The organism is Rhodococcus sp. KRD197 (assembly GCF_017168235.1).
Taxonomy (GTDB): domain Bacteria; phylum Actinomycetota; class Actinomycetes; order Mycobacteriales; family Mycobacteriaceae; genus Rhodococcoides.
In genome coordinates, this window is the sequence record NZ_JABFAO010000015.1 from 1 (window position 1) to 57,671 (window position 57,671).

Here is a 57,671-nt window from a genome sequence, read left to right on the forward strand (position 1 = left end):
AGTCGTCGTCACCGCCTTGTGCACGAACGAACCCTTCGGTCCCATCCGCGGCGGAAAAGGCCTCGCCGCCGTCACAGCGGGAGTGGGCCTAGGAGCTAGGGCAGTCACTGATCCTCCTGAAGATGCGTTCCACCGCGACATAGAGACGGAACGGCTGGTGTCGTGCGCTGACACGAATCCTAGACGGTGTCGCTCCCGTCCGCCGAACCGGTCCTACCGTGTGTCGTATTGCCTCGTCGGCGCTGCACAGGGCACGTGCCCACCTGGTGGCGCACCGGAATCGGCGCTCACGCACTCGTCCGAGGCGAGTGGGCGCACACCGCCGAGTCGAGCGATAGGGTGTGACGGCATTCCCACTCTTCGATAGGAACGTACGAGTTGCCCACACAATTCTCGGTGCGAGCCCGTGCCATCGCGCTCGCGGCCGGTGCGGCCCTGGCTCTGGCGGGCTGCTCGTCCGCAGCGGAGTCCAGCGACAACGCGTCGGACATTGTTCGGAGCACCACCAACGTGGCCGGTGCCGGCGTTGTCGGGAACGACAGAGACACCGTCGGGCTGTGTCCCACCCCGGCGCCCGTGGATCCGGTAGGCATCGAAGGCGCGGTCCGTCCCGTCGGACACAGCGAAGGCATCAGCGAAGTCCCAGCCGACCCCGTCCGCATCGTCTCGCTCGATCCCGCATCGCTCGATGCGACGTGCGCCGTCGGCGTGTGGGAGCGAGTAGTCGGGGCATCGACCCTCGATCCCGAGTTCCGTGGGGACGGCGACCAGGAGCTGTACCTGGGCCCGGGGATCGCCGCGATTCCCAGCGTCGGACCGGTCGGCGCGCCCGACATCGATGCCATCGCAGGTCTGACCCCCGACCTCATCATCGGTAGCGATGCACTGGGCACGGAAACGTACGACGCCCTGAGCGCGATCGCACCGACGGTCTTCACCTCCTCCGAGGGTGGATGGAAGGACACGTTCCTGCAGTCCGCCGCCGCTCTCGGCCGCGGACAGACCGCCTTCGACGAACTCGCACGCTTCAGTGCCGACGCGCGAGAGGTCGGCGTCGAGCTGAACGCGAGCCAGACGCAGGCTTCGGTGGTCCGATTTCTGGCCGATTCGGCGGTCACCGACGGTGCCGACTCGTTCGCGAGCCAGGTACTCGACGAGGTCGGCGTGCGGCGACCGCCTGCCCAGCGCGAGGAATCGGTGACGGTGACACCAGAGGACCTCTCGGTCGCCGAGGGCGACATCGTCTACGTCCGATTCGCCGGGGACGATGGTGAGAGTTTCGGCACCTCGTTCATGGAGTCCGACGCCTGGGCCGATCTCGGCTCGGCAGAGGACGGGCGAATCTTTGCGGTGAACGACACGGTGTGGTCCGGTAGCGGCGTCATCGCTGCTCGCACGATCCTGACGGACGTGACCGATTCGCTCAACGCATACGTGTCCTGATGCCCATCCCAGAGTTCGTGTTGCAGTTGCGCAGCCACGTCGGCACGGCGCCACTGTGGCTGTCGGGAGTCAGTGCAGTCATCGTCGACGACGACCGTGTGCTGCTCACCCGGCGCCGTGACAACGGATTGTGGGCCGTGGTGTCCGGCATCCTGGAACCCGGCGAGGAACCAGGTCCAGCTGCGCTACGGGAGATCAGCGAGGAGACGGGCATCGAGGCCGAACTCGTCCGACTCAGCAGCGTGGACGTCACCGAGCGGATCACCTACCCGAACGGGGACGTGGCCCAGTACCTCGACATCACATTTCTGGCCCGACACATCTCCGGTGTTGCCCGGGTCGCGGACGACGAGAACCTGGCAGTCGACTGGTTCGACGTCACTTCGCTCCCCCGCGATCTCGCCGACACATCTCGACTGCGGATCGACAAGGCCCTCAACGGGTCTCACGAGGCCTGGTTCCGGCGCTGAGGCGCGCCCGAGTGCTCCCGAGGTGACCGAATGTCACCCTCGCACACTCTGAGTGACCGAATGTCACCCTCGCACACTCTGAGTGACCGAATGTCACCCTCGCTGCGGAAGCGGCGCACTTCGCCTTCCCCGGCACCGTTAAATGTGATATCACTTTAGTATCAAAAACCACATGGAGGTCGACATGCCCGAATCTGCACCCGTTTCCGTTTCGGAAAAACCGACGGGCACACCCACACTCACAATTGCCGAACGACCCGGCTGGGATCTCCCGGGATGGTCGATGCTGGGCATCGGGCTCGTCCTGCTCCTGGGCGGTGGCGGCGCATTCGCCCTCGGCCTGGTGAACGACACCATCGCGTTGACAGTGTCCGGAGTGGTGCTGTTCCTCTTGTCGTTTCCGCTTCTCGCTGGCCTCACGCTCGTTCAACCCAATCAGGCTCGCGTGCTGCAACTTCTCGGCAGCTCCTACAGCGGAACCCTGCGGACGCCGGGGCTGCGCTGGACCAATCCGCTGACGCTGCGCCGCGCGATTTCCACTCGCATCCGTAACCACGAAACCGGTCAGTCCAAAGTCAACGATGCCGACGGCAATCCCATCGAGATCTCCGCGATCATCGTCTGGCAGGTGGCCGATACCGCGCTCGCCTCGTTCCAGGTGGACGACTACGAGGAGTTCGTCGCCGTCCAGTCGGAGTCTGCGGTCCGGCACATCGCCGGCAGCTACCCATACGATGCTGCAGATCGGATGTCGTTGCGGGAGAACGCCGACGAGATCACCAGAGCGATGAGCGAGGAGGTGCACGCCCGCGTACGTTCGGCAGGCGTCGAGGTTATCGAAACGCGCATCAACCGCCTCGCCTACTCCCCCGAGATCGCCCAAGCCATGCTCCGGCGTCAGCAGGCCGGCGCGGTGATCGCAGCTCGAGAGCAAATAGTCGAAGGGGCCGTCGGAATGGTCGAGATGGCCCTGTCGAAGCTGGAGGAAAACCACGTCGTCGAACTCGACGAGGAGCGCAAAGCCACGATGGTATCCAACCTGCTCGTCGTGCTGTGCAGCGACAATGACACCCAACCCGTGATCAACACTGGCTCGCTGTACCAGTGACCGATGGCCATCGAAGGTAGGAAGCCAGAACGCAAGAAGCTGCTGCTTCGGCTGGACCCAGCGGTGCACGACGCACTTGCCCGCTGGGCGGCCGACGACCTACGCAGCACCAACGCCCAGATCGAGTTCCTGCTGCGACGAGCGCTCGTGGACAACGGGCGGATGCCGAAGGGCGCCGGCGAGATCCGTAAACAGGGACGACCCCCTGGCAACTGACGACGTCGTCGGGGGGTCGTATCAGGTCAGAAGTCCCAGTCGTCGTCCTCGGTATTGACGGCCTTGCCGATGACATACGAGGAACCGGAGCCTGAGAAGAAGTCGTGGTTCTCGTCTGCGTTCGGCGAGAGTGCCGACAGAATCGCCGGGTTGACGTCGGTCTCGTCCTTCGGGAACAGACCCTCGTAGCCGAGGTTGTTCAACGCTTTGTTGGCGTTGTAGCGCAGGAACTTCTTGACGTCCTCGGTGAGCCCGACCTCGTCGTAGAGGTCCTGGGTGTACTCGACCTCGTTGTCGTACAACTCGAACAGCAACTCGAAGGTGTAGTTCTTGAGCTCCTCGCGCTGAGCCTCGGAGACCTTCTCCAGGCCCTTCTGGTACTTGTAGCCGATGTAATACCCGTGCACGGCCTCGTCGCGAATGATCAGACGGATCAGGTCGGCAGTGTTGGTCAGCTTGGCCCGGGACGACCAGTACATCGGCAAGTAGAACCCCGAATAGAACAGGAACGACTCCAGCAGAGTCGACGCCACCTTGCGCTTGAGCGGGTCATCTCCGTGGTAGTAGTTCAGGACGATTTCGGCCTTGCGCTGCAGATTGACGTTCTCCTCGGACCAGCGGAACGCGTCGTCGATGTCACGCGTAGAGCTCAAAGTAGAGAAGATCGAGCTGTAGCTCTTCGCGTGCACCGATTCCATGAAGGCGATGTTGGTGTACACCGCCTCCTCGTGGGGAGTGATGGCGTCGGGAATCAGGCTGACCGCGCCGACCGTGCCCTGAATGGTGTCGAGCAACGTCAGGCCGGTGAACACCCGCATCGTGAGCTGCTTCTCGACGGCGTTGAGCGTTCCCCAGGACGGGATGTCGTTGGAGACCGGCACCTTCTCGGGCAGCCAGAAGTTGCTGGTGAGCCGCTCCCAGACCTCCGAATCCTTGTCATCCTGGACGCGGTTCCAGTTGATGGCCGACACCCGGTCGATGAGCTTCGGGCGTGCGGTACCCGCGGGAGTCTGCGCGGTGTTGCTCGTGACTGTCATGTACATCCCCAGGATCGATCGAATTCGGTTCGGCGCTTCACATCAAGTATGTCCTCGGGTCCCGACACCCTTCGTTGCGGACGCTCTACAGCATGCAGGACACGCAGCCCTCGACCTCGGTGCCTTCCAAAGCCATCTGACGAAGACGGATGTAGTACAGCGTCTTGATGCCCTTTCGCCACGCATAGATCTGCGCCTTGTTGATATCGCGCGTGGTCGCGGTGTCCTTGAAGAACAGCGTCAGCGACAGCCCCTGATCGACGTGCTGCGTCGCGGCCGCGTAGGTGTCGATGATCTTCTCGTACCCGATCTCGTACGCATCCTGGTAGAAATCAAGGTTGTCATTGTCCAGGTAAGGCGCCGGGTAATAGACGCGCCCGATCTTGCCTTCCTTGCGGATCTCGATCTTCGACGCGACCGGGTGGATCGACGAGGTCGAGTTGTTGATGTACGAGATCGAACCGGTCGGCGGCACAGCCTGCAGGTTCTGGTTGTAGATGCCGTATTGCTGCACCGACTCCTTCAAGACGACCCAGTCGGCCTGCGTCGGAATGTGCACATCGGCTTCGGAGAACAACGAGGCGACACGAGGGGTGCTCGGCTCCCACACCTGGTCGGTGTACTTGTCGAAGAACTCACCCGAGGCGTACTTGGACTCCGGGAAGCCCTTGAACCAGGTCCCCCGGTCCTTCGCCAACTGATTGGACGCCTGAAGCGCATGGAACAGCACGGTGTAGAAGTAGATGTTGGTGAAGTCGATGCCCTCGACGCTGCCGTAGTGGATGCGTTCGCGCGCGAGGTAACCGTGCAGGTTCATCTGGCCGAGACCGATAGCGTGAGAGTCGTTGTTGCCCTGCTCGATCGACGGCACCGAATAGATATGCGTTTGGTCCGACACCGCCGTCAACCCGCGGATGGCGACAGCGATGGTCTTGCCGAAATCAGGTGAGTCCATGGTCTTCGCGATGTTCAGCGAACCGAGATTGCAGGAGATGTCCTTGCCCACGTGGCTGTAGGACAGGTCGTCGTTGAACGTCGACGGCGTCGAGACCTGCAGAATCTCCGAGCACAGGTTCGAGTGGGTGATCTTGCCTTTCACCGGGTTTGCGCGGTTCACGGTGTCCTCGAACATGATGTACGGGTAGCCGGACTCGAACTGCAATTCCGCCAGAGTCTGAAAGAACTCACGCGCCTTGATCTTCGTCTTGCGGATTCTCTTGTCGTCGACCATCTCGTAGTACTTCTCGGAGACATCGATGTCGGCGAACGGAACTCCGTAGATGCGCTCGACGTCGTACGGCGAGAACAGGTACATATCTTCGTTCTTCTTGGCCAGTTCGAACGTGATGTCCGGGATGACGATCCCGAGTGAGAGAGTCTTGATACGGATCTTCTCGTCCGCATTCTCGCGCTTGGTGTCGAGGAAGCGGTAGACATCGGGGTGGTGCGCGTGCAGGTACACCGCGCCGGCGCCCTGACGCGCACCGAGCTGATTGGCGTACGAGAAGGAATCCTCGAGCAACTTCATGATGGGAATGACACCCGAGGACTGGTTCTCGATGCGCTTGATCGGCGCTCCGTGCTCACGAATGTTGCTCAGCAACAACGCCACACCGCCGCCGCGCTTGGACAGCTGCAAGGCGGAGTTGATGGACCGTCCGATGGACTCCATGTTGTCCTCGATGCGCAGCAGGAAGCAGGAGACGGGCTCTCCTCGCTGCTTCTTGCCGGAATTGAGGAATGTCGGTGTCGCCGGCTGGAACCGTCCGGCGATGATCTCGTCGACAAGATCCGTGGCGAGCGCCTCGTCGCCGGCCGCCAGCGTCAGCGCGACCATGCACACACGATCCTCGAATCGCTCGAGGTACCGCTTGCCGTCGAACGTCTTCAGCGTGTACGAGGTGTAGTACTTGAACGCACCCAGGAACGTCGGAAAACGAAACTTCTTGGAGTAGGCGTGGTTGATGAGAAATTTGACGAACTCGCGAGTGTACTGGTCCAGAACCTCGGGCTCGTAGTAGTTCTCCTCGACGAGGTAGTCCAACTTCTCGTCCAGATCATGAAAGAACACCGTGTTTTGGTTGACGTGCTGCAGGAAGTACTGGTTGGCCGCTTCGCGATCCTTGTCGAACTGAATCTCGCCGTTGGGTCCGTACAGGTTCAGCATCGCGTTCAACGCGTGATAGTCGAGGTCACCGTCGGATCGAACAGCGTTGACGGGTGCTACCTCGGTAATTGTCGGTGCCACGGCGATCGCTCCAGTTTCTGTACGCGTTGTGTAACTAATGTGTGTGCGCCGCCCGACGCGACTCCCGCTCCCAGAACTCCTCGAGGCCGTCTCGGACTCGTTCGACGTCCTCGGGAGTGCCCATCAATTCGAATCGATAGAGGTACGGAACTGCACACTTCTGTGAAATGACATCGCCCGCGAAGCAGAACGAGTCACCGAAGTTGGTGTTGCCAGCGGCAATGACTGCTCTGATCAGGGACCGGTTGTTCTTCTGGTTGAGAAACTTGACCACTTGCTTCGGGACGTAGTTGGTATCACGCCCGGAGTACGTAGTGCCGCCGCCGTAAGTGGGAACAATCAGCACGAACGGCTGATCGACCAGGAACGTTTCGGGATCGTGCAGCGGAATCCGACTTGCTGGAATCCCGAGTTTGACTACGAATCTATGAGTGTTCTCGGACGCACTGGAGAAGTAGACCAATCGATGCGTCAACTGCGGAACGGGCGCGGAAGTCACACCTGCTCATCTCCGTCCAATGCACCGGCGGTGCCGTCTGTTCAAGCAACAGCAGCAGTGAGGGCCTTGATGCGATCGGGACGAAAACCCGACCAGTGATCTTCACCGGCGACGACGACCGGGGCCTGCAGGTAGCCGAGAGCCATGACAAAGTCACGCGCTTCCGGATCCTGCGAGATGTCGATGATCTCGTAGTCGATGCCCTCTTTGTCGAGAGCACGGTAGGTGGCATTGCACTGGACGCAGGCGGGTTTGGTGTAAACGGTGACGCTCATGTGGGGTTCCCTTCTCCCTGTACGACATCGAAATCTTCATCGCGATGCCGGTGTGCTCTGCCTGTGAAACGAGTTGCATGGTGATGTGAAGTTGTGACGTCGTAGAACGCGCGAGGGCCCTTGAATACTCACGTTCGGGCCGTTTCGAGCGGTTGATATCGCGGCTTCGAGCCGGATTTCCGGGCCCGTCGCGTTGTGTCTTCTCGACTGCTCAGACACTACACCTTGTGTCCGACATATGCCTACAACACGAGATGTTGCGAACAACATCCGTGGTATTCGCTGGTCAGCCTCTTGCCGACCGCGCGATTTGCGGCCGACACGGCGTGTCGCGCGTCACATCGACGCAATGTTCGGAAATCGAGGCAGAGAGCCCACGACAGCGCAGGGCCCCCACACCCAGTGGATGCGAGGGCCCTGCGCTCGAAGAGACGATACTCAACGCTGGCGCGCTTTGAACCGAGGCTCCTTCTTGTTGATGACGAACACCTTGCCGTGGCGGCGCACGACCTGCGCTCCAGGCTTGTTCTTCAGTGACTTCAGTGAGTTTCGTACTTTCATGAAGCAGAAGCTTACATGAAAACGATTCCCATTATACAGAGGTCAGGCAGCAAGGAGCTCGTTCGACGCTCTGACGAGTTCCGCGACGACCTCGGAGATCTCGGCCGACACCGCGGCGTTCTCGCGCGGATGCGCAGCCCCGAACTTGTCGCTGGTTCCGCCGATCGTCAGCTCGACATGCTCGAGCACCCTGCCACCGGCGATGCCGACGGCCTTGCGGGCGTGCTCGTGCGCCCACTTGGCGCCGTATCCGCTCGGCGATGCACTGATCACCGCGACCGGCTTGCCCTGCACCGCAGAGGCGCCGTAGGGGCGCGAGAGCCAATCGATCGCATTCTTGAGCACCGCCGGGACGGTGCCGTTGTACTCGGGAGTGACGAGCAGCAGCGCAGTCGCCTCTTCTGCGGCAGCACGCAGATCCAGCGCTCCTGCGGGCACCTGTCCGTCGACATCGATATCCTCGTTGTAGAACGGAATCTCGGCGAGAGCGCCGTAGACCACTGCCGAGGAGCCCGTAGGGAACATCTCCACCGCGGTCTGTGCGATCTGCTTGTTGACGGAGTCTGCACGGAGACTTCCGACGAGGATCAATACGTGCGGTTCTGTCATTTCGATCTTCCTTCGAGTTCGGAGTGCGCCGGTGGTCTACTACTTTCATACCAGCCAACCGGACCGCGGTCCACTTTGTTCCCCCAGCAGGTACAGTGACGGATGTGACCGAGTTCATGCTCCCTATTGCAGGCGAGGAGACCGAGCGCTGCGATGCGGCGCGCAATCGCCGTCGCCTGCTCGATGCCGCAGCGGAGATGGTCGCGACGATCGGCGTAGACGCGGTCACCATGGACGGCTTGGCAGCGAGGGCCGGGGTCGGCAAAGGCACCGTCTTCAGACGATTCGGCAGCCGGACGGGGTTGATGCAAGCACTTCTGGACCACACGGAGAAAGAACTGCAACACGCTTTCCTCTTCGGGCCTCCGCCGTTGGGCCCCGGCGCAGACCCGATCGACAGGCTCGTCGCGTTCGGCCGGGCTCGCCTCGACCTCGTCGAAGTGCAGGGTGAGGTCATGCGCGCAGCGGAGAATTCTCCCGAGTTCAGATACTCCGCTCCGGCTCACATGGTCAACTACACCCACGTGCTCACCCTGCTTCGGTCGGCGCACGTCGATGCAGACCTGGAGTTGTTGGCATACAACCTGCTCACCCCGCTCGAAGCGACGCTCGTCCTCCATCAGTTCCGCGACCTCGGAATGTCGATGGAGCGTCTGGCCGACGGCTGGGAAGACCTGGTGCGCAGGGCCACTCGGTGACAAGCGCCACGCTGTGACAAGCGCTACGCTGTGACAAGCGCTACAGGTCAGAGCAGACGCCCCACCGCGGCCGCCGCCCGATGCAACTGATGCCCGTAGGACGGGCCGTGCCCGGCAGCGTGAACAGCGAGCGGATGCAGCTGGTGAAGTGGAACCCGCTGCTGCCAGCCCGAGCGAAGCTCGTGCACCGACAAATACCCATCGATGATGTCCGCGAGCATCGGACAGCCGAACAACTGCAGCATTGCCAAATCGGTTTCGCGATGTCCGCCGTGCGCCGCCGGATCGATCATCACTGCACCCGCACGGGTCCATACGACGTTGCCGGTCCAGAGATCACCGTGGACTCGGCTGGGAGCATCGCCGAAGTCGAACGTGCCTTCGGCGACCGCCGCGCAGACACGTTCGACGTCGGCCGCGGCCGGCTCCGAGATATTTCCGACATCGACTGCCACCCGCAGATACGGAATGACTCGCTCGGCGACGTAGAACGAACCCCACGTGGAGTATTCGACGCTCGACATGGGCCGCGAACCGATGAACATCTGACCTTCGAAGCCATCCGGTGGGCACCCGAACGCCCGAGCACCCGCATCGTGCACGCCGGCGAGCTCTGCCCCGAACCGGCGCGCGCCCTCCACCGTCGGGGGCGCGGACTCGAGTCTGTTGAGCTCGATGTGTCCGGACCCGACGCTGCGAACATCGACGACGCTGCCGCCTCCGTCACGAAGCCACGCGAGACCGGCCGCCTCAGCGGCGAAGAAGTCCGGGTGTGCCCCGGCATCGGTCTTGGTGTAGGTATCGGGAGACACCGCCCCGACTGTACGGAGCGCACCTAGGATGACCGAATGTCATTGATACGTTCGGAACTGCGCACCCGTATCGTGCGCGAACTCGCCGTCCAGTCGACGATCGACCCCGATCACGAAGTCACCCGGCGGGTCGACTTCCTCAAGGCGTACCTCCGATCCACACCGGCGAAAGGCTTTGTTCTCGGCATCAGCGGCGGCCAGGACAGCACGTTGACCGGGAAGTTGTGCCAGCGGGCAGCGGAGGAACTCCGCAAGGAAGGCGCCCAGGCGGAGTTCGTCGCCGTTCGGCTGCCCTACGGAGTGCAGGCCGACGAAGCGGACGCGCAGACGGCGCTCGATTTCATCGATCCCGACCGGACCGTAACAATCGACATCAAGACTGCTGCCGATGCGTGTGCGGCCACCGTAGCGAAGGCTCTCGAAGTCGATGAGCTCCGAGACTTCGTGCGCGGCAATATCAAATCCCGTCAACGGATGGTCGCGCAGTACGCGTTGGCCGGCGAGCTCGGATATATCGTCGTCGGTACCGATCACGCTGCGGAAGCGGTCACCGGCTTCTTCACCAAGTACGGCGACGGCGGCGTCGACATCACACCGCTGACCGGACTGTCCAAGCGCCAGGGTGCGGCGCTGCTGCGCGAGCTCGGCGCTCCCGAGAGCACGTGGAAAAAGGTGCCGACCGCGGACCTCGAGGACGACAGGCCTGCGCTTCCCGACGAGGAAGCGCTCGGCGTCACCTACGAGGAAATCGACAACTATCTGGAAGGCAAGGAAGTCGCCGAGGACGTCTCGGACAAACTCGAGCGCATGTACCTCAATACCCGCCACAAGCGCGCGGTACCGGCGACTCCGTTCGATGACTGGTGGACCACCGAGAATGCCGTCGATACTGAGCACGGGCGCCCCACCCCGGATTGAGGTACACGCGTCGGGCAGTTCTATCCGCCGGCGAACGGCGGCAGCACATCGACCCTGTCACCGAACGTTGCGCTCGGGTCTCGGGTGAGATCGTCGCCCACCAGGAATGCCGACACTCGGAGCACGGCCGCCACGTCGGCGCCGTGGCGCTCGAGCACCGCAGCTTTCAATGCACCGAGATCGCTACCGGCCGGCAGGTCGAAAAACTCCTGGGCACACCCGAACGCCTCTGCCGCACCGGCGAAATAGCGGACCTCAACCACCTATGGCTCCCATGCTCTTGGTCGGCGGGACGAAGTCTGCGGCGTCCATACCGTGCCTTGCCCACTTGTTCCACATGGCACCTCGCCACAGCTGGGCCAACTCCTCGTCGTCGGCGCCACCACGAAGTGCGGCACGCAGGTCGGTCTCCTCGTCGCTGAACAGACACGACCGCACAGAGCCCTCGGCGGTCAGGCGGGTTCGGTCGCAATCGGCGCAGAAAGACCTCGTGACCGAGGCGATGATGCCGACGGTACCGCCGGTTCCTTCGACCGCCCACTCCTCGGCGGGCGCCGACGGGTCCTCCCGCCCCACCGCGCGCAGATCGAAGCGTGCAGAGAGGACATCGAGCAGGTGCTCGGCGTCGAGCATGTTCGCGCGTGCCCACTCCCGGTCCGCGTCGAGAGGCATCTGCTCGATGAATCGCAGTGCCACATCCTCGTCGAGGCACCACTGCAACAGATCGGCCGCTCCATGCAGCGTTTCCGGCATCAGGACTGCATTGACTTTCACCGGGGTCAGGCCCGCTGCCTTGGCGGCCCGAATACCTGCCAGTACCGCCGGCAGCCGATCACGTCTGGTCAGTTCCGCGAAATGTGCACGATCGATCGAGTCCAACGAGACATTGACCCGAGTCAACCCGGCCGTGGCCAGGGTCTCCGCGCGGCGCTCGAGACCGATCGCATTGGTTGTCATCGCCAAAGGGATCTCCGGTACTCGCTCCGAACAGCGCTGGAAGATCTCGGCGAGATCGGCGCGCATCAGCGGTTCTCCGCCGGTGAACCGAACTTCCCGCACACCGAGTCGGTGCACTGCAATGTCGACGACACGCGCGATCTCCGAGGGCGTGAGCACATTCTCGGCAGCAATGGCGGGCAGGCCCTCTTCCGGCATGCAGTAAGTGCACCGAAGAGAACACTTTTCGGTTATCGACACCCGTAGATCACGCGCCACACGTCCGAAACGGTCGATCAGGGCGGGACGATCCGGTCGGTCGTCGACGGTCTGCTCGGTCCCGCTGCGCGACCGACCGAGCGAAGGGATACCGAGGCCGACGGCCCTACTGCCAGTCACGTGCCCTCCCTTCGGGGTCGTTCCTTCGCGCCATACATCCTCACTCCTCAAGTATGCCGCCCTCGAACAACTCGGTGCGATCCGCCGAACGATCCGGGTGCGGCCCCCACATAGGATCGTTGCATGACGAGCCGTACATCCGTGCCGAGCCGAGCGAGCAACGCGTGAGTGCGTCCACGGTCGAGGAGCACCTGGCGCACGTCGAATCGATGTTGGCATCACTGTCGGACCGGCAGGCCGAGTCGGTGAGCATTGCCGATGCGTTGGGACGCGTCGCGCACAGTGACGTCGAGTCCCCTGTGGATCTTCCGCTGTTCCGCAACTCGCAGATGGACGGCTATGCAGTTCTGGCCGCCGACATCGTAGCGGTTCCGACCACGCTGCAGGTGACCGGAACCATCGCAGCAGGCCCGTCCGGGGACGCTTCGGTCACGCCCGGTACCGCGATGAAGATCATGACCGGCGCACCGCTTCCCGACGGCGCCGACACCGTCGTGCCCGTCGAGCACACCTCGTCCGACGGCGACCGTGTCACCGTGTCCACCCCCCACAAGCTGGGTGAGTACATCCGCGAGCAGGGCAGCGACATCACCGCGGGCACTGTTCTCGTGCGCGCAGGACAACTCCTGCAACCGCGCCACATCGCCGTACTCGCCGCAGTCGGTCTCTCGCACACCGACGTTCGGTCCAAACCGAAGGTCGCCGTCATCACCACCGGCGCCGAACTCGTCGATGCAGGCACCGAGCTACGGCCGGGACAGATCTACGACTCCAACGGCGTCACACTCGCCGCACATCTGCGCGCCAACGGTGCCGACGTCGTCGGAGTCCATCGAAGCTCCGATAGTCCCGACGAGTTCCATCGCATCGTGCACGAGGCAGCTGCGGCCGCTGAGCTCGTGATCACCTCGGGAGGGGTGTCGATGGGCGACTTCGAGGTGGTCAAAGATGTTCTGACGCCCCTGGGTGGTCGATTCGGTGCCGTCCGCATGCAACCGGGCGGACCACAGGGAACCGCCACGATCGACGGTGTTCCGGTGCTCGACTTCCCCGGAAACCCCGTCAGCACGGTCGTCTCCTTTCTCGTCTTCGCCCGCAATGCAATCCGAGAAGCTGCCGGACTCGCGGCCGTGCGGCCGACTCGACTGCCACTGACACATCGCATCGCATCGATCGCCGGCAAGCGACAGTTTCTGCGCGGTACCGTCGAGGACGGTGCGGTGTCCCTGATAGCAGGGCCCGGTTCGCACCTGGTGGCAGCGATGGCCTGGGCCGACGTCCTCGTCGACATCCCAGCAGAAACCACGGCGCTCGAAGCCGGCGACGAGGTGGAGGTGCTTGCACTGTGAACGCACAATCCGGAGCCGATCACGCCCTCTCGCACCTCGATTCGGAGGGTCGGGCACGAATGGTCGATGTCTCGCACAAATCCGACACCGCCCGAACAGCGGTTGCCGCAGGCGAATTGGAGACCACCGCAGAGGTCGTCGCCCTGGTGCGCGCCGACGGAATGCCCAAGGCCGATGTGCTGGCCACCGCTCGGATCGCCGGTATCGCGGGCGCGAAGAAGACATCCGAACTCATCCCGTTGTGTCACCAATTGGCGCTGTCGAAGGTGGATGTGACCTTCGGCTTCACCGACACCACGATCACTGTCGAGGCAACGGCGAAAACCACCGGTCCCACCGGCGTCGAAATGGAGGCATTGACCGCGGTCGCCGTCGCCGGGCTCACCCTGCACGACATGGTCAAAGCAGTGGATCCGTCGGCTTCGATGAACCATGTGCGGCTGCTGACCAAGGACGGCGGAAAACACGGGCACTGGTCACGCCGCGGTAGCGAACCGACTCCTGCGGACACCGAGGCAACTGCCGGGGAATCACCCGGCATCAGGTCCGCCGTCGTCCTCGTCGCCTCCACCGGTGGCGCAAACGGAACCCGCACGGACACCACCGGCCCGGCCATCGCCACCTGGCTCACCGACCGTGACTTCACCGTTCGCGGACCCCTGGTCTATCCCGATGCCCGCATCGCCGACGGCCTCACCGACGCACTCACCGGCTCGCCGGCCCTGCTCGTCACCACCGGCGGTACCGGCGTCTCACCGACCGATGCGACGCCGGAAGCCACGCGCCTCGTCCTCGACCGCGAACTACCGGGCGTCGCAGACGCCATCCGAGCCAAGGGCACCGAAGTGACCCCTCACGCGGTGCTGAGTCGAGGCCTGGCGGGTGTCGCAGGCCGTACGGTCGTGATCAACTTGCCTGGGTCTCCCGGAGGTGTGAAGGACGGCCTGTCGGTGCTCGAGCCGATCCTCGATCACCTGCTTGCCCAGGTTGCGGGGCACGGTTTGCACGACGGAACGGAAGGGACACCGTAGAGCCATGGTCGACGTACTCGCCGAGATATCGAGCACACCTATCGACTCATCAGCCGTCGAGAACGCCGTGGCTGGTCCACAGCACGGTGCCGTCGTACTGTTCAGCGGTGTCGTGCGCGACCACGACGGCGGCCAGACAGTATCGGCCCTGGAATACCAGGCACACCCCGAGGCCGAGCGGTTCATGCGCGCGTGCTGCACAGCTGTGGCGGAGCAGTCGGGGCTACCGGTGGCTGCAGTTCACCGCGTCGGGAATCTCGTTGTCGGAGATGTCGCTCTGGTCGCAGCTGTGGCAGCCCCGCATCGAGCCGAAGCCTTCGCCGCGTGCGCCCTGCTCGTCGAACGCATCAAAGCGGAAGTGCCGATCTGGAAGCGCCAGCATTTCGCGAGCGGTGTCTCGGAATGGGTGGGACTGTAAGAGATGCACCGTCAGCTTGCGATACCCGGAACATATCGGTGCACCGGCATCATCGCCGACTCGTCGGTGGCGTCTCCCGGGCGCCGGACACAGTCGAGCAATCGGACCTCGATGAGTTCATCGTCGATCTTCGTACCGATGACGACTAGTTGAGTTCCAACCGCGTCCGCGAATTCGACTTCGGTACGTTTCATTCTGATGTGTGTACCGACGGTGCTGACTTCGTATCGCCCCGGATATCCGTCGATACCGAACAGAACAAAACCTTTCAATCGATAGACCTCACCCGTTGGGTTCTCGAGCACCTCGACGAATCGCCGGGGATCCATCGGCTCACAGGTTTCGAAAGTTGTCGTCGAATAGCCGACGTGGAGATGTGCATGGTGATCGTCGGCAGCGTAGAGAATTTCATCGAAAGACAACTGGCGGGCAACGCTCGGGTCGTCGAGGTATTCCGGTACGTCGAACAACAACTCCGCATCGACACGGCCATGATCGGTAGCCTGCACCGGGATGTCCGGTGCGCAACGGCGTAGTTCGGCCGTCACGGCGTCGATATCGTGCTGGGCGAGTCGGTCGGTCTTGTTCAGTACCAACAGATCCGCAAGGCGCAGATGCTGCTCGATCTCGGGGTGAGCACTGCGCGTCGAAAAGAACTCGACAGCATCGACCACCGTGACAAGTCCGCCATAGGTGATCGCAGGGTTGTTGCTGGCCAACACCATCCGGATCAAGTTCCGTGGCTCGGCGAGACCGCTCGCCTCGACGACGATGACGTCCAACCGAGACGGGGCACCCGCCAGAGTGTCGAGCATCGCATCCATCTCGTCAGCGTCCACAGCGCAGCACAAGCAGCCGTTGCCGAGAGTCACCATCGAATCGACCTGCCCTGCGACCATCATCGAATCAATGTTGATGGAACCGAAGTCGTTGACAACGACTCCGATCTTGATCCCTCGATTGTTGCGTAGGAGGTGGTTGAGCAGAGTCGTCTTGCCTGCGCCGAGAAATCCTCCGACGAGAACTACGGGGATTGCGTCGTTTCCGCGAGCGTGTACCACGCAGCGAGGCTACTGCAACCTCCGTCACGAGGTTTCCGACGACTCCTGAGAAGCACCTTCAGGTCCCAGTAGAAAGTCGATGATGCCGGTGGTGATCGCGATGGCGTGTTCGAGCTGACCTTCGGAGGTTTCGAGAACCGCGGCGTCCTCGGGGTTCGATCCGTTGCCCATCTCGACGAAGACGAGCGGTACGCCGGTGAGAGCGGGACCAGCGACATCCGAGCGTTCCGCGACGCCGTCGACGGCGCCCGCATAGTTGGCGGGTGCAAATCCTGCACGTTCGTAGGCGTCACGCATCAGTGTGGACGCCGCGCGGCCGCCGACGGACTGCGCGCTGTTCGCAGCCTGATCCGGAATCGGGAGTGAGGGCACGATGAGGTGGAATCCGCGTCGGTTGTCGTCTGTGGCGCCAGTGGAGTCCGCGTGGATGCTGACGGCCACGTCGGCGCCCGATCGGCTTGCCATCGCCGCGCGTTCGTCCACGCATCCACCCCAACCCGAATCGTCTTCCCGCGAGGTGACGACGGTGGCCCCGAGGCTTTCCAGGCTCGCTTCGATCAACTGGGCTACGTTCCAGTTGATGGTGTGCTCGGGGATGCCGTTCAGACTCGTCATTCCGGTCGTCTGGCAGTCTTTGGTGCTTCCTCTGCCATCATCGACCTGCCGGGTCAGGTTCTCGCTGTGTCCGGTGCCCTGGTGTCCAGGATCTAGAAACACCGTCGTGCCGGCCAGCGCGTCGTTCCGGCCGTCCTCGTTCGGCGCTGCGGCGCTGACCGAGGGCACGGCAACCGACAACAGAAGAGTGCCTGCAGACAGCGCTCCGAATACAGCGGTTCTGTTCATCACGGCTTGGGCCCAGCTCAGCGGAAAGAGCCGACCACTCCCCTTCCATCGATGCTCGTCCACCAAGGCACACTGGCACCGGCAGACACTTCCGTACCAACTTCCGCATCAAGTGAAGCAGACCGCCGCGGATGCTTCCGAGCACGGTGAAATCGGAAGCCAATCGTGAGCATGCTGTTATTCGGCTGTTGCCTGACTCGATCGGACGAGCATCCGGATTTCACACATGCAATTGGCGCAACGCCTATTGTTTGGACTCTCCCCGAACGCATATCGACAAAACTTCCACGCAGATGGATAATTCAGAAGCGCGGTCGTATAGTTCGCCTGGAGTTCCTTTTCGGACGCACCCCTGATGATCATTGGAGAAGTTCACAATGGCGAAAAAAGTCTATGTTCAACTCGTCGACGATATCGACGACAAGCCAATCGAGTCCGGCGGAGAGCACATAATATACGCCGTCAACGGCGTCAGCTATGAAATCGACCTGAGCGACAAGAACGCCAAAGAGTTTCACCGCAAGTTGGACTACTACATCGAGCACTCGACTCGCTTGGGCGGAAAGCGTTCCAAGAAGTCTGTTGCAGCAGCCAACGGTGGCAGCAAACGCGACGCGAATCAGACGAAGGCCGTCAGAGAATGGGCCAAGTCGAACGGGTACACCATCTCCGCACGGGGTCGCATTCCAGCTGATGTCGAGAAGGCTTTCGACGCAGCTCACTGATATCGAGAAGCTGTCATGATGTCGGCGAGCCCGGCATATGAACAAAAAAGGGAGCCACCGTTAGGTGGCTCCCTTTTCGGTGGAGCTAAGGGGACTCGAACCCCTGACCCCCACACTGCCAGTGTGGTGCGCTACCAGCTGCGCCATAGCCCCGTACTTCACAATCACATCAGCGACGCATTTCTCCGGCGCCTTGAGGTTGCTCGAACGAAGTTACACCATGGCCGATGACGCCCACAAATCTCGTGGTCAGGGTGGGCAGTGGCAGGAGTGGGACGACTCAACTTGTGGGTGTGATCGCTTCGACCCACCCGGAGTCGCCCAGTGCGTCGACGAGTTCGCCGTCGACGAGCACGCCCGGGGTTCCTGCGGCTCCGGAAGCGGAGAGGGCGGCCCGTGCGGTGTCGGCGTCGGCTGCTGCGGTTGCCGTCATTGCGCCGGAGGTGATGCAGTCCGCGGTGGTGTCGCCGGCGCCGCTGGCACGTGCCATGTCGGCGAGTTCGGCGTCGGTTCGGTCGGTGTCACCATTTTCGGCGGGCTGGAATTCTTCGGAGAACAGGGTGGCGTGGAATGCCGAGTAGACGATGGCGTTCTCCGAGTCGGCGACGCAGTGTGATGCCGCGACCGCTCGGCTCGAGTAGTTGCCACTGGCGGAGGCTGCATCGAGTCCCGGTAGTGCCAGGAGGTGGTAACGCACGGTGAGTTCATCGTCGTCGATTTTCTGGGCGAGTTCCTGTCCGTGCAGCACTTCGAGTTCGCTGCAGAACGGGCACATGGGGTCTTCGAAGATGTCGACGACGGATCCGCTGGCGGGGTCTCCGAGTTGGACGACTCCGTCGTCGAGGACGGTCAGCTCCACCGCCGGATTGTTCACCGATCCGTACCCGTCGTTGCGTGGTTCGGCGCCGCCTCGCTGCCACATGATTGCCACGACCACCACGATGATCACTGCTACGAGGGCTATTGCGGCCAGAACGTAGGTGAAGGCATTCGATGTCGGTTGTGGCGTGTACTTGGTGGAGGAGGTTCTCTTCTGACTCACGGTCCTCATGATACGGAGGACTTGGCCTCGGTCAGGAGGCCTCGTGCAGCTTTCGTGTGTCGGGCACGAGGGCCCACCACAGCGCGGCGGCGAGCATTATGGCGCCCGAGAGCACGAACGCCGTTCCGTACGTGTACACCTCGACGATTGCACCGGCAACCAGGGGACCCAGAATCGCGCCGACGTCGGCGGACATCTGGAAGGTGGACAGAACCGGACCGCCGCGCGCCTTCGAGCCGATGATGTCGGCGATGGACGCCTGCTGAGCGGGAGTCATCAACCCGGATCCGACGCCGGCGACGAACGAGGCGATCATGAACAGTGTGACGGTGTCGGTCAGGCCCAACGCGGCCATGCCGATACCGGAGACAACCAAACCGATGATGACGAAGGGTTTTCGGCCGCGCGCATCGGACAGCCGACCCGAGGTGATGAGAACCAGAGCATTTCCGACGGCAAAGATTGCCAGTGATACTGCGGCAACTGCCGCCGAGCGATCCAGCACCGCGATGACGAACAGAGGGATCAACGCGACACGTACGCCCATCACAACCCACCCCGTCGCGAAGTTCGATGCCAGCGCAGCTCGGTACGCGGGTACGCAAAGTGCCGATCGTAGCGTCAACACGGGCATCGACGAATCGCCACCGGCCTCGTGGTCTTCTATCGCGTCCAAACTGAAGTACACGACAGCCGCCGCGATCACCAGTGCGATTGCGTAGATGACGAACGGGGCGCGCAGTCCCAGTCCGACGACAGCGCCACCGAGCAGCGGCCCACCGATCGATCCGAGCAGAAAGCTCGTTGCGTACAGACCCGATACGCGACCGCGACTGTGGGCTGGACTCATTCGAATAAGTAGGCCCAGTGCCGAGACCGTGAACATCGTCGATCCGATTCCGCCGAGACCGCGGAACACCAGAAGCTGCCAGTAGGACTGAGCCAGCGCACACGCGCCGGTGGACAGCGCAACGATCAGAAGTCCGGAGAGGTACACCGGCCGCTCGCCGAGCTTCTGCACGAGCATCCCGCTCGCCGGCGCGAAGGCCAGTCGCATGCCCGCGAACACGCTGATCACTGCCGACGCGGCGAACTCCCCCACACCGAACTCGGTCGCGAACTGCGGCAGCGCGGGCGCGACGATTCCGAACCCGAGCGCAATGACGAAGCTTGCCGAAATCAGGACCCATATCTGGGACGGAAGGGAGTCGTCCTTGCGCTCGTCGGGTGAGTCCGTTCTCGTCACGACTTGTTCAAGGCCTGTGACACCACGTCTTTCGCAGCCGCCTGTACCTGGGCGAGATGTGTTGCCCCGAGGTAGGACTCGGCGTAGATCTTGTACACGTCCTCGGTTCCGGACGGGCGAGCAGCGAACCATGCATTCTCGGTGGTGACTTTGAGGCCACCGATCGGGGCACCGTTGCCGGGCGCGGAAGTCAGGGTATCGACGATCTTCTCGCCGGCCAGCTCAGTGGCGGTCACCTGTTCAGGGGACAGCTTTGCCAGGACGGCCTTTTCTTCTCGCGACGCCGGCGCATCGATCCGCGCGTAGCTGGGGCTGCCGTACTTCGCCTCGAATTCGGCGTAGCGCTGCGAAGGGGTCACCCCCGTGACAGCGGCGATCTCGGAGGCCAGGAGGGCCATGATGATGCCGTCCTTGTCCGTGGTCCACACCCGTCCATCGGTTCGTAGGAACGATGCGCCCGCACTCTCCTCACCGCCGAAGCCGAGATCACCGTTCGACAACCCTGGTACGAACCATTTGAATCCGACGGGCACTTCGAGGAGTTGACGACCCAGACCGGCGACCACGCGGTCGATCATCGACGACGACACCAGGGTCTTGCCGACGCGGGTGGCGGGCGACCAACTCGGACGGTGGCCGAACAAATAATCGATCGCGACCGCCAGATAGTGGTTGGGGTTCATCAGTGCACCGTCTGGGGTGACGATGCCGTGTCGATCGGCGTCTGCGTCGTTGCCGGTGGCGATGTCGTACGCAGTCCGCGAGTCGATCAGCGAGGCCATCGCGTTGGGTGACGAGCAGTCCATCCGAATCTTGCCGTCGGTGTCGAGCGTCATGAACCGGAACGTGGCATCGACGAGCGGATTGACCACTGTCAGATCGAGATTGTGCCGTTCGGCGATCGCATCCCAGTAGTCGACACTTGCGCCGCCGAGCGGGTCGGCACCGATTCGTATACCGGCTGCGCGGATGGCATCGAGATCGACAATGTTGGGCAGATCGTCGACGTAGGTGCCAAGGAAGTCGTACTTGTCCACCGACGAGTTCAGCGCGGCCGCCAGCGAGACCCTCTTGACGCCCGCGAGCCCGCCTTCGAGAAGCTCATTCGCGCGGTTGGCGATGATGGTGGTGACGTCGCTGTCGGCGGGGCCACCGTGCGGTGGATTGTATTTGAATCCGCCGTCGCGCGGCGGATTGTGCGACGGCGTCACGACGATCCCGTCGGCCTTGGCCGACGAACCGGAGGTGTTGTAGCGCAGGATCGCATGACTGACGGCCGGCGTCGGGGTGTATCTATCACCCGAGTCCACCAGCACCGTCACATCGTTCGCTGCGAGAACCTCGAGGGCAGTGGTCCACGCCGGTTCGGAGAGCGCATGCGTGTCGCGGCCGATGAACAACGGCCCGGTGATGCCCTGCGACGCGCGGTACTCGACGATGGCTTGCGTCGTGGCCAGAATGTGGCCCTCGTTGAATGCTGTGTCGAGGCTCGATCCACGATGCCCGGAGGTTCCGAAGGCCACGCGCTGATTCGGGTCGGACACATCAGGGGTACGTGTGTAGTACGCAGTGATCAGCTGCGCAACATCGACGAGATCCTCGGGTAGAGCAACCGTTCCTGCTCTCTCGTGCGCCACGACAGTCTCCTTCGTACTTGCCCGATACCAGCCGGGTTCAACACTAGTAGCCCGCTCGGACAACCGTCGGCGGGGCCGTTGGCGTTCGGCTCAGGAAAAGAAAAAGCCGGGCCGGCGAGCGTGTGCTCGTCGACCCGGCTTTCGGTGGAGCTGCCGGGAATCGAACCCGGGTCCTCCGCTGCATTGCCAGGGCTTCTCCGTGTGCAGTCTGCTATGCCTCTACTTGGATCTCCTGATCTCGCAAACAAGCCAGGATGACGATCCCAGCCACTGTTGGATGTTCCTCATCACTCCGTGGCCAAGTGAATCGGTAAGCCCTCTAGCTGATGCCAGTACCCGGACCGAGGGCAAGTCCGGACTGACAGACACGCAGTCGCTACTTAGGCAGCGAGGGCGTAGTCGCGCTGATTGGAATCGGCGCTTATATGTTTGCGATGACGCTTACGGTGGTCTCTCGCCTGCACCGACACGCTTCCCCTGACTCAACATACAAAGTCGAAACCGTTCAGCCCCGTATGTCCCCGACACTTTGCCGGGGTCCATCAGTGTAACGCGTGAACCCACGAGAATCATCCCGGTATTCGCCCGACGTACCTATGACCGGTCCACTTCAGCCACGACCGCCTGCAATGTTCGGCCGGCCAGCACCTTTCGCACCGGAAGAGATCCGTACCAGGCCGCGTGTCCGGCCAGGCCTCGCGGAAAGAAATATGTGCGTTGCTCGAGCCGCGTACCACCGCCAGCCGAGGTCGCGGAGTACAGCAACCAGGCGTTGCCGGGCAGAACACCAGTCGACCTCAGACGGATGTCGCTCGAGTCCTGCTCACTATCGGAATCATCGATCTTCCACCCCTTTGTTGCACCCGATTCGACGGCGGCGCGCAGGCGCGGACGTATCACCTCCGGGCCGCTACCGAGGTAGACGCTTCGCACGTCCGTGTAGACCACCTCGCCCGCCCAGTCCGGATCAGAAGGGAGCGGGTCCGATGGCGCGGACACCACCACGGACCACGTCGTCTTCGGCTCACCGTCGTCGACCGCGCGCAGCGCAAGGCGCACCGACTCACGGTACGACGTCAAGTCACCCTCCGGGCGCGCAATCACGTCGTCGATACCGGTTTCGTGTGCGACGGCGTCGTACTGCAGCGATTCGATGAGCGGCATGGCCAAGCCGCGAGGTATCGGCGTCACGAGACCGATCCAGTGCCCGGCCAAGCGCGGTGTGAGTACTGGGAGCACCACCATCCGGCGTGGCCGCAAGCCTGCCACGCCTGCGTAGATGTTCATCATCTCGCCGTACTCCATGACGTCCGGTCCGCCCACGTCGTACGTCCGACTTTCGGGCAGGTCCGCGGTGGCGGCCTCGATCAGATAGTGCAGGATGTCTCGAACTGCGATCGGCTGGATCTTGTTGTGCACCCACTTCGGCGTCGTCATCACCGGTAGGCGGTTCGTCAGATGGCGAATCATCTCGAACGACGCCGAACCCGCGCCGATCACCACACCAGCCTGCAGCACGAACGTCGGTACATCGGATTCGATGAGAATCCGTCCTACCTCGGCGCGAGATTCGAGATGCTCGGACAGCTCTCCGGTTTCGGGGTGCAGTCCGCCCAGGTAGACAATCCGCGACACTCCCGCCTCGGCGGCGACGGCCGCGACGTTCTCTGCGCTGATCCGCTCGACCTCGGCGAAATCGTTCTTTCCAGGCGAACCCATCGAATGCACCAGGTAGTACACGACATCGACGTCGGCGAATGCCTTTTTCAGAGAGTCACGATCACCGAGGTCACCCTGAGCGATTTCGACGTTCTCCGCCCAGGGAACGCCATCGAGTTTGCTCGGCGTGCGCGCCAGCACTCGCACGGTGAAGCCCGCGTCGACCAGTCGGGGCGCGAGGCGGCCACCCAGATATCCCGTCGCTCCGGTAACGAGCACGCGAGACGGGACGGCGGTCTTGTCGGCGTTCGCGGTGTTGTCGGCGTTCATGACGCTGCATTACCCCGTCGGTCGCCGATTCAACCTGCGGTCAGCGCATCCCCTTGATTCGACGGCCGAGCTCGCGAGTCACCTCGCGCTCGGCGGTGCGCCGAGCAAGATCCTGACGCTTGTCGAAATCCTGTTTGCCCTTGGCCAGTGCGAGTTCGACCTTGACCTTGCCGTCCGAGAAATACATCGACAGAGGGACGAGTGTGAGCGACCCTTCCTTGGTCTTGCCGACCAGTCGTTCGATTTCTCGCTTGTGCAGCAACAGCTTTCGATTGCGCCGCGGGGCGTGGTTGGTCCAGCTGCCTTGTGTGTACTCGGGAATATGCAACCCGCGCAGCCAGATTTCACCGTTATCGACGGTAGCGAAGGCGTCGGCGAGAGATGCTTTTCCGTCTCGCAGACTCTTCACTTCGGTGCCGACAAGTGCGATTCCTGCCTCGTAGACATCGAGGATCGAGTAGTTGTGTCGCGCCTTTCGATTGGTCGCGATTGCCTTCCGGCCCTTTTCTTTCACTTCAGGGCCCTTTCTCGAGCGCTGGTTATCGGGTGCACGCGTGTTCTCGTGCACAACCGTTCCAGCATAGAACCGCCGCGCAACCGAGTTTGTTCCGGAGTGACGCTCGCGTTCGTCTTACTCGCGCACATACAGTCGCAGAGTTATGTACGCCGTGATCGCGGCCATACCGATTCCGACCAGCGCGAGGAACGGCGATACGAGCAGGACGTCACTGTTGGATATTCGCGCCAGAATGTTCGCCTCGTACACATCGGACAGCACGTCGTCGATGAACAGGTTCTTGGCGGTGAACAGTCCGGCGATAGCCAGTGCTGATCCGACGATGGCGGCGACCACCGCCTCCAACAGGAACGGTAGCTGGGTGTACCACCTGGTGGCCCCGACCAGCCGCATGATTCCTACCTCGGTACGTCTTGTGAACGCAGCTATCTGCACCATGTTGGCAATGAGCAGTACCGCAGCGACTGCCTGCACGATCGCGATGGCGAATGCGGCATTGCGCACCCCGTTGAGGACACTGAACAGTCGTTCGACAAGATCGCGCTGGTTGAGCACACTCTGCACTCCCGGACGAGCGCCGAAGTTGTCGTTGATGACGCCGAAGCGCTCGGGGTCGCTGAGTCTGACCTTGAACGAAGCAGGGAAGCTGTCCGCGCTGACCAGCTCGGCGAGCTCGGGTTGATCGCGGAAGACGCGCTCGGTGGCGTCGCGCACTGCGTCATCGCGATTGAGATACTGCACCGATACGACCGCGGGGGTCTGTTCGAGGTCGGTACGCAGCGTCCGGCAGGTGTCCTCGGCGCACTGCGGGTCGTTCGCCGAGATGTCGTCGGTGAGAAAGATTTGCACCTCGACGCGGTCGAGGAAGATCTGCTGGGTCTTGCCGGCCATCTGAACCACGAGCAGGCCGCCGCCGAACAGACCGAGCGAAATGGCGGTGGTGAGAATCATCGCGATGGTCATGGTGATGTTGCGACGAAGCCCGGTGAGGACTTCGCTGGAGATGAAACTTGCGCGCATCGGAGTATCCGGGCCCTTCGGTGTCTACGGTCGAGCAGGTGGCGGTCGATCGTGGCGGGCAAGTGAGGAGCCCGCAGCGACGACCCGGAGGTTCTACCGGCCGACGCCGTACACCCCGCGGGCCTCGTCGCGGACGACTCGGCCGTTGTCGAGTTCGATCACCCGTCGGCGCATCGAGTCGACGATGTGGTTGTCGTGGGTGGCCATGAGTACCGTCGTTCCCGTCCTGTTGATGCGCTCGAGCAGCATCATGATGTCCTGGCTGGTGTCGGGGTCGAGATTCCCGGTCGGTTCGTCGGCGAGCAGTACCAGGGGTCGGTTGACGAAGGCGCGTGCGATGGCCACGCGCTGCTGTTCGCCGCCCGACAACTCGGTGGGCAGGCGATCGGACTTTCCACCGAGTCCCACGAGGTCGAGCACCTCCGGAACCGTCCGCTTGATCATCGATCGAGGCTTGCCGATCACTTCGAGGGCAAAGGCGACGTTCTCGACGACTGTCTTCTGCTGCAGGAGCCGAAAGTCCTGGAAGACACATCCCATGCTCTGCCGGAGTTTCGGTACCCGCCTCGACGGCAGGCGGTTGACATGGAAGTCCGCGATGTGGATATCGCCGGACGTGGGCGTCTCTTCCTTGAGCAGCAGACGCATGAACGTCGACTTGCCGGAACCGGACGGACCGATGAGAAAGACGAACTCCCCCTTGTCCACCGAGATCGTCACATCGTCCAGAGCGGGCCTGGTCGACGTCTTGTACGACTTGGAGACATTCGAGGTGCTGATCACGGGTCGCCAGTGTAGCCCTTGCCGACCGATGGCCGGCCTGCATGCGGGTGTGTCGCAGAATCGTTCTACGAAGTCGCGGCGGCGCTGGGTGGGGTCGGTATCACCGAGCGCAGCTGCGGGGGAATCGGTACGCCGGGCAGCAGTGTCGGTTCTTCCGAGGGGACGGTGCCACTCTCGGTCGGCGAGAACCCGGACTCACCGGACTCGGTACCTGCGTCCGGACTCTCCTCTACCGACGGGGTCACCGACAGTGGCGTCTGTGTAATCACGGATTCCGGCGTTCGAACATCTTCGGGAGCGGTCGTCTCCGGGGTCGGGCTCACTGTCCCCGGCGGATCAGGTCGCACCTGGCCGTAGAGGAGGGCTGTGAGGACAAAGCAGATTCCGAGCGCGACGGTGGAGGTTCGGATCCTGCCGCGAATGCGGGCGGGGATCATCCACCTGCGTTCAGGCCGATCGGGGTCGGATTCGTGTTCGACCGATTCGCGTTCGCTCACAGCGGTGTCCGCCCTTCACCCGATGCGGAATCAGGGGTGGGCGGTGCTGTGGACACGCCGGGGCTGACGGAGATGCCCTCGGGCTGCAGCGCAGCGGCTATCCGGACACGCAAACTGCTGCCGACCTCGAACTGCTTGCCCGGGAGCGTTCGCGCGACTATGCGCACGTTGACCTGGTCGACCTCGATACTTTCGACACCCATGACTGTCGGCTCGTCGAGCAGTAGCGGACGTAGCTTGGCGTCGTTGAACGCGTCGTGGCCGATGCCCTTGAGAATCTCGTTGACCCGATTCAGGTCGGTCGTCGCCAGGACCGGCACGTCGACGACGGCGCGCGCCCAATCCTTGGACAGGTTGATGGACTTGACGATCTGACCGTTGGGGACGGTGATGACTTCGCCGTTGGCACTTCGAACCCGGGTGACACGCAGCGTGACGTCCTCGACGGTGCCCTCCGCGTCCTCGGCCGATCCGAGCACTGCGATGTGAACGACGTCTCCGAATCCGTACTGGCGTTCGGTGATGATGAAGAATCCGGCGAGGATGTCCTGCACCACTCGTTGCGCGCCGAAGCCCAGAGCGGCGCCGAGCACGGCTGCGGGGGCTACGAGGCCGCTCGCAGAGAAACCGAATCTGCGCAGCACTTCGATTGTGACGAGGACGTAGATGATGGTGACGGCAACCCAGGTGATCACCTGGGCCAGCGCATGGCGGTGTTTGGCTGCTTCGGTCCGCACGAGCGCGTCACTGTGCTGGTAGTTGTTGTCGATTCGGGTGGTGATCTTCTCACCGATATAGCTGATGAAACGCGCGATGAGCATGCCGCCGAGGATGTACAGCACGATCTCGAGGCCACTGCCGCGGAGCCAGTTCCCGAGGTCTCCGGAGAAACCCAAGTTCAGTGCCATCGTCATGGGCGGGCTACTCGTCCCCGCGCATGCGCCAGCGAATTCCGGCTTCGAGGAAACCGTCGATGTCGCCATCGAGCACGGTCGAGGGATTGTTGACCTCGAACTCCGTCCGCAGATCTTTGACCATCTGATACGGATGCAGCACGTACGAGCGCATCTGATTGCCCCACGAGCTGCCACCGTCGCCCTTGAGCGCATCCATCTCGGCGCGCTCTTCCTTGCGCTTGACCTCGAGCAGTTTCGCCTGCAGAACGCGCATTGCGGAAACCTTGTTCTGCAGCTGCGACTTCTCGTTCTGACACGTCACGACGATGCCTGTCGGAATATGGGTGAGCCGGACGGCGGAGTCGGTGGTGTTGACCGACTGGCCACCTGGGCCGCTCGAACGGTAGACGTCGACGCGGATGTCACCTTCGGGAATGTCGATGTGGTCGGTCGTCTCGACCACCGGTAGCACCTCGACCTCGGCGAACGAGGTTTGGCGACGCCCCTGATTGTCGAACGGGCTGATTCGCACCAGCCTGTGGGTGCCCTGTTCTACCGACAATGTGCCGTACGTATAGGGAGCCTTGACGGCGAAGGTGGCGCTCTTGATGCCGGCTTCCTCAGCGTAGGAGGTGTCGTAGACCTCGACGCTGTAGCCGTGCTTCTCAGCCCAGCGGATGTACATACGCATGAGCATCTCGGCCCAGTCCGCGGCGTCGATGCCCCCGGCACCGGAACGTATGTTCACCAGGGCGTCGCGCTGGTCGTACTCACCGGACAACAATGTCCGCACCTCCGCCGCAGCGATGTCCACGCGCAGGGACGCCCGCTCTGCATCGGCGTCGGCCAGAGCAGAGTCAGCGGCGTCACCCTCCTCCCCCTCGGCGAGTTCGTAGAGCACCGGCATGTCCTCGAGACGCTGCCGAAGTTCTTCGACACGCCGCAGTTCGGCCTGCGAGTGCGAGAGCTGACTGGTGACCTGCTGCGCATGTTCCTGGTCGTTCCACAGATCCGGCGACGCCGCCTGATGTTCGAGCTCGTCGATTCGACGACGCAGCTCTTCGACGTCGAGCACCGACTCGATGGTGGTGAGGGTGATGTCGAGTTCGTTCAGGTCTGCGGATACGTCAGGATGCACAAGAGACAAGGTTACCGGCATCGGCGTCGTCGGATTCACCGCAGTCGATCACCTGGTCCTGCGGGCGCCTGGTCATTTGCCGGCGCCTAGTCTTGCGGGCGTGACCGACCGTACTGCCGACCTGCAGCTCGCACTCGCCATTGCCGACCACGCCGACGCGATCACGCGGAGTCGATTTCTCGCGCTGGATCTGAAAGTCGACGACAAACCCGACCTGACGCCCGTGTCCGACGCCGATCTCGCGGTCGAGGAGAAGATTCGGTCAGTTCTCGCCGCAGAAAGACCCTCGGACGCAGTTCTCGGTGAAGAATTCGGCGGCGACGTCGTGCTCAGCGGTCGCCAATGGGTGCTCGACCCCATCGACGGCACCAAGAACTTCGTCCGCGGCGTCCCGATCTGGGCAACTCTCGTCGCGCTGCTCGACGACGGTATTCCAGTGGTCGGCGTCATCAGCGCGCCTGCCCTCGACCGGCGCTGGTGGGCCGCGGAGTCGACAGGTGCATGGACCTCCCACGGGGGCGGCGCTCCCCGATCGATCTCGACATCGTCGGTCCGCGAACTCTCGGCATCGAGCCTGAGTTTCGCGAGCCTCTCGGGTTGGAAGGAGCGCGGTATCCGGGATCGATTCGTGGACCTGACCGACGAGGTCTGGCGAGTGCGAGGCTACGGCGACTTCTTCTCGTACTGCTTACTCGCGGAGGGCACCCTCGACATCGCCGCCGAACCCGAGGTGTCTCTGTGGGATCTGGCACCGCTGGACGTGCTGGTCCGAGAAGCCGGCGGCGCGTTCACCTCACTCGAGGGCGAAGCGGGACCGCACGGCGGGAGCGCGGTGGCGACCAACGGCTTGCTGCACGAGCAGGTCTTGGAGCGGCTTCGCCGCTTGTGAGCGGAAATACGTGCCCCGCTATGCATTTCCGCGCACATGCGGCGGAGCCGCGTACGGACCTTACTCGGGAGTAGACAGCTAACTTACTCCGGAGTAAGATCGATCGGGTCCGAGACCGACACCGAGAAACAGCTGGTGATCATGAGCAAGCAAGACAATGTGATCGACACGAAGCGCACTGCGCCTCGCGACACATCCGCGGTTGGCCTCAATCCGTTCAAGCGCGATGCCATGGGCACCGCCATGCGCGTTCTCACGGCCATCACCGGATCCGAACTAGCCGAGAAGTACAACTTCCGGCAGACAGTCGACCGGGTGACCTACGAGAGCACCAAGACAGGGTTCAAGACCCTGGGCGCAGCAACGCGCACGTTCTCGAAGGTGACCGGGGGCGGCAAGCCGAAGCGGCTCGACGATGCAGCGGTCAAGCATCTCGATTACTTCGACCTGACACCGGACGACGAACAGCGCATGATCGTCGAAACCGTCAAGGAATTCGCCGAGGAGATCATCCGCCCGGCAGCCCACGACGCCGATGCCGCAGCATCCACGCCGGAAGACCTGGTTCGCCGGTCGGCCGAACTCGGAATCACGTTCATCAACGTGCCCGAGGAACTCGACGGTGCTGCCAGCGAACGCGGAGCCGTCACCAACGCCCTCGTGGCCGAGGCACTCGCCCACGGCGACATGGGACTGGCACTGCCGATCCTCGCGCCGAGCGGGGTTGCCGTCGCCCTGACGCAATGGGGTTCCGACGCGCAGCAGAAGACTTACCTTCCGGCATTCGTCGGCGAGAAGGTCCCAGGCGCTGCGGTCGTCGTCAACGAGCCTCGCGCACTGTTCGACCCGTTCGCGCTGCAGACGAAGGCAGTCCGATCACCCAGCGGCTTCAAGCTCAACGGCGTCAAGAGCGTCGTGCCGGCAGCGAGTAGCTCCGAGCTGTTCATCGTCGCGGCCGAACTCGAGGGTCGTCCGGCGTTCTTCATCGTCGAGTCCGACACCAAGGGTCTCGTCGTCGAGGCCGACCCGAGCATGGGTCTGCGCGCGGCAGGACTCGGCCGTCTCGTCCTCACCGATGTCGCCGTTCCCGAATCGGCACTTCTCGGCGACGGCGACGCCGACCAGCGCGCCCTGGACTACACGGACGCCATCAGCCTTGCTCGCCTCGGCTGGTCGGCCCTTGCAGTCGGCACCAGCCAAGCTGTGCTCGACTACGTGATTCCGTACGTCAACGACCGCGAGGCATTCGGCGAGCCGATCAGCAACCGTCAGGCAGTGGCGTTCATGGTCGCGAACATTGCAATCGAACTCGACGGTCTGCGCCTGGTGACCCTCCGTGGCGCCTCGCGGGCGGAGCAAGGTCTGTCCTTTACCCGTGAGGCCGCGCTCGCGCGACGTCTCGCGTCGGAGAAGGGCATGCAGATCGGATCGGATGGTGTCCAGTTACTCGGAGGACACGGCTTCACCAAGGAACATCCCGTAGAGCGCTGGTACCGCGACCTCCGTGCCGTCGGTGTCGCCGAGGGCATCGTCCTCATCTGATTCGCGCCCACATCACAGTCGAGAAGTCGAACCAAGGACACAAACGATGATCAATCTCGAATTACCCAAGAAGCTCAGGGCGCAGGCGAATCAGGCTCACCAGGTAGCGGCCGAAATTTTTCGCCCAATCTCGCGTAAGTACGACCTCGCCGAGCATGAGTACCCGGTCGAGCTCGACACCATGGCCTCGATGGTCGAGGGAATGTCCGATGCCGGCGGTGAGATCGGTGGCGCAGCCGGTGGCCGCGAAAAGGACAGTGAAAGCGCCAAACCTAGCAAAACCGCCAATGCCAACGGCGGCAACATGTCCGCTCTGGTCAACGTCATCGAGACGTGCTGGGGCGATGTCGGTCTGACCCTGTCGATTCCGTACCAGGGTCTCGGCAACTCTGCCATCGCGGCAGTGTCCACCGACGAGCAGCTCGATCGTTTCGGCAAGGTGTGGGCATCCATGGCCATCACGGAGCCGAGCTTCGGCTCCGACTCCGCGGCTGTCACCACCACAGCCGTTCTCGACGGCGACGAGTGGGTCCTCAACGGCGAGAAGATCTTTGTTACCGCCGGTGAACGTTCGACCCACGTCGTGGTTTGGGCCAGCGTGGACAAGTCCCTTGGTCGCGCCGCAATCAAGTCTTTCGTGGTTCCGCGCGATGCCCCTGGACTGTCGGTGGCGCGCCTGGAACACAAACTCGGCATCAAGGCCTCCGACACCGCTACGCTCCTGCTCGAAGACTGCCGAATCCCGAAGGACAACCTGCTGGGCAGCGCGGAGGTGAACGCCGAAAAGGGGTTCGCCGGCGTCATGCAGACGTTCGACAACACCCGTCCGCTGGTGGCCGGTATGGCAATCGGTGTAGCGCGTGCTGCACTGGAAGAGTTGCGGTCGATCCTCGACGAGGCCGGTGTGCAAATCTCTTACACGGCGCCCGCATACAACCAGCACGCCGCCGCCGCCGAGTTCCTGCGTCTGGAAGCAGACTGGGAAGCAGCACACCTGTTGGCGCTTCGTGCGGCGTGGATGGCCGACAACAAGGAACCCAACTCGCTGCAGGCGTCCATGGCCAAGGCCAAGGCCGGCCGATCGGCCACCGACATAACACTCAAGGCCGTCGAGCTCGCCGGCAGCTACGGGTACTCCGAACGCCTTCTGCTCGAAAAGTGGAGCCGTGACTCCAAGATCCTCGACATCTTCGAAGGTACTCAGCAGATCCAGCAGCTCATCGTTGCTCGTCGCGTCCTGGGTAAGACCTCGGCCGAACTGAAATAGTATTCGGCTCGATCTGAACGAGCATCAGCGTGAACCCGTGGTCGTAACATCCGACCACGGGTTTTCGTGCTCCTCGAACTATTTCTGCCAGTCTGTCGAAAACGTCGGTTCCCGTTCGTCGTCATCATGTAAGACAACCCATGAGCGAGACGAGGAGCCAACATGAAATACATGCTGCTGATCAATGCACCGAGTGCCGACTTCGACAACGGGTGCGTGGTCGAGGACTGGGTGCGGTTCGGTGCGGAAATGAAGGATGCCGGTGTCTGGGTGAGCGGGCACGCGCTCGCCGACCTCACCACGGCCACCAGCGTTGCGGTCGATGCCGACGGGCAGCGAAGCATCACCGACGGTCCGTTGGCCGAGACACGCGAGGTACTCGGAGGTTTCGAGGTCATCGACGTTCCCGATCTCGACGCCGCGCTCGACTGGGCCGCGCGATGCCCCGGCTCTCGCGGGGGTGGGTCAGTGGTGGTCCGGCCCATCGCCGAGTTCTGACGACGCCGACTTCTGACCACGCCGACTTCTGATGGAACGGGCCATCCCGAATGACACCGACCTCACTGGAACAGGTGTTCCGAGAGGAACATGGTCTCCTGCTGGCGACTCTGGTTCGGCGCTACGGTGATCTCGACTTCGCCGAGGAGGTGACCTCCGAGGCCATCGAGGCGGCGCTGAAGCACTGGCCTACCGAGGGTGTCCCGACCAAACCCGGCGCCTGGCTGCTCACCACAGCCCGGCGGCGGGCCGTCGATCGACTCCGCCGTGACCAGGCTTACGCTGCGAAACTCGCAGTGCTGCAAGTCGAGCAGGATCGAGCCGATCCTGCGGCATCCAGCGATGCCACAGGATCGCAGTTCCCGGACGAACGCCTGCACCTGTTCTTCACGTGTGCCCATCCTGCACTGGACGCCGACGACCGAGTCGCCATCACGCTGCGTTGTCTGGCACAGCTGACGACGCCGGAGGTCGCACGCGCGTTCGTGATATCGCCGGCGACTGCAGGACAGCGAATCTCGCGTGCCAAAAGGAAGATCCGGGAGGCGAGAATCCCCTTCCGGGCACCGGATCCCGACGAGCTTCCGCAGCGACTGCCGGGCGTACTCCAGGTCGTGTATTCGATCTTCACCGAGGGATATGCGGCATCGTCCGGCAGCGACCTGGTCCGCCGAGATCTCGCAGAAGAGGCGATCCGACTGGGACGGGTGCTGCGCGCTCTGCTTCCGACTCATCGGGAGACGTCGGGGCTGCTGGCACTGATGCTGCTGACGCACGCACGTCACGCGGCACGAGTCGGCGTCGACGGGGATCTCCGGTTGCTGGCCGACCAGGATCGCGCACTGTGGGATCACGAGATGATCGCAGAGGGCAATGCGCTCGTTGTCGAATCGTTGACCGGTGGCGCGCAAGGCCCCTACGGAGTACACGCCGCCATTGCAGCACTGCACGACGAGGCCGACACGCCCGAGGAAACGGACTGGCCCCAGATCGTCGCACTCTACGGCGTGCTGGAAGCGCTGTCGCCATCGCCGATCGTCTCCCTCGGCCGATCGGTCGCCATCGCTATGCGTGACGGACCTGAAGCCGGGCTGTCGCTGCTTGCGTCCATGGCGGACGACCCAATGCTGCGGGGATATCACCCGTACTTCGTCGCTCGCGGCGATCTGCTCCGACGAATGGGACGCAGCGCGGAGGCAGCGCAGGACTTTCGGACAGCCGCCGGTCTCGCCGGATCGGATCCGGAGCGAGATTACTACCGGCGACGTGCCGCCGACGCAGAGGCTGATGCCGAGAGGTCCTGACCTTGATGGAAGCAGCCCGCCCGATCGGTCCGCGCATTAGGATCGAAATCGGCCCGGCGATGCGGCACGCGTCGGCACAGTTTTCTAATCGATCCCGAGGGGGACGATCTTGTCGGTGAAGCAGAACCTCGCACGCCACCGCACCTTGGCTCACATCGTCGACGGTGTCGGCGCCGTTCGCGTGATGAATCGCGCAGGGCTGGTGCCGTTTCCGCGGCTGGATCGCGGCGTCGCATCGATACGCGCCGTCGGGAAGTACGGCCCGTTCGCAGGTCCAGTCCACGCTCATGCCCGTGCGGGAGTCCAATCGATCGCGCTGATAGACGAACGAGGGCCGCTGTCGTATGTGGAACTCGAGGAGCAGTCCAACGCTCTGGTGCGAGGGTGGAAGCAGGCGGGCATCGGTGCCGACTCGGTCATGGGAATCATGGCGCGCAATCACCGCGGCACAGTGCTCACAATGCTCGCGGCAGCGAAGGCCGGCATCCGGCTGGTGATGATGAACACCGGATTCGCTCCCCCGCAACTAGCCGATGTCGCCAGCCGAGAACAGGTCCGGTCGTTCGTCTACGACGAGGAGTTCAGCGAGGTGGCGGCGGCGCTGGCGCCCGAGGTAGCCCGCTACATCGCATGGTCGGAAGTGCCGAGCGATGTGCCCACTCTGGACAGCGTCGTAGCGGGCAATTCGATCGGTCCGGTTCCCGCTCCACAGCACCACGGCGGATTCGTGTTGCTCACCAGCGGCACCACTGGAACCCCGAAAGGCGCTCCGCGGGACCGTACGTCACCGCTGGCGTCGGCCCAGTTCCTCGATAGAGTGCCACTGCGTCGAGAGCAGACCATGGTGATGGCCGCACCGATTTTCCACGGCACGGGGGTATCGCAGTTCGCACTGGCGCTGGCCCTGCAAAACACCGTTGTAATGCACCGAAAGTTCGATCCGCAGAACACCATTCGTCTCGTCGCGAGTCATCGAGCCGACTCACTTGTACTGGTGCCGACAATGTTGCAGCGAATCGTCGACCTGGACCCTGCATTCTTGGCATCGCAGGACACCTCGTGTCTGCACATCATCTTCGCCGCGGGTTCATCGATCAGTCCCGACCTGAGTCGACGAACGGCAGACACATTCGGTCCGGTTCTGCACAATCTGTACGGATCGACGGAGGTGGCCGTCGCGACGGTGGCCACTCCGGAAGATCTGGCGCGCGCACCGGGCACCGCGGGGAGACCCCCGGTGACGTGCCATGTCGAATTGTTCGACAACGACGGAAATCCGGTGACCACCGCCGGAAGCGTCGGCAGAATTTTCGTCTCCAGCGGACTCAGTTTCTCCGGTTACACCGACGGGCGCGACAAGGAACGAATCGCAGGCTTGGTCTCCACCGGGGACGTCGGGCATTTCGACGACGACGGCCTGCTCTTCGTCGATGGCCGCGACGACGACATGATCGTCTCGGGTGGCGAGAACGTGTATCCGCTCGAGGTGGAGAACCTGCTCGCCGACCATCCATCCGTCGCCGAGGCGGCAGTCGTCGGTGTCCCGGACGTGGAGTTCGGGCACCGCTTGAGGGCCTTCGTGGTGCCGATGAAAGGTTCTCCGCACGACGCCGATTCGCTCAAGGCGTACGTCAGGTCTCATCTCGCCAGGTACAAGGTTCCGAGGGAGGTCGTCTTCCTCGACGAGCTCCCCCGCAATGCCACCGGCAAGCTGTTGCGGCAAGTTCTCGCCGAATACGACGAGACCAGCGCCGCCGACCCGCGCCCCGAGACGACCTGGTAGAGAAGTGAGGTACACGTCGAAGCGGAGGAGAACACCACAATGTTGGATTGGGCGAAAAAGCTGAAGGACAGAGTACGAGGGGTGTTCGCCGAGGCCGAGCAAGAACTGACGGCGCTCGAAGGCGTCGACACCGTCGACCTCACCGCCCACGAAACCGATGACGGCGAAACCACCGACGGTGACGCGACCGACGACGACGCTACCGATACGGGCACCGAACCGGCGGTGTGACTAGGTGAGCAGTCGACGCAGTCGCCGGTAGGCGATGACAGCTATACATAGGTAGACCACCATCGCGACCGCCGCGTTGGCGGCAATCGATGTGGTGGCACCTGCGGCGGCGCCGAAGGCACGAAAGACCCAGTACGTGGGCAGGACCGCCCACGCAGCATTCCAACCGTGCAGCTCGCCGAGCGCACCGGTGATCCCCAGAGCGGAGAGCACGAACAGTACCTTGAAGACTGTCAGACATTCGATCTTGTTGCCCGACAGTGACACCGCGACGAACATCGCCGCGGGTCCCCCGGCCGCGCACACAGCAGCCAGCACTGCAGTGCCGAAGACCGAGTACTCCCCGATTCCCGCACCGACCAACAGCACAAGCGAACCGACCACGCCCAGCACGGTTACGGCGGCAAGCCGGTAGCGAACGAGCGCGCCGAAGCCGACTGGGAGTATCCGAAACACGGGGTACAAGCCCTGATCTCGCTCGTCGAGCATGATGAACGAGGCCATGAACGCTGGGAACAGGCCGACCACGATGCAGAACAGGCCCAGCACCAGCTGGTCGTGACCGTCGAGCGCAGTCCATCGCTGCTCGAGCAGCGGCAGACCGAAACGCAGAACTGCCACAAGAATGAAGGGGACGAGCAGGAGCACGCCGACCGTCCGATCGCGAACGATGTTGCGGAGGTCGTTGGCCCACACCGTCAGCGCGACGGTCATGACCTCCTTCCTCGAACGTGCGATTCGTACGAGCGGGTTGCGGCATAGCAGGAGGCGATCAGCCAGAGGCCCAGAATGGTCACTCCGTACAGCGCTTCCCATGCCGGGCGGGACTCCAGTGCACGCGCAATCAGCAGCAACGACCCCTGTGTCGGCAACAGGTAATACAGCGGTGACTGCGCGAAGCCCGCCGATCCCAGCAATGGTAGATACATCGGAACGAGGAACACGGGCACGATCAACAGGTAGCCGTTGACCGACCGAACCCTGACCACCGCGACGATTCCGATGAATACGAACATCAGCGAAGTGAGCACCACCCCGCCCAACAGTGGCACCATCCGAAAGTTCATGCCATGTCCCGCGACAGTCAGCGCCACGGCGCAGACCACCGAAACAGTCGTCAAGGAAACCGCTTTCGACCACACGTAGAGCGCGGGCGAAGACGGCGAGACAGCCACGGCCGCAGTGATACCGGCATCGCGCTCGAACAACACCAGGGCACCGACGAACAAGAACCCGATCATGGTCGGGTCCGCCAGTACCAGCAGGATCGTCGCGTCGCGCAGCCATGAATCCGGGAGCAGTCGCAGCACAAGACCGTAGGCGGCCGTCACCACCAAGGACACCGTGACGATCTGGTATCTCGACTGCAGCCGCAGGTCCCAGCCCACGGATCGATATAGGACCCGCAGACTGTCGCCGACACGGGGCAGCGAAGCGGGTAGGGCTGTGCTCATGTCAGCTTCCGCCCGGTGGCTTCGATGAACACGTCCTCGAGGCTCTGCTCAGTCGAATGCATCGACAGCACGTCGTGGTCGCGCAGCACAGTGTGGAAGTCGAGGTTCTCGGCGAGGCCATCCAGGTCGAACTCCGCTACCTCGACCTCCGGTGAAGCCGGGTCGCTCCGACGGTATTCCAGGACCACCCTGCGTCTGCCGTGATCGGCACGTAGCTGTGCCGGAGACCCGATCCGCTCGATCTGACCGTCGACGAAGAACGCCACTCTGTCGCAGAGTTCGTCGGCGTCGTGCATGTTGTGCGTGGTGAGGAAGACCGTCTTACCTCGGCGCTGTTGTTCCTGCACCATGTCCTTGATCAGCCTGGCGTTGACCGGATCAAGTCCACTGGTCGGTTCGTCGAGGAAGAGCACCGGAGGATCGTGCAGTAGGGCGCGGACGAAGCACAGCCGCATCTTCATACCCTTGGAGTAGTCCGCAACTCGCCGCTCCGCATGGTCGGTCAGTCCGACCTGCGCAAGCAACGACGCCGGGTCGGCAGATCTGCGATAGAACGACGCGAAGAACCTCAGGTTCTCCTGGGCGGTGAGCTTCGTGAACAGGTTCGGCAGCTCGAATCCCACACCGATGTCCTCGTAGTATTCGCGCCCGGGTTTGACAAGTGGTCGACCGAATACTTCAGCGGAACCCTCGAACGGCGCCAATTGCCCGGTGAGAATCTTCTGCACAGTGCTCTTCCCCGCGCCGCTCGGCCCGAGGAATCCGAATATCTCGCCGGGTTCGACCGTGAAAGACAGTTCGCGCACCGTGGGCTCCGCTGCTCCGGGGTAGGTGTACGTCAGTCCCTCGGCCTTGATCACATCGCTCCCGTTTCTGCGGCACACGCCACTGACGGAACGCATCCTGCCGCCTGAACGGTGATCACGCAACAACTCCTCCGCGTACACGGCCCGGCACACACACAAGAAAACGGCCCGGAACTTGGAGTTCCGGGCCGTTTCGTTAGTAGCGGGGACAGGATTTGAACCTGCGACCTCTGGGTTATGAGCCCAGCGAGCTACCGAGCTGCTCCACCCCGCGCTGTGAACACAAAGTTACCCGACGGTGTCCAGCAATAGCAAATCGCGTTCCATCGAAGGATCACCGCCACCGACGCGACGGAAATTTCGCAGGACGAGCCATCGAGCACCACGAGATACAAGTGTGCTGCACCACAGTTTCGACGTGATTCGCGGCACATAACAACCGCGTAACGAACGGGACACGAATGCGTCCCGATGGTATTTGACCAGCAATAACACCTTTCAGCGTCCCAGCATCCGGACTCGGGCAGTCCCACGGATTGGTGTGACATGGCAAAAAACCTCGACTAGGTTCGCGGTCGGCCCTACAACGCAGGGTCAGTACCGCCCCCGCCGCTGCATTGCTCTGCCCCGCGGGGGATGGTTCCCCGATACGCACGGGGGCAGAGCCGCAACACGTACGAGCACAGTCTCGTGCACGACGCCGGGAAGCATGCACTCGAGGTGCCTCCAACGGTGGGTTGCGTTAGCCGGCGCGGAGAGGATTCACCCCGAATGACCACAGGAACTAATTTCGGCAAGCGCGCACTCGGATGGGCCGCCGTCACCGGCGCCGTCGTAGCAATCCCCCTCGGCCTGTCGGCTGGCACCGCCAACGCAGCTACCCACAACTGGGACGGCGTCGCCCAGTGCGAGAGCGGTGGCAACTGGGGCATCAACACCGGCAACGGTTACTACGGTGGCCTGCAGTTCTCGCAGAGCACCTGGACCGCAAACGGTGGAAGCGGTTCGCCGGCAAGCGCGTCCAAGGCCGAGCAGATTCGCGTTGCCGAGAACACCCTGCAGAGCCAAGGCGTCGGCGCCTGGCCCACGTGCGGTCAGTACCTGACAACCGGTGCAACGACCCCAGAGCCGACACCGGCACCGGCCCCCGCACCCGAGCCTGCAGCCCCCGTTGAGCAGGCACCCGCCGCGGTTGTGCCAGTGACACCCGAGTACCAGGAGCCCGCTCAAGAAGTCGTCGAGCAGGCCACCACCGTCGCGCAGCAGCACTTCGACGCCGCGTCACAGGTCGCCGCACAGTACGGCCTGAGCGCACAGTTCGACCAGTTCGTTGCTGCGAACTCGCCCATTCTCGCGTCCATCGGACGCTAGAGATCGGCAGGTCCGAACCTGCAACAACAAAACGCCCCGATCACTTCGCGAAGAAGTGATCGGGGCGTACTTGCGTACTGGGGGAATCAGTTCGCGTTGTAAGCGTCGATAGCATCCTGCAACGCATCGAACGCGTCACCCAATCGACCGAGATCGCCGCTCTGCTGCGCCGTCCGTACCTCCGCCAATGCGTCGTTCAGCTCCTGCACCTCGGCCGCCGTCGCGAGCGGCGCCTGCGGCGTCGGTGCGGTGTTCGGAGTACCCACGGAAGCTTCGCCGGTGTTGCCTTCCGCCTCGACAGCTTCACCGGAGTCGGTGCTCGGCTGCGGATCTGCAGCATCGCCACCCGGTGCGGTCGCGGCTGTACCGGTGCCCGAACCGAACACCTGATCGAGCGCTTCCGACAATCGCGCCGCGTAACCGACACGAACACCGCCGTCCGACCCGGGTTCCCGGTAACTCACGAGAACACGTGTGAGCTGCGGGAAGGTCGATGTAGATGTTGTGTTTCGCTCCGTGTAGAGCGGCTCGACGTACAGAATCCCGCCGTCTGCGATGGGTAGCGTCAGGAGGTTGCCGTACTGAATGTTGTTCGACTGCTGCAACAGCGTCCTGTCCGAGGCAACTCGCGCGTCCGAGGTCATCGAGTTCTGAGCCTGCTGCGGGCCCTGCGTCTGCGTGTCGGTCGGCAACTGCAGAATCGTGAACTTTCCATAGTTTTCCGGATCCGAACGGACCGAGATGTACGAGGCCAGCAGTTCACGGTTGAACCCGACCATTGCGCTGGTGAGTCGGAACGACGGTTCACCCGTTTCCGGATCACCGATCAGCACGTAGTAAGGAGGCTGGTTCAGCTCGGTACCACCGTCGACTGTCGGGTCGCTCGGAACCGACCAGAACGCATTGTTGGTGAAGAACTCGTTCGGGTCGTCGACGTGGTACTTGGCCAGCATCTCGCGCTGAACCTTGAACAGATCCTCCGGGTAACGGAAGTGCGAACGAAGCTCGTCGGAGATCTCGGACTCGGGCTGAACCGAATCCGGGAATACACCCATCCAGGCCTTCAAGACCGGATCGGTCTCGTCCACCTGGTAGAGCTTCACCGAGCCGTCGTACGCATCGACGGTCGCCTTGACCGAGTTACGAATGTAAGAAACCTCGTCGCGGGGAAGTGGACGCCCCGTCGTCGGCTCGATGCTGTCGACGGTGAGTCCATCGAGCGATGCACGCTGGGCGTACGGGTAGTTCTCGAGCGTGGTGTAGCCGTCGACGATCCACACGATCTTGCCGTCGACCACGGCCGGGTAGGAGTCGGTGTCGGTGGTCAACCACGGCGCCACCTTCTGCACACGTTCGCGCGGATCACGGTCGAACAGGATCTTCGACTCGCTGCCGATTGCACCCGAGAACAAGATGTTCCGCTCCCCGTACTTGGCAGCGAAAGCGAGTCGGTTGATCCAGTTACCGACGGACACACCACCGGATCCGGTGTAGGTGTACCTGGACGCGTCGGTGTCGTACTCGCGATCACCGGCGCCGGAAGCACCGACGATGGCGTAGTCCGGGTCGGCCTGCGCGATGACCTCTCCGTAGTAGATACGAGGCTGATCGACCGGGATGACCTGTTCCGACCCCTGCGACGATATGTCGCTGACGGTGTAGATCGGGTAGCCGCTGTTGCTGCTGGCCCCTTCGGCGGTCGGATCCTCCACCGCGGCGTTGACCCGGTTGGCGGGTGCGGCCACGAACCCATTGCCGTGGGTGTACACGGTATGGCGGTTGATCCAGTCGGTCTGGTTGCCGGTCAAGCTTTCGGGCGAGAGCTCGCGGGCTGCGACGATGTAGTCCTGCAGCTGGCCGTCGATCTCGTACCGATCGATGTCGAGGGTGGCCGGGAACCCGAAGAAGTTCTTCAACTGTTGTTGCTGAGTGAACGTGCGCGAGAGGACATTGGGGTCCAGCAGCCGGGTGTTGGCGATGGTCGTGATGTCAGCTTGGCTCTCGCGAGGGTTCTGCGAACCCTCACCGGAATACGCCTCGTATTCGACGACATCGTCGCCGATACCGTACGCATCCCTGGTGGCGTCGATGTTGCGCTCGATGTACGCGCGCTCCTTCTCCGCAGCGTTCGGCCGAACCGAAAACTGCTCCATGAGCAGCGGGAAGACCGCACCGACCAGGATCGAGGACAGCACGAGCAGTGCGGTAGCGAGCGCGGGAACCCGGAGATCGCGCAGGAAGATCGCCGCGAAAAACGCTGCGGCACAGATCACAGCGATGGCCAACAGGATCAGCTTGGCGGGAAGCACTGCGTTGATGTCGGTGAAGCCGGCGCCGCTGAATGTCGGTTCCTTGCGCGTGCTGGAGAGCAGCGTGTACCGATCGAACCAGTAGGCAACGGCCTTGAACAGCACGAACGTCCCGGCTATGACCGCCAGCTGGATACGCGCGGCGCGCGTGAACGCGCCCTCGCGTCCGGCGAGTCGAATCCCACCGAATACGTAGTGCGTCACCAGGTTGGCGAAGAAAGCGAACAACAACGCCACGAACAGCCAGTTCAGAACGAACCGATAGAACGGCAAGTCGAACGAGTAGAAGCCTATGTCGAGGCCGAATTGCGGGTCGGTGATGCCGAAGTCACCACCGTTGAGGAAAAGCTGCACCGTAACCCAGTTCGCTTGCGCGATCAGCCCGGACAGTACGCCGAGGGCTACCGGAATTCCGATTCCGAACAGGCGCAACCTGCTCATCACTGTCGTGCGATACCGAGCGATCGGATCGTTCGGCCCTGCAACGGGTACGAACACGGGACGGTTGCGGTAGGCCAGCAGAAGCGCCAGGAAGACGATGCCTCCGACAATCGATCCGACGAGGAGGAAGAGTGCGACTCGGGTCAGCACGGTGGTCGTGTACACCTGACGGAAGTCGACTTCGCCGAACCAAAGCCAATTCGTATAAGTGTCGATGAGGCGGGGACCGACGAGCAAGAGCGCTGCGAAGATCAAGGCCAGTACAAGTAAAATCCGTCCACGCCGCGATAGCGACGGTAGACCGGTGGGGGCCCTCATGCCCACGTGCCACACTCCAACTTCGGGCGATACCCAAGGGCATCGCTGATGGTTTCGCGGTACACCGTGCGCACCGCGTGTCCGATTTTGACCCCACTGTACGGAACGGGTCGACAGCCTGCCGACCCCCGTCGACTCAGGACCTACCGGGCGCGATCGAACCGGTGAACGGTGGGAAGATGTCAGGGTGAACGATTTCAACGACGACCTGTTCGGCGACGGTGCCGACTCGATTGACGACGACGTGAGCACCGGAGGATTCGGTGAAGCACTGGCGCGATGCGCGCGGGAAGTCGCCGACTTCGTCGACGGCGAGGGGTGGGGCCAGCGGCCTCAGCTCTTCGCCCTCGTACCCACGTCCGTGTTGGCTGCGGCCGAACCGGCGTTGCTCGAGGAGCTGACGGATGGATCGGCGCTGACGCCGATCCAGCAGCACAACCTGCCCGAGGACATCACCGGCGGATCACGCGCACTCGACGAATTCCTGGCGACGACCAGTTGGCCCGAGGGGGTTGTCGGCTGCGCTCTCGTTCAGGAGATCGTCATCCTGCCGCCCGCGGCCGAAACCGATCTCGACGACGCACTCATCCCACTTCTCGCGGACAGGGACGCCGCCGACGACGCAGCTCGACACGCTGCACACTCGCATCCCGACCGCAAGGACGGAAGACTGATCGCCGCCGTGGTCAAGGACGGGCCTTCGCTGACCCTTCTGCAGATGCAACCCGAGGGCGACGAGGATCCTTTCGCCCCCATCGAATTGCTGCTCTACGACAATCTTGCACCGGGAATCGTGCACGCCTTGTACACGACTTTCGATGTCGTGGACGACGACTGAGCTGGTCAACAGGTAGGGGGGCTCTGGCCTGCGCCGATCGCCTCGAGCGAATCGATGGCACTGTCGAGCGAATCCACCCTTACCAAGCGCAGCCCGTCCTGAGCGTTCTGCACAGCTTCGCTGCAGTTCTGCGAAGGAACCAGAAAGGTCGTGGCACCTGCCTCGCGTGCCGCGATCAGTTTGTACGGTATCCCGCCGATGGGTCCGACCGTGCCGGCCGAATCGATCGTTCCCGTACCCGCAACGAAGTCGCCGTTGCTCAGCTCACCAGGGCTGAGTTTGTCCACCACAGCCAAGCTGAACATCAACCCCGCCGACGGTCCCCCGACGTCCGCAAGGTTGAAGGTGACCGTGAACGGCACATCGGGCTCCTCCGCTGGTGTGACACCGAGGTAGCCGCTCTCGGCGTCATCGGGTCGCGCTCCCAGGACGACCGACTCCGTTCTGACGACGCCGTCCGCGTCGACAACGATCTCGACGGTGTCACCCGGTGAGCGGGCGCTGATCGTCTCGCGAACACCGGTGACCGTGTCCACCGACTCACCCGCCACCGAGACCAGGCGCTCACCCTCGTTCAGCAATCCAGCCGCAGGTCCGTCGGGCGCCACAGCTCCGATCACGAGCGCGATCGGCAGGCCCAGATGGTGAAGCGCGGCCAGCTCGGCGCTGCTCTCGGACTGCTCGAAGTCGGCTTGGTTGCTCTCCTGGACCTCCTCCTTCGTCTGGTTCGGTGGATACACCTCCTCGCGCGGAACGAGACCCTGCCGACCGGTGGCCCAGAAGCCGAAGGCCTCGAAGATGTTCAACTGGTCGCGGACTGCCACGGTGGTCATGTTCAGATGACCCGTCGTCGGGTCCACATCGACGCCGTCGATCTGCACGACAGGCTCGCCGTCGGCGTCACCGAGCGTGTTGTACGTCGGCCCGGGACCCAAGGCCGCGAAAGGCACAGTGATCACAGTGCCGACCACGCCGAGTACGACTACGGGCGCGAGGGCGGCAACCAATGTGGCAATCCTACGATTCACCCGACAAACATTAGAACCGTCGTCTGTGCGGTACATGTGAGACCCCTCCCGAAGGCATCGTCACGGTCACCGACTGTTCGCCATCAGCGTGATCACCAGCGTGCTCTTTCGTGCTGAAGCCTTGTACCGTTGACGTATGAGCAATTTTGGGTTCAACAGCTCCGACGAGGATCCGGACAAGAAAAAGGATCAGGGCGGAGACGGCACGCCCGGCGGGTTCGGATTCGGTGGCGAGGGCTTCGACCCTGCCGCTCTGGGTCAGATGCTCACCCAATTCGGCCAGATGCTCAGTGGAATGGGCGCACCCGGGGCGGGCGGCGCGTCTGCGGGTCCGGTCAACTACGACTTGGCCAAACAATTGGCGAGACAGCAAATCGGCAGTGTGTCCCCCATCGGGGCGGGCAAGGCCGAGGCCGTGTCCGAGGCCGCGCATCTCGCCGAGCTGTGGCTCGACGGCGCGACCACCCTCCCAGCCGGTGCGTCGAAGACAGCAGCGTGGACGCCGGTCGATTGGCTCGACAACACGATCGACACCTGGAAGCGCCTGTGTGATCCGGTAGCGGAACAGATTTCCGGTATGTGGACCGCGGGGCTCCCCGCAGAAGCGCAGCAAATGGCCGGACCCATGATGGGAATGCTGACGCAGATGGGCGGGATGGCATTCGGCTCACAACTGGGCCAGGCTCTCGGGCAACTGTCGAAGGAAGTTCTGACCTCCACCGACATCGGGATCCCTTTGGGGCCGAGCGGTGTATCGGCGTTGCTTCCCGAATCGATCGCGGCGTTCACCGAGGGTCTCGAGCAGCCCGAACGCGAGGTTCTGGTGTTCTTGGCCGCACGCGAAGCTGCGCATCAGCGCCTGTACAGCCATGTGCCGTGGCTTCGCCAGCGCGTCCTCGCGACAGTCGAAGAGTATGCGCGCGGGATTCGTATGGACTTCTCGGCCATCGAGGAGGCAGCCGCCGGCCTCGATCCGGCATCGCTGACCGATCCGTCGAAGATCGAGGAAATCCTGCAGCAAGGCGCTTTCGAACCACAGACCACGCCCGAGCAGAAGCAGGCGCTCGAGCGTTTGGAGACGCTGCTCGCACTCGTCGAGGGCTGGGTCGAGACAGTCGTCGCCGAAGCTCTCGGAGACCGCCTGCCCGGAGCGGGCGCGCTCGGCGAGACCATTCGACGACGACGCGCGTCCGGTGGGCCCGCAGAACAGACCTTCGCCACCCTGGTGGGGTTGGAGCTTCGTCCTCGCAAGGTTCGCGAGGCGGGTGAACTGTGGCGGCGTTTGAGTGCCGCAGCCGGCGTCGACGGGCGCGACGGAGTCTGGGAACACCCCGATCTCCTCCCTGTCTCGGCCGACCTGGACGACCCAGCCGGATTCATCGACGGCATCGTCGGCGGCGGAACGAGCAGCTTCGACGACCCGATCGCTCAGCTGGAGGCGACCGAAGCGCAGGAACGCTCGGAGCGCGAAGCCGGCGAGAACGAGGACGGCGAGAACGACGGCGGTACCAAGGACAGTGGTTCCGCGGGGTAGTCGGTCCCACCGAAGGGGGCGTTGCGAAGTTTTTCGGATCACCCCGATTTCTGCACCGAAAGCCCTGCTCGACGCCGGTGTGAGCCTGTGGATAACCCCACCCGATCTGTCGGTGGTTTCCTGACCGAGGTGGCACCCTCGCGACATGTCCACATTGCCCCTGCGTAGACCCAGGCTCCACGCCCCGATTTTCGTCCAACGCGACGGAACCGCGCGGCTCGGCTGGCATCCCGAACGGTCCTTCGTCGTCACACCGCCACCCGGCATCGAACCCGAAGCCCTACTGGACCTCCTCCGACGCCTCGACGGCGTGCATTCCCGCGCGCACATGATCTGGTACGCGGGCACCATCGGGCTGTCCGCGAACGCGATGTCGACGATGTTGGCGGAACTCGGAGAATCGGGCCTGTTGAGCGAGGGCACTGCGCGCGCATCGACCGAAAGGGCCGACGAGACCGCTGTGGTCACCACGGTGCACGTGCTGGGGCGAGGACCGATCGCCGACGCGGTTGTGGCCGGCCTGGCCGCGTCCCCTCTGACAGTGATCGAGCGCCCCGGGGCCGCGGCGTCACGGACAACGGGACCCGACGATGATCGAAGCAGGTGCGATATCGCACTGCTCACCGACGATATGGCTCCTGATCCCGCCGTGGTCACCCGACTGGTTCGCACCCGCACGCCGCATCTGCAGGTTCGACTTCGCGATGGTCGCGGCATTGTCGGACCGTTTGTGCTCCCCGGCGTCAGCAGCTGCCTGCGGTGCGCGGACCTCTTCCGTTGCAGTGCCGACCCGCAATGGCCGCACGTGTCGGCTCAGCTCCTCGGACGTGTCGGCGAGGCAGACAGACCCACGGTTCTCGCCGCTGCAGCAATCGCGCTGGCCCAGATCGAGGCCTTCGCGGACGGCCGTCGCGCTCCGTTGCAGGACACGACAGTCGAGATCGATTTGAACGACAGTTCCGTCTCCCGTCGAACATGGTCGCGGCACCCACGATGCGACTGCTCGCTGTTGTGACGCGCCGAGCAGGGCTCTCACCAGCGCTGTAGGCAAGATAGCGCTCCGTCCGACATGATGGAGCCGTGCCAGATATTCCTCGCCGGGGCTCCGCCCGTACTGCCAAGCTCGCTCGCATCCCGATCGGCATCGCCGGCCGTGCAGCCGTCGGCTTCGGAAAGAAGCTGGCGGGCGGAAACCGCGGCGAGATCGACTCCGACCTCGCCGCCAAGGCTGCCGAGCAACTGTTCTCTGTTCTCGGCGAACTCAAGGGCGGGGCAATGAAGTTCGGACAGGCCCTGTCCGTCATGGAAGCGGCCGTGCCCGAGGAATTCGCCGAGCCTTACCGGGAGGCACTGACCAAACTCCAGGCCGATGCGCCGCCCCTGCCCGCAGCCAAAGTTCATCGCGTGCTCGACCATCAACTCGGCACCGAGTGGCGGTCTCGTTTCGCCTCGTTCGAGGATGTACCTGTTGCGTCGGCAAGTATCGGCCAGGTACACCGCGCTGTGTGGGCAGACGGCCGGGAGGTGGCTGTCAAGGTGCAGTACCCAGGCGCCGACGACGCTTTGCGTGCGGACCTGAAGACGATGTCTCGCTTCGCGAGCACGTTCAGCGCAATTTTCACCGGCGCGGATGTCAAACCGGTGCTCGACGAGTTGATCGCACGCACCGAGGACGAGTTGGACTACCGCATCGAGGCGGGCAATCAACGTGCCTTCGCTGCGGCCTTCGACGGTGACCCGCAGTTCGCTGTGCCACGTGTCGTCGCGAGCGCACCCAAAGTGCTGGTCACCGAGTGGATGACGGGTGCGCCGCTGTCGTCGATCATCGCCGATGGCACCCCGGAGCAGCGGAACGCAGCAGGCGAACTACTGGTGTTGTTCGCGTTCGCTTCGCCGGCGCGGGCACGGTTGCTGCACGCCGATCCACATCCGGGAAACTTCATGTTGTTGGCCGATGGACGCCTCGGCGTCATCGATTTCGGTGCGACAGCCCCGATGCCGAACGGTCTGCCGCCGGTGCTCGGCCGCATGGTTCGTCTGGCACGGGACGAGCGTTTCGACGAACTCGTCGAACTGTGCACCGATAGTGGGTTCGTCATTCCCGGCCGGAAAGTCAGTGCGCAGGAAATCTCGGACTACCTGCGCCCGTTCACCGATCCCATCAGAACCGATTCTTTCCATTTCACTCGATCATGGCTCCAGAAGGCTGCCGGAACCGCGACCGAGTTCGACAGTGCACAGTTCCGCACTGCCCGAGCTTTGAACATGCCCGCGGAGTACATCATGATCTTCCGTGTCCTCGGCGGGTTGGTCGGCATCTGCGCTCAGTTGGATGCGTATGCGCCGTACATGGCGATCCTCACAGAATGGATGCCCGGCTTCGACAGCGAAGTCTGATCAACTTCGGCTGGGAAGCCGGGCATCGGCGATCGGTTCACGCGACCTGTGGTTGCTTGCGGGGACGACCGCGCGGTCGCTTCCGTGCGACGACGACTCCCTGATCGAATATTTCGCCGCCCCACACTCCCCACGGTTCGGCACGATCGAGTGCTGTGCTCAAACATGCGCGACGAATCGGGCACTCGGTACACAGCGCCTTCGCGCGTTCGAGTTCGCCAGGACTGTCGGCGAACCAGAGGTCGGGATCGGCGACGCGGCAGGGCACGCGAAGTCCCGAGATACGCGAGAAACGGGAGCGTTCGTTCACGATGTGATCGTCGATCGGGTGGCTAGCAGCGTCGATGCGTTCGGATTCGCCTTCGGGTCGGCATGTCGTCCGGATCGTGACGGGTGACACGTCGGTCTCCTCTACTTTTCGTGCGGCTTGTTTACAGTTGGCTGGAAATTCTGCGAACCAAGTGAGCCGAACGTTCGAGCGGAGGGGACTCCTCGAACGAAAATGGCCACGGTCCGCGTATGCGGGTCCGTGGCCTTGTTGGCGAATCGAGTCTCTCTATCGAGACTTCTCTCGATATCGAATTTCGATCACGGACTTCATTCGTGGGCGGCGGTGACGCGCTGACAAGCCGAGAGCACCGGCGGGCGCCTGGGCGGCTGGTGCCTGAGTAGCGAGGGCAGCAATTGCCTTGTGCGCGCAGGGCTTAACGGCCACTGCTGCTGCGGTGCCGGGGAGCCAGGTGGAGGCGTCGACGACCTTCGCGGTGTGCGCATCGTTCTGCGTTCCAGCTTCGAAAATGTAGTTCGTCATCGTTCTCCACCTCCTGTTCTGATCTCGATCTCGGACAATATGGACCACAGCGGATCACAGCGTAGGAACACGCGGCTTCACTCGAGCGGTGAAAACAGACTAAACCTCTGCGCCGAAACAGCACAAGTTATTTTCTACCTGCGGTTTCTTGCTCGGCATCGAGTGTCGGTCAGGTAGCCGACGATTCCCGGACGACCGTCAACACGTCTGCGCCGAAACGCTCTAGCTTCTTTGCGCCGATACCAGGAATAGCGACCAGACCGCGGTCGTCCTGGGGTTGCTGTTCGGCAATCGCGGTCAGCGTCGTGTCACTGAAGACCACGTATGCCGGAACTTTCAGCTCGCGTGATTTCTCCAACCGCCACGACTTCAACGCATCGAGCAGTGCTTCGTCCACATCGCTCGGATGAGATTCACACCGCCCCAGCATGGTTGCGCCGGTGCCGATCAACGGCTTTGCGCACAATCTGCACTTCGGCCCGGACTTCTTCGTCGGCGTCGCGGCAATACGTGACGCCGGCGAATCCTCGGGTATCAACCCGTTGAGGAATCGGGACCTGCGCCGCGACTTGCGCCCACCCGCGTTCCGAGCCAGCGCCCATGACAGATGCAGGTGTTCGCGGGCTCGGGTGACCCCGACGTACAGCAGTCGACGCTCCTCCTCTATCGCGGCGTCGTTGTTCGCGCTCGGATCGTTGCCCAGGGCATGCGAGATCGGGAGAGTCCCGTCGGCCAAGCCGACGAGAAAGACTGCATCCCATTCCAATCCCTTGGCTGCGTGCAGTGAAGCCAAGGTGACGCCCTGGACCACCGGTGGGTGGCGAGCCTCGGCCCGTGCGGCGAGCTCGCCGAGCAGCCGGTCGAGGTCGAGATCGGAGTCCTGTACGAGCAACTCTTCGGTGACTTGAACCAGTCCGCCTAGGGAGGCCCACTTTTCACGTGCTTGCGCGCCGGCCGGTTCGGTTGCGGTCAATCCCAATGGGGCCAGCACCGCTCGAACCAGAGAGGGCAACCCCTCCCCCTGCTTCGATTCTTCAGGGAGATCGTCCCGGCCCGAGGCCGTTCGCAAGGCCGAGATACCCTGTCGCACTTCGGATCTGTTGAAGAATCCCTCCCCGCCGCGAACCTGGTACGGGATCTGCATCTCTGTCATCGCCTGCTCGTGTACCTCGGACTGCGCGTTGATGCGATACAGCACGGCAATTTCCGAGGGGGCGGTCCCTTTGGCGATCAACCGCTTGATCGCCCGAGCGACACCGTCGGCCTCGGCCGGCTCGTCGTCGTACTCGAAGAACTCCGGCTCCGGACCGGGGGCCCGTTGCCCGATGAGCTGCAGGCGCGTCCCAGCGATGCGGCCACGTGCCGCGCCGATCACCCTGTTCGCGAGCGAGACGACCTCGGGTGTGGATCGATAGTCTCGCTCGAGCCGCACCACGGTTGCGTCGGGAAACCGTCTGGAGAAGTCGAGCAAGTAACGAGGGGTCGCGCCGGTGAAGGAGTAGATGGTCTGATTGGCATCTCCCACGACCGTCAGATCGTCACGTTCACCCAACCAGGCATCGAGCACCCGCTGCTGCAACGGTGTGACGTCCTGGTATTCGTCGACGACGAAGCAGCGGTACCGCTCCCGGAACTCGTCGGCGACCGCGGAGTGCTCCTCGAGCGCGGCCGCTGTGTGCAGAAGCAGATCGTCGAAGTCGAGGAGGATTCCCTCGCCACCACGGTTCTTGAGATCCTCGTATCCCGCGTACACGGACGCTACTTTGGCCGCATCCATCGGCACCTCGCGGCGCAGCCGCGCGGTCACCGTCGGGTAATCCTCGGGCGCGACGAGCGAACCCTTGGCCCATTCGATCTCACCGGCCAGGTCGCGGACCGAATCGGTGGACGTCGACACACCGGCTCGGTGCGCGGCTTGGCTGACGAGGGCAAACTTGCGATCCAGCAGCTGCCAGCTCGTATCGCCGACGACCTGGGGCCAGAAATACTTGAGCTGTCTCAGGGCTGCGGCGTGAAATGTTCGGGCCTGCACGGGTGGACCGTCGCTACCTACGCCGAGTTCACGAAGTCGCCCACGCATCTCACCGGCAGCTCGCGCCGTGAAGGTCACGGCCAAGACCTGCCCCGAGGAAACATGGCCGGCGGAGACGAGGTGCGCAATACGCCTGGTGATCGTGCGCGTCTTTCCCGTTCCGGCGCCCGCCAACACACACACCGGTCCGCGTGGCGCCGCGACCGCGGCAGATTGTTCGGGATCCAAACCGTCGATCATCGAATCCACAGACATGGCGTCCATCATGTCAGGAGCCTCCGACAGTCCTCGATTGCGTCCGCAGGAGGCTCGATAGCGGTCGCGACCTCCGACCGGAACAATGGACCGACACACAGTGTTGAATCGAGCCATGACGTCCACAGAAAACAACACCGCCGCGGAGAGCCCAACGGCCCTCACGATCTACTCGACAACGTGGTGTGGTTACTGCCGTCGGCTCAAGACGCAGCTCGACGAAGCCGGGATCGGCTATTCGGAAATCGATATCGAACAGGACCCGAAATCGGCCGACTTCGTCGGCAGCGTCAACGGCGGCAACCACGTGGTCCCCACGGTCCTCTACGCCGACGGATCGACAGCGACGAATCCCACCCTCGCGGCGGTCCAGCGAGCGCTCGGCGTCTAGCTCGGGCTCGATCAGCCGGTGTTCGCGGCCCACGCCTCGAGCATGCCGCGCGCGATCGAGATCGATCCGGGTAGTAACAGCCTCGCCGGAGAATCGGACGCCCAGTCCCCCAGTTCCAGGGCGCCTCGCACCTCGGCGCGGTCGAACCAGTGCGCTTCGGCGATCTCACCGTCGAGGAACTGCAGCGGCACCTCTGGATCGGCGACGGCTGCGAAGCCGATCATCACCGATCGAGGGAACGGCCACGGCTGACTGCCGAGATAGGTGATGTCGGACACAGTAACTCCGACTTCTTCCTTAATCTCGCGACGAACGGACGACTCCAGCGACTCACCTGCCTCCACGAACCCGGCGAGTACGGAGAAGCGACGCTCCGGCCACGAGGGCGCGCGAGCGAGCAAGACACGGTCGGCGCCATCATGGACGAGGCAGATCACTGCCGGGTCGGTCCGCGGGAACTCTTCGTGTCCGTTGGATGTGCTCGTCCTGGACCACCCCGCGGCCGACGGAGTAGTCGCTGCACCGTCGAGTGCGCTGAAGCTCGCCGACGCATGCCAGTTGAGGATCGCGAGTGCACTGGTCAGAACTGACAGCTCGTTCTCGCCGAGCTGATCACCCGCCATCCGCAGATCGACGATCTCTCCGGCCAACGCGCCAACGCGCTGCGCCCACAGGTGCCGGTCGCCGTCGATTCCGAGGAACACTGCATCGAGGGCTGGTTCGGCCGAGACGTCCGTCGCCGGGACATACACGAGTCCGGATTCGTCGATACGCATCCGGCCGCGATGATCGACCTGCAGAATTTTGGCGGTGGACCAGCCGGCCCTGAGGGCCTCTGTGTTCTTGCGCAGCTCCTCGGCCCGATCGAGCGGAGAACGCGAAAGCAGGGGTGCTCGTTCGAGCTGAAAGCGTGGCACGACCCGACCCTACTGCCATGACCCGGCCGCGCTCAGGTCACTCCCCGACGCGGCGGATGTAGAGAAGTCGGTCGTCGGCCTCGACGGCATCGACCTCGGGAGCACCGATTCGGAAGAGCTTTCCGCCACGGACGACGCCCAACACGATATCGGTGAGGTGCCGCGGCGATCCGCCGACCTCGTCGCGTTCGACTTCCCGCTCGGCGATGGCGAATCCCGCCTCGGGGGTGAGCAAGTCCTCGATCATCTCCACGACGGACGGAGTGGAGGTGGCGATACCCAGGAGGCGGCCTGCTGTCTCCGAGGAGACTACGACGGAATCGGCTCCCGATTGTCGGAGCAGGTGCGTGTTCTCTGCCTCGCGGATCGCTGCGACGATCTTCGCTTTCGGAGCGATCTCCCGCGCGGTCAGGGTGACGAGCACGGCGGTGTCGTCTCGATTGGTGGCAACGATGATGGCCGCCGCGTGCTGAGCACCGGTCAACCTCAGCACATCGGACTTGGTGGCGGACCCGTGCACCGTCACCAACCCCATGCTCGATGCCGTGTCGAGCACAGCCTGATCGGTGTCGACCACGACGATCTCCGACGCTGGCACGCCGTCGCCGATCATCGCATCGACTGCGGTACGGCCTTTGGTTCCGAAGCCGATGACCACGGTGTGATTGCGCACGCGGCGCCTCCATCGCTGAATTTTGAATGCCTGCCGGGACCGCTCGGTGAGAACAGCGAGCGTGGTACCGACCAGCAAGATGAGGAAAAAGATTCGAAGTGGCGTGATGACCAGGATGTTGACCAACCTGGCAGAAGGCGTGACCGGGGCTATGTCTCCGTAGCCGGTCGTCGACAACGACACGGTTGCGTAGTACAGAGCATCGAGCATCGACACCCCGTCGCCCTGGGAATCCGAGTAGCCGTCCCTGTCGATGTAAACGACGGCCGCAGCCAGAAACAGTGCGCCCAGCGCAATGAGCACGCGACGATAAATTGCACGCCAGGGGCTGCTCTGGAGCTCGGGGACGCGAAGGACGCCGACGAGCGCGAAGTCGGGCCTGTCCGTCAACGTGTCACCGTTGTTCAGACGAGTCCGCAATCTACCGGCCACCTCGTCTACTCCCCTTTTCCATCGTCCACGGCTGGCAGCGTATCCCGGTTCGCTGCAATCGTGACGCCGTGGCCCGAATGTCGCGGCTGAACGTGTGGCACGGTGGATCCATGACAGGACGAAATAATCAGGCTGCGTTTCGATTGTCCGCATTGTTGGCCGGTGCAGGAGTACTTCATTTCGTTGCGCCCAAGTTCTTCGACATGCAGGTTCCGAAGGCGCTGCCGGGTACAGCACGCACGTACACCACCGTTTCGGGTGTCGCCGAGGTCGCAGTTGCGGCGGCGTTGGCCGTGCCGTCGACGCGGCGCCTCGGCGGCGGGCTCGCAGCCGCGCTGTTCGTTGCGGTGTTCCCGGCGAACATCGACATGGCGCGCCGTATCGTGGCCGATCCGAAGTCCTCCACAGCGATGAAGGCGGCTGTGCTGGCCCGGCTGCCGTTGCAGATTCCACTCGTGACCGAGGCCATGAAGGTGCGCAAGAACGCTGCTCAGAGGTAGTCCTCGGTGGTGCCTTCGATGAGTGCGGTCAGAGCGAGGCCGTCCGGTAGGTCGTCCGGGGAGATCGTTCGGCCGCTGCGAACGTAGTGGAATGCCGCGCGCACCATGTGGAGCGGCACCTGCTCTCCGTCCGGTCGAGAGGCCGACATCAGCTCCGCCCAGGCGAGCCGATACGCAGCGAGCTGCATGCCGACCGATTTCTCCTCGTTGGCCGTCGGTTCCTTGCCGGTCTTCCAGTCGACGACCGTCCAACCCCCGTCCGGATCGGCGAACACTGCGTCGATGCGCCCACGCAGAACTGTTCCGGCAACCGAGGTTTCGAACGGCACCTCCACCTCGACCGGACTGCGCAGGGACCATTCCGAGGCCAGGAATGCGTTCTGCAGAGTTTCCAGATCGACGTCGGCCGCCGCCCCGGTGTCCGCGGACCCGGGAAGTTCGTCCAGATCGAGCAGCCGGGTAGCGCCGAATCGACGTTCGACCCAGGCGTGAAACGCAGTACCCCGGCGGGCGAGCGGATTCGGCGGGAACGGCAGCGGTCGACGCAATCTCGACGCCAACGCATCGGGATCCGCTGCGAGATCGACCAACTGACTGACCGAAAGATTGCGAGGCAAAGGGACAGTTGTGGTGGAGCGGGTGCGCTCGTGGCGCTCGGCGAGCAACGTCTCGACCTCTGCGGCCCAATTCTCCGGGTCCTCGCTCACATCCGGCTCGGTCGCCGCTTCGGACTCGGCGAGCGCGAGCAGCACAGCTCGGGCCCCATGTTCGACGGCGCTGCGACGCTGCCCCAGGGGGTCTGCAGGCCATGTCGCAGAATGCGGCTCGGCCGTCAACGGGTTCGCGATTCCGGGCTCGGGCGCGGGTGCCCATTCATCGATGACGGCAACCGGTTCGGGTTGCGTTCGAGATGGGTCGTCGACGAGCGATTTGAGCTCCTTCAAGAACTCCGATGGCCCACGCGGTTTGCTGCCGGTTTCACCCCAGTGGTGCCCGGAGACGAAGAGCGCGCGTTCGGTTCGGGTGAGCGCTACGTAGAAGAGTCGGCGGTCCTCGGCGAGTCTCCGACGAGCGAGAGCATCCTTGTGTCGATCGATGGCCTCCTGCAGGTCTTTTCGGTTGTGCACATCGAGCAGATCCAACGTAGGTACACCCTCCGACATGTGGCCGTTCTCGTCGACCTCCGCACGGTCACCGCGCAGAATCGGAGGCAGCTCGGCCATCGCACCCAGCCAGGTCGATGATGCCGTCGAGGACGGGAAGACCCCGGCGGAAACGTGCGGCACGGCAACCACCTCCCATTCGAGGCCTTTGGCCGAATGGACGGTGAGTACCTGGACGCGGTGCGGCGCCACCTCCACCTCCCCTGGCGCGAGTCCGTCCTCCACCGTGTCCGCTGCGGCGAGGAACGACAGGAACCCGGTGACCGTGGCGGTCGGGTTGTCGGCGTAGTCGGCCACCACGACAGCGAACTCGTCGAGGTGTTCGCGACCGACTCCCCCTGCGGTCGACGGTGATGTTCTCGCCTGCGCCTCGATTCCGATGCCCATCGCACGCTCGATATCGGCCACCAGTTCGGTGAGCGGTTGCCCTATCCGCTCACGGAGCGAATGCAGTTCCTGCGCGAGCGCGGTGATCCTCTGGTACCCGCGCGCCGAGTAGCGATCGGCCGGGCCGGGATCGGCGATGGCGTCGGCAAGTCCTGCTTCCTCTGCATGCTCGCCCGGTAGAGAGCTGCCGAGGGCAGCGTCGAGGGCAGCGATGTCGTCCACTCGGCCCGGTGTGCCGTAGCCGCCACCGATACCTAGCTCGCGAGTTCGACGTGCCAATGCCCGGAGGTCGGCTGCCCCGATCTGCCAGCGTGAACCCGTAAGCACTCGCATCGCGGCGCTCCCGGCCAGAGGGTCGGCGACGAGCCGGAGCATGGCGATGACGTCGGCAACCTCTGGGACGTGCAGTAGCCCACCGAGGCCGACCACCTCGACGGGCAGCCCGCGCGCCCGAAGCACCTCGGCGAGCGGCTCCGCGTCGGCGTTGCGCCGCACCAGAACTGCAGCCGTCGGCGGTGGGCGCTCCTCGTCGAGCGCGACGCGAAACTCGTTCTCGATACGATCGGCAATCCACTCCCGCTCGTCACGGACTGTCGCGGACACCGCCAACCGAACATCTCCCGCCGTGGCTCCGGGCCTGGCGCGCAACGTGGGGACCGGTACTCCGCTTCGACGCAGCGGCGCGGTGATGTGGTTGGCAAGCTCGAGTGCTTCTGGCGGATTCCGCCAGCTCGTCAACAATTCGAGCCTCGGCGCAGGACCGGCCGTCGTCGCGAAATCGGTGGCGAAACGCGGCAGGTTGGCTGCCGACGCGCCGCGCCACCCGTAGATGGACTGCATAGGATCACCGACCGCGGTCAGCGCCAGCGCCGGATCGGCGCCGGCGCCGAAGAGAGATGACAGCAGCACTCGCTGGGCGTGCCCGGTGTCCTGGTACTCGTCGAGCAGTACGAGCCTGAACCGGTCACGCTCCGAGCGACCCACCTCCTGGTGATCCGCGGCAACTCTCGCGGCCAGCGACATCTGACTGCCGAAATCCAGTGCGCCCTCCCGACGAAGTGTCTGCGCGAGTCTCTCCACCAGGGGCAGCAGAGCAACACGGTTGTGCTGAGCGTCGAGGATATCGAGCAGGGTCTTGGTCGGACCGCCCTTCTGCCCCGGCCCGGGCCCGAGGGTGTGCACGAGTGTGTCGAGGTGAGTGTGCGCGCCACGAAGATCATCCGGGTCGACGAGGTGCTCCGCGAGTTGGCCGGAGAGCGCCAGAACCGCCTCGGTGATGGAGGTGGGGTTGCGGTCGGTATCGAGATCACCGTCCCAGGTGCTGACCACGCGATGCGCGAGCTGCCACAGTTCGGTCTCGGACAGCAGGGTCGCCGACGGCTCGATCGGAAGCAGGAGTCCGTGTTCGGCGAGCAACCGGCCCGCATAGGAGTGATAGGTGCTCACCTCCGGCTCGCCGCTCATGATGCGTTCACGCAGGGCCAGGCTCGGATCCAGTGCCCGCACCACGTCCGATCCGGCCAGTCGGGCGAGCCGCGCTCTGATGCGTGAGGTGAGCTGTTGGGCAGCTTTTCTGGTGAACGTGAGCCCCAGAACGCTGTCGGGGTCGACGAATTCGTTCGCGACCATCCACACCACGCGTGCAGCCATCGTCTCGGTCTTGCCTGCACCGGCACCGG

Annotated in this window: 55 protein-coding genes, 2 tRNA genes, 1 other RNA gene and 1 pseudogene (1 of these 59 running past the window's edge); 24 read left to right on the plus strand and 35 right to left on the minus strand. The window is 63.4% G+C overall.

The window, feature by feature from the left end; genetic code table 11:
• Window positions 1-378: 378 nt before the first annotated feature.
• The 4 genes from J1M86_RS20805 to J1M86_RS20820 all read left to right on the plus strand — a co-directional run bounded on the left by J1M86_RS20805 (window position 379) and on the right by J1M86_RS20820 (window position 3,237).
• Window positions 379-1,443 (plus strand): ABC transporter substrate-binding protein, encoded by a 1,065-nt coding sequence (locus tag J1M86_RS20805; protein WP_075838876.1) that lies wholly within the window; start codon window positions 379-381, stop codon window positions 1,441-1,443.
• A complete protein-coding gene (locus J1M86_RS20810) occupies window positions 1,443-1,913 on the plus strand; it encodes an NUDIX domain-containing protein (protein ID WP_206511210.1) in 471 nt (156 codons plus the stop codon). The genes J1M86_RS20805 and J1M86_RS20810 overlap by 1 nt, the downstream gene beginning before the upstream one ends.
• Before the next feature lie 283 nt (window positions 1,914-2,196).
• A complete protein-coding gene (locus J1M86_RS20815; RefSeq protein WP_241260448.1) occupies window positions 2,197-3,021 on the plus strand; it encodes an SPFH domain-containing protein in 825 nt (274 codons plus the stop codon).
• 3 nt (window positions 3,022-3,024) lie between these two features.
• Window positions 3,025-3,237, plus strand: coding sequence for a toxin-antitoxin system HicB family antitoxin (locus tag J1M86_RS20820; RefSeq protein WP_075840169.1), 213 nt, complete (start codon window positions 3,025-3,027; stop codon window positions 3,235-3,237).
• A gap of 26 nt (window positions 3,238-3,263) precedes the next feature.
• Here J1M86_RS20820 and nrdF read toward each other — a convergent pair whose 3' ends face one another.
• The 6 genes from nrdF to J1M86_RS20850 form a co-directional block, all read right to left on the minus strand.
• On the minus strand, window positions 3,264-4,274 hold the full coding sequence (nrdF, locus tag J1M86_RS20825) for a class 1b ribonucleoside-diphosphate reductase subunit beta (protein WP_075838883.1): 1,011 nt from the start codon (window positions 4,272-4,274) through the stop codon (window positions 3,264-3,266).
• Window positions 4,275-4,359: 85 nt separating this feature from the next.
• Complete coding sequence (gene nrdE / locus J1M86_RS20830; RefSeq protein ID WP_241260449.1) at window positions 4,360-6,441, minus strand: class 1b ribonucleoside-diphosphate reductase subunit alpha; 2,082 nt, start codon at window positions 6,439-6,441, stop codon at window positions 4,360-4,362.
• Window positions 6,442-6,556: 115 nt separating this feature from the next.
• On the minus strand, window positions 6,557-7,021 hold the full coding sequence (nrdI, locus tag J1M86_RS20835; protein ID WP_083667627.1) for a class Ib ribonucleoside-diphosphate reductase assembly flavoprotein NrdI: 465 nt from the start codon (window positions 7,019-7,021) through the stop codon (window positions 6,557-6,559).
• A gap of 41 nt (window positions 7,022-7,062) precedes the next feature.
• Window positions 7,063-7,296, minus strand: coding sequence for a redoxin NrdH (locus tag J1M86_RS20840; protein ID WP_075838877.1), 234 nt, complete (start codon window positions 7,294-7,296; stop codon window positions 7,063-7,065).
• A 438-nt stretch (window positions 7,297-7,734) separates the two neighbouring features.
• A complete protein-coding gene (gene ykgO / locus J1M86_RS20845) occupies window positions 7,735-7,857 on the minus strand; it encodes a type B 50S ribosomal protein L36 (protein WP_019668008.1) in 123 nt (40 codons plus the stop codon).
• Between the two features lie 42 nt (window positions 7,858-7,899).
• A complete protein-coding gene (locus J1M86_RS20850; RefSeq protein WP_206511213.1) occupies window positions 7,900-8,466 on the minus strand; it encodes an NAD(P)H-dependent oxidoreductase in 567 nt (188 codons plus the stop codon).
• A 104-nt stretch (window positions 8,467-8,570) separates the two neighbouring features.
• On the opposite strand from J1M86_RS20850, the gene J1M86_RS20855 reads away from it, so the two are divergent.
• On the plus strand, window positions 8,571-9,164 hold the full coding sequence (locus tag J1M86_RS20855) for a TetR/AcrR family transcriptional regulator (protein WP_075840242.1): 594 nt from the start codon (window positions 8,571-8,573) through the stop codon (window positions 9,162-9,164).
• Between the two features lie 47 nt (window positions 9,165-9,211).
• On the opposite strand, the gene J1M86_RS20860 is transcribed toward J1M86_RS20855, so the two are convergent.
• Window positions 9,212-9,976 (minus strand): fructosamine kinase family protein, encoded by a 765-nt coding sequence (locus J1M86_RS20860; protein WP_206511214.1) that lies wholly within the window; start codon window positions 9,974-9,976, stop codon window positions 9,212-9,214.
• 36 nt (window positions 9,977-10,012) lie between these two features.
• Here J1M86_RS20860 and nadE point away from each other — a divergent pair, with 36 nt between their 5' ends.
• A complete protein-coding gene (gene nadE / locus J1M86_RS20865) occupies window positions 10,013-10,894 on the plus strand; it encodes an ammonia-dependent NAD(+) synthetase (RefSeq protein ID WP_206511215.1) in 882 nt (293 codons plus the stop codon).
• Window positions 10,895-10,914: 20 nt separating this feature from the next.
• Here nadE and J1M86_RS20870 read toward each other — a convergent pair whose 3' ends face one another.
• Window positions 10,915-11,157 carry a MoaD/ThiS family protein gene (locus J1M86_RS20870; protein ID WP_075840171.1) on the minus strand — a complete coding sequence of 81 codons (243 nt, stop codon included), beginning with the start codon at window positions 11,155-11,157 and terminating at the stop codon, window positions 10,915-10,917.
• Window positions 11,150-12,229 carry a GTP 3',8-cyclase MoaA gene (gene moaA / locus J1M86_RS20875; RefSeq protein ID WP_206511216.1) on the minus strand — a complete coding sequence of 360 codons (1,080 nt, stop codon included), beginning with the start codon at window positions 12,227-12,229 and terminating at the stop codon, window positions 11,150-11,152. Before moaA ends, J1M86_RS20870 begins: the two co-directional genes overlap by 8 nt.
• A 164-nt stretch (window positions 12,230-12,393) precedes the next feature.
• On the opposite strand from moaA, the gene glp reads away from it, so the two are divergent.
• From glp to J1M86_RS20890, 3 genes are read left to right on the plus strand one after another with little or no spacing between them, the layout of a single operon-like run.
• On the plus strand, window positions 12,394-13,578 hold the full coding sequence (gene glp, locus J1M86_RS20880) for a gephyrin-like molybdotransferase Glp (protein ID WP_307786700.1): 1,185 nt from the start codon (window positions 12,394-12,396) through the stop codon (window positions 13,576-13,578).
• Window positions 13,575-14,609, plus strand: a complete 1,035-nt coding sequence (gene moaCB, locus J1M86_RS20885; protein WP_307786701.1) for a bifunctional molybdenum cofactor biosynthesis protein MoaC/MoaB — start codon at window positions 13,575-13,577, stop codon at window positions 14,607-14,609. Before glp ends, moaCB begins: the two co-directional genes overlap by 4 nt.
• 4 nt (window positions 14,610-14,613) lie before the next feature.
• A complete protein-coding gene (locus tag J1M86_RS20890) occupies window positions 14,614-15,027 on the plus strand; it encodes a molybdenum cofactor biosynthesis protein MoaE (RefSeq protein ID WP_206511218.1) in 414 nt (137 codons plus the stop codon).
• An 11-nt stretch (window positions 15,028-15,038) separates the two neighbouring features.
• On the opposite strand, the gene J1M86_RS26915 is transcribed toward J1M86_RS20890, so the two are convergent.
• Both J1M86_RS26915 and J1M86_RS20900 read right to left on the minus strand, forming a co-directional pair.
• Complete coding sequence (locus tag J1M86_RS26915; RefSeq protein ID WP_307786702.1) at window positions 15,039-16,088, minus strand: GTP-binding protein; 1,050 nt, start codon at window positions 16,086-16,088, stop codon at window positions 15,039-15,041.
• Between the two features lie 66 nt (window positions 16,089-16,154).
• Window positions 16,155-16,931, minus strand: a pseudogene (locus J1M86_RS20900) (N-acetylmuramoyl-L-alanine amidase); the annotation flags it as partial.
• 377 nt (window positions 16,932-17,308) lie between these two features.
• Between J1M86_RS20900 and J1M86_RS20905 the strand changes: the two are divergent.
• Window positions 17,309-17,656: an Lsr2 family protein gene (locus J1M86_RS20905; RefSeq protein WP_206511219.1), complete on the plus strand. Its 348-nt coding sequence runs from the start codon at window positions 17,309-17,311 to the stop codon at window positions 17,654-17,656.
• Between the two features lie 80 nt (window positions 17,657-17,736).
• On the opposite strand, the gene J1M86_RS20910 is transcribed toward J1M86_RS20905, so the two are convergent.
• From J1M86_RS20910 to prfB, 12 genes are all read right to left on the minus strand, one after another.
• Window positions 17,737-17,809: transfer RNA gene (locus J1M86_RS20910), tRNA-Ala, on the minus strand.
• Between the two features lie 127 nt (window positions 17,810-17,936).
• Window positions 17,937-18,698: a thioredoxin domain-containing protein gene (locus tag J1M86_RS20915; protein WP_075840243.1), complete on the minus strand. Its 762-nt coding sequence runs from the start codon at window positions 18,696-18,698 to the stop codon at window positions 17,937-17,939.
• A 31-nt stretch (window positions 18,699-18,729) separates the two neighbouring features.
• Window positions 18,730-19,944 carry an MFS transporter gene (locus tag J1M86_RS20920; protein ID WP_206511220.1) on the minus strand — a complete coding sequence of 405 codons (1,215 nt, stop codon included), beginning with the start codon at window positions 19,942-19,944 and terminating at the stop codon, window positions 18,730-18,732.
• A complete protein-coding gene (pgm, locus tag J1M86_RS20925) occupies window positions 19,941-21,581 on the minus strand; it encodes a phosphoglucomutase (alpha-D-glucose-1,6-bisphosphate-dependent) (RefSeq protein ID WP_206511221.1) in 1,641 nt (546 codons plus the stop codon). Before pgm ends, J1M86_RS20920 begins: the two co-directional genes overlap by 4 nt.
• Window positions 21,582-21,723: 142 nt before the next feature.
• Window positions 21,724-22,094: a transfer-messenger RNA gene (gene ssrA / locus J1M86_RS20930) on the minus strand.
• An 81-nt stretch (window positions 22,095-22,175) separates the two neighbouring features.
• Entirely contained in the window at window positions 22,176-23,570 is a 1,395-nt protein-coding gene (locus J1M86_RS20935; protein WP_206511222.1) for an NAD(P)H-binding protein, read from the minus strand.
• Between the two features lie 40 nt (window positions 23,571-23,610).
• Window positions 23,611-24,084, minus strand: a complete 474-nt coding sequence (smpB, locus tag J1M86_RS20940) for an SsrA-binding protein SmpB (RefSeq protein WP_075840244.1) — start codon at window positions 24,082-24,084, stop codon at window positions 23,611-23,613.
• A gap of 117 nt (window positions 24,085-24,201) precedes the next feature.
• Window positions 24,202-25,107, minus strand: coding sequence for a permease-like cell division protein FtsX (gene ftsX / locus J1M86_RS20945; protein ID WP_206511223.1), 906 nt, complete (start codon window positions 25,105-25,107; stop codon window positions 24,202-24,204).
• Between the two features lie 93 nt (window positions 25,108-25,200).
• Entirely contained in the window at window positions 25,201-25,890 is a 690-nt protein-coding gene (gene ftsE, locus J1M86_RS20950; protein ID WP_206511224.1) for a cell division ATP-binding protein FtsE, read from the minus strand.
• Between the two features lie 65 nt (window positions 25,891-25,955).
• Window positions 25,956-26,387: a hypothetical protein gene (locus J1M86_RS20955; RefSeq protein WP_075840174.1), complete on the minus strand. Its 432-nt coding sequence runs from the start codon at window positions 26,385-26,387 to the stop codon at window positions 25,956-25,958.
• On the minus strand, window positions 26,384-27,301 hold the full coding sequence (locus tag J1M86_RS20960; RefSeq protein ID WP_075840175.1) for a mechanosensitive ion channel family protein: 918 nt from the start codon (window positions 27,299-27,301) through the stop codon (window positions 26,384-26,386). Before J1M86_RS20960 ends, J1M86_RS20955 begins: the two co-directional genes overlap by 4 nt.
• Before the next feature lie 7 nt (window positions 27,302-27,308).
• The gene (gene prfB, locus J1M86_RS20965) at window positions 27,309-28,421 is read right to left on the minus strand and encodes a peptide chain release factor 2 (protein WP_206511225.1); all 1,113 of its coding nucleotides are present in this window, start codon (window positions 28,419-28,421) and stop codon (window positions 27,309-27,311) included.
• A gap of 100 nt (window positions 28,422-28,521) precedes the next feature.
• Here prfB and hisN point away from each other — a divergent pair, with 100 nt between their 5' ends.
• The 7 genes from hisN (at window position 28,522) to J1M86_RS21000 (ending at window position 35,935) form a co-directional block, all read left to right on the plus strand.
• Window positions 28,522-29,310: a histidinol-phosphatase gene (hisN, locus tag J1M86_RS20970; protein ID WP_307786703.1), complete on the plus strand. Its 789-nt coding sequence runs from the start codon at window positions 28,522-28,524 to the stop codon at window positions 29,308-29,310.
• A 135-nt stretch (window positions 29,311-29,445) separates the two neighbouring features.
• The gene (locus tag J1M86_RS20975) at window positions 29,446-30,852 is read left to right on the plus strand and encodes an acyl-CoA dehydrogenase family protein (protein ID WP_075840176.1); all 1,407 of its coding nucleotides are present in this window, start codon (window positions 29,446-29,448) and stop codon (window positions 30,850-30,852) included.
• Window positions 30,853-30,898: 46 nt separating this feature from the next.
• The gene (locus tag J1M86_RS20980) at window positions 30,899-32,119 is read left to right on the plus strand and encodes an acyl-CoA dehydrogenase family protein (protein WP_206511227.1); all 1,221 of its coding nucleotides are present in this window, start codon (window positions 30,899-30,901) and stop codon (window positions 32,117-32,119) included.
• A 162-nt stretch (window positions 32,120-32,281) separates the two neighbouring features.
• Entirely contained in the window at window positions 32,282-32,617 is a 336-nt protein-coding gene (locus tag J1M86_RS20985) for a YciI family protein (protein ID WP_206511228.1), read from the plus strand.
• 50 nt (window positions 32,618-32,667) lie between these two features.
• On the plus strand, window positions 32,668-33,921 hold the full coding sequence (locus J1M86_RS20990) for an RNA polymerase sigma factor (RefSeq protein WP_206511229.1): 1,254 nt from the start codon (window positions 32,668-32,670) through the stop codon (window positions 33,919-33,921).
• Window positions 33,922-34,105: 184 nt separating this feature from the next.
• A complete protein-coding gene (locus J1M86_RS20995) occupies window positions 34,106-35,704 on the plus strand; it encodes an acyl-CoA synthetase (RefSeq protein ID WP_206511358.1) in 1,599 nt (532 codons plus the stop codon).
• Window positions 35,705-35,743: 39 nt separating this feature from the next.
• Entirely contained in the window at window positions 35,744-35,935 is a 192-nt protein-coding gene (locus tag J1M86_RS21000; protein WP_206511367.1) for a hypothetical protein, read from the plus strand.
• Here the strand turns inward: J1M86_RS21000 and J1M86_RS21005 are convergent, their stop codons facing one another.
• From J1M86_RS21005 to J1M86_RS21020, 4 genes are all read right to left on the minus strand, one after another.
• Entirely contained in the window at window positions 35,936-36,649 is a 714-nt protein-coding gene (locus tag J1M86_RS21005) for a hypothetical protein (protein ID WP_206511230.1), read from the minus strand.
• Window positions 36,646-37,389, minus strand: a complete 744-nt coding sequence (locus J1M86_RS21010) for an ABC transporter permease (RefSeq protein WP_206511231.1) — start codon at window positions 37,387-37,389, stop codon at window positions 36,646-36,648. Before J1M86_RS21010 ends, J1M86_RS21005 begins: the two co-directional genes overlap by 4 nt.
• On the minus strand, window positions 37,386-38,291 hold the full coding sequence (locus J1M86_RS21015) for an ABC transporter ATP-binding protein (RefSeq protein ID WP_206511232.1): 906 nt from the start codon (window positions 38,289-38,291) through the stop codon (window positions 37,386-37,388). The genes J1M86_RS21010 and J1M86_RS21015 overlap by 4 nt, the downstream gene beginning before the upstream one ends.
• Window positions 38,292-38,395: 104 nt before the next feature.
• Window positions 38,396-38,469, minus strand: a tRNA-Met gene (locus J1M86_RS21020).
• 497 nt (window positions 38,470-38,966) lie between these two features.
• Between J1M86_RS21020 and J1M86_RS21025 the strand changes: the two genes are divergently transcribed.
• Window positions 38,967-39,566 carry a transglycosylase family protein gene (locus J1M86_RS21025; protein ID WP_206511233.1) on the plus strand — a complete coding sequence of 200 codons (600 nt, stop codon included), beginning with the start codon at window positions 38,967-38,969 and terminating at the stop codon, window positions 39,564-39,566.
• 86 nt (window positions 39,567-39,652) lie between these two features.
• Here the strand turns inward: J1M86_RS21025 and J1M86_RS21030 are convergent, their stop codons facing one another.
• The gene (locus tag J1M86_RS21030) at window positions 39,653-42,640 is read right to left on the minus strand and encodes a UPF0182 family protein (protein ID WP_206511234.1); all 2,988 of its coding nucleotides are present in this window, start codon (window positions 42,638-42,640) and stop codon (window positions 39,653-39,655) included.
• 238 nt (window positions 42,641-42,878) lie between these two features.
• Between J1M86_RS21030 and J1M86_RS21035 the strand changes: the two genes are divergently transcribed.
• On the plus strand, window positions 42,879-43,472 hold the full coding sequence (locus J1M86_RS21035; protein ID WP_187346808.1) for a PPA1309 family protein: 594 nt from the start codon (window positions 42,879-42,881) through the stop codon (window positions 43,470-43,472).
• 5 nt (window positions 43,473-43,477) lie between these two features.
• Here the strand turns inward: J1M86_RS21035 and J1M86_RS21040 are convergent, their stop codons facing one another.
• Entirely contained in the window at window positions 43,478-44,500 is a 1,023-nt protein-coding gene (locus J1M86_RS21040) for a PDZ domain-containing protein (protein ID WP_206511235.1), read from the minus strand.
• A gap of 136 nt (window positions 44,501-44,636) precedes the next feature.
• Between J1M86_RS21040 and J1M86_RS21045 the strand changes: the two genes are divergently transcribed.
• The 3 genes from J1M86_RS21045 (at window position 44,637) to J1M86_RS21055 (ending at window position 48,431) form a co-directional block, all read left to right on the plus strand.
• Entirely contained in the window at window positions 44,637-46,034 is a 1,398-nt protein-coding gene (locus tag J1M86_RS21045; RefSeq protein WP_206511236.1) for a zinc-dependent metalloprotease, read from the plus strand.
• A 145-nt stretch (window positions 46,035-46,179) separates the two neighbouring features.
• Window positions 46,180-47,049: a TOMM precursor leader peptide-binding protein gene (locus J1M86_RS21050; protein WP_206511237.1), complete on the plus strand. Its 870-nt coding sequence runs from the start codon at window positions 46,180-46,182 to the stop codon at window positions 47,047-47,049.
• Window positions 47,050-47,114: 65 nt separating this feature from the next.
• Window positions 47,115-48,431 carry an AarF/ABC1/UbiB kinase family protein gene (locus tag J1M86_RS21055; protein WP_206511238.1) on the plus strand — a complete coding sequence of 439 codons (1,317 nt, stop codon included), beginning with the start codon at window positions 47,115-47,117 and terminating at the stop codon, window positions 48,429-48,431.
• A 37-nt stretch (window positions 48,432-48,468) separates the two neighbouring features.
• Here the strand turns inward: J1M86_RS21055 and J1M86_RS21060 are convergent, their stop codons facing one another.
• The 3 genes from J1M86_RS21060 to J1M86_RS21070 form a co-directional block, all read right to left on the minus strand.
• Entirely contained in the window at window positions 48,469-48,756 is a 288-nt protein-coding gene (locus tag J1M86_RS21060; protein ID WP_269418006.1) for a WhiB family transcriptional regulator, read from the minus strand.
• A gap of 231 nt (window positions 48,757-48,987) precedes the next feature.
• Complete coding sequence (locus J1M86_RS21065; RefSeq protein ID WP_206511239.1) at window positions 48,988-49,242, minus strand: hypothetical protein; 255 nt, start codon at window positions 49,240-49,242, stop codon at window positions 48,988-48,990.
• 169 nt (window positions 49,243-49,411) lie between these two features.
• On the minus strand, window positions 49,412-51,538 hold the full coding sequence (locus J1M86_RS21070; RefSeq protein ID WP_269418005.1) for an ATP-dependent DNA helicase UvrD2: 2,127 nt from the start codon (window positions 51,536-51,538) through the stop codon (window positions 49,412-49,414).
• Window positions 51,539-51,644: 106 nt separating this feature from the next.
• Here J1M86_RS21070 and J1M86_RS21075 point away from each other — a divergent pair, with 106 nt between their 5' ends.
• On the plus strand, window positions 51,645-51,920 hold the full coding sequence (locus tag J1M86_RS21075) for a mycoredoxin (protein ID WP_206511241.1): 276 nt from the start codon (window positions 51,645-51,647) through the stop codon (window positions 51,918-51,920).
• Between the two features lie 11 nt (window positions 51,921-51,931).
• On the opposite strand, the gene nudC is transcribed toward J1M86_RS21075, so the two are convergent.
• Entirely contained in the window at window positions 51,932-52,837 is a 906-nt protein-coding gene (gene nudC / locus J1M86_RS21080; protein ID WP_206511242.1) for an NAD(+) diphosphatase, read from the minus strand.
• A 37-nt stretch (window positions 52,838-52,874) separates the two neighbouring features.
• A complete protein-coding gene (locus tag J1M86_RS21085; protein ID WP_075840184.1) occupies window positions 52,875-53,942 on the minus strand; it encodes a TrkA family potassium uptake protein in 1,068 nt (355 codons plus the stop codon).
• Between the two features lie 110 nt (window positions 53,943-54,052).
• On the opposite strand from J1M86_RS21085, the gene J1M86_RS21090 reads away from it, so the two are divergent.
• On the plus strand, window positions 54,053-54,442 hold the full coding sequence (locus J1M86_RS21090; protein WP_075840248.1) for a hypothetical protein: 390 nt from the start codon (window positions 54,053-54,055) through the stop codon (window positions 54,440-54,442).
• On the opposite strand, the gene J1M86_RS21095 is transcribed toward J1M86_RS21090, so the two are convergent.
• Window positions 54,433-57,671: the 3' portion of an ATP-dependent helicase gene (locus J1M86_RS21095; RefSeq protein WP_206511243.1), read on the minus strand. The gene runs 160 nt beyond the window's last position; only the last 3,239 of its 3,399 coding nucleotides appear in the window; its start codon lies off the right edge, out of view — the gene reads right to left on this strand; it ends in the stop codon at window positions 54,433-54,435. The two genes, J1M86_RS21090 and J1M86_RS21095, sit on opposite strands and share 10 nt — an antisense overlap.

Bases quoted from the DNA above. Each gene is read 5' to 3' on its own strand.
- J1M86_RS21000 (WP_206511367.1), top strand. From the start codon at position 35,744: ATGTTGGATTGGGCGAAAAAGCTGAAGGACAGAGTACGAGGGGTGTTC.
- J1M86_RS21010 (WP_206511231.1), bottom strand. From the start codon at position 37,389: ATGAGCACAGCCCTACCCGCTTCGCTGCCCCGTGTCGGCGACAGTCTG.
- nrdE (WP_241260449.1), bottom strand. From the start codon at position 6,441: ATGCTGAACCTGTACGGACCCAACGGCGAGATTCAGTTCGACAAGGAT.
- nrdF (WP_075838883.1), bottom strand. From the start codon at position 4,274: ATGACAGTCACGAGCAACACCGCGCAGACTCCCGCGGGTACCGCACGC.
- J1M86_RS21065 (WP_206511239.1), bottom strand. From the start codon at position 49,242: ATGACGAACTACATTTTCGAAGCTGGAACGCAGAACGATGCGCACACC.
- J1M86_RS21090 (WP_075840248.1), top strand. From the start codon at position 54,053: ATGACAGGACGAAATAATCAGGCTGCGTTTCGATTGTCCGCATTGTTG.
- J1M86_RS21015 (WP_206511232.1), bottom strand. From the start codon at position 38,291: ATGCGTTCCGTCAGTGGCGTGTGCCGCAGAAACGGGAGCGATGTGATC.
- ykgO (WP_019668008.1), bottom strand. From the start codon at position 7,857: ATGAAAGTACGAAACTCACTGAAGTCACTGAAGAACAAGCCTGGAGCG.
- J1M86_RS21075 (WP_206511241.1), top strand. From the start codon at position 51,645: ATGACGTCCACAGAAAACAACACCGCCGCGGAGAGCCCAACGGCCCTC.
- J1M86_RS20815 (WP_241260448.1), top strand. From the start codon at position 2,197: ATGCTGGGCATCGGGCTCGTCCTGCTCCTGGGCGGTGGCGGCGCATTC.
- J1M86_RS20935 (WP_206511222.1), bottom strand. From the start codon at position 23,570: ATGAACGCCGACAACACCGCGAACGCCGACAAGACCGCCGTCCCGTCT.
- J1M86_RS21045 (WP_206511236.1), top strand. From the start codon at position 44,637: ATGAGCAATTTTGGGTTCAACAGCTCCGACGAGGATCCGGACAAGAAA.
- nadE (WP_206511215.1), top strand. From the start codon at position 10,013: ATGTCATTGATACGTTCGGAACTGCGCACCCGTATCGTGCGCGAACTC.
- J1M86_RS20985 (WP_206511228.1), top strand. From the start codon at position 32,282: ATGAAATACATGCTGCTGATCAATGCACCGAGTGCCGACTTCGACAAC.
- J1M86_RS21005 (WP_206511230.1), bottom strand. From the start codon at position 36,649: ATGACCGTCGCGCTGACGGTGTGGGCCAACGACCTCCGCAACATCGTT.
- ftsX (WP_206511223.1), bottom strand. From the start codon at position 25,107: ATGCGCGCAAGTTTCATCTCCAGCGAAGTCCTCACCGGGCTTCGTCGC.
- J1M86_RS20905 (WP_206511219.1), top strand. From the start codon at position 17,309: ATGGCGAAAAAAGTCTATGTTCAACTCGTCGACGATATCGACGACAAG.
- J1M86_RS20990 (WP_206511229.1), top strand. From the start codon at position 32,668: ATGACACCGACCTCACTGGAACAGGTGTTCCGAGAGGAACATGGTCTC.
- J1M86_RS20810 (WP_206511210.1), top strand. From the start codon at position 1,443: ATGCCCATCCCAGAGTTCGTGTTGCAGTTGCGCAGCCACGTCGGCACG.
- J1M86_RS20850 (WP_206511213.1), bottom strand. From the start codon at position 8,466: ATGACAGAACCGCACGTATTGATCCTCGTCGGAAGTCTCCGTGCAGAC.
- J1M86_RS20995 (WP_206511358.1), top strand. From the start codon at position 34,106: ATGAATCGCGCAGGGCTGGTGCCGTTTCCGCGGCTGGATCGCGGCGTC.
- J1M86_RS20960 (WP_075840175.1), bottom strand. From the start codon at position 27,301: ATGACGATGGCACTGAACTTGGGTTTCTCCGGAGACCTCGGGAACTGG.
- J1M86_RS20840 (WP_075838877.1), bottom strand. From the start codon at position 7,296: ATGAGCGTCACCGTTTACACCAAACCCGCCTGCGTCCAGTGCAATGCC.
- J1M86_RS20890 (WP_206511218.1), top strand. From the start codon at position 14,614: ATGGTCGACGTACTCGCCGAGATATCGAGCACACCTATCGACTCATCA.
- J1M86_RS20820 (WP_075840169.1), top strand. From the start codon at position 3,025: ATGGCCATCGAAGGTAGGAAGCCAGAACGCAAGAAGCTGCTGCTTCGG.
- J1M86_RS21050 (WP_206511237.1), top strand. From the start codon at position 46,180: ATGTCCACATTGCCCCTGCGTAGACCCAGGCTCCACGCCCCGATTTTC.
- J1M86_RS21025 (WP_206511233.1), top strand. From the start codon at position 38,967: ATGACCACAGGAACTAATTTCGGCAAGCGCGCACTCGGATGGGCCGCC.
- J1M86_RS20980 (WP_206511227.1), top strand. From the start codon at position 30,899: ATGATCAATCTCGAATTACCCAAGAAGCTCAGGGCGCAGGCGAATCAG.
- J1M86_RS21070 (WP_269418005.1), bottom strand. From the start codon at position 51,538: ATGGACGCCATGTCTGTGGATTCGATGATCGACGGTTTGGATCCCGAA.